This is a genomic window from Enterococcus sp. PF1-24 (assembly GCF_029893325.1).
In the GTDB taxonomy this organism is placed as follows: domain Bacteria; phylum Bacillota; class Bacilli; order Lactobacillales; family Enterococcaceae; genus HY326.
Window position 1 is genome coordinate 1 of sequence record NZ_JARXWL010000017.1, and the last position, 57,671, is coordinate 57,671.

The following is a 57,671-nucleotide window of genomic DNA, read 5'->3' on the forward strand; positions in this document are numbered from 1 at the left end:
GGGACTTTTTGGTATAACCTTTTGTTTCCCACCCGCATAGCAGGTGGTTTTCTGTTTCGCTCGTTTCACTCACTCAACTGACTAAAGTCAATAAAAAAAGAAAACCTTTTCTCAAAGAGAAAAGGTTACATCATTTCATATTTTAGTTCTCTAATGCTAACCATCGAGAATCTTTAGCTGCAAAACCGCTAACTAAGTAATCGTTGCTAGCTTCTCTAAATTCTTCTTGCAAAACTAGCGTTTGCCGTTTTAACTGGCTTAACTTTTTACCTTCAGAAATAGCTAATTCTAATTGATAAGGGATTAAAATTTCCATTAGCTGACGGCGAATTGCTGCTGTTAAATCAACTTTCCCCGCTTCGGTTTTAGCTGAAATTAAAACATTAGGAAATAGTGTTGGTACAAATTCAGCACCATTTAATTGGTCCGCTTTATTATAAACCGTTAAAACTGGAATATCATCCATTGCTAATTCTTTCATGAGTTGCAAAACAGTAATCTCTTGCTGTTGCCGTTCTGGCGAGCTAACATCAACCACATGTAGTAATAAATCCACCTCGCTGCTTTCCTCTAAAGTTGATTGAAAGGCGTCAATTAATTGCGTTGGTAAATCTTGAATAAAGCCTACAGTGTCAGTTAAAGTTACTTCCATCCCTTGTGGTAATTGCCATTTTTTTGTTAAAGGATCTAAAGTAGCAAAAAGCTGATCTTGCGCATAAGTTTCCGCATCGGTTAAAAGATTTAAAATCGTTGATTTACCAGCATTAGTATAGCCAAGTAAACCAATTTGAAAAACTTCGCTATGGCGGCGTTTCTCACGACTTCTGATGCGATGTGCCGCTACTTCTTTTAATTCTTTTTTAATAATCGCAACTTTATTACGAATATGGCGCCGGTCGGTTTCTAGTTTCGTTTCCCCAGGTCCTCGGGTTCCGATCCCTCCACCTAAACGGGAGAGATGTTTCCCCTGCCCCACTAATCGTGGCAACAGATAATTTAATTGCGCCAATTCAACTTGTAGCTTGCCTTCACGGGAGCGTGCCCGCAAAGCAAAAATATCTAAAATCAACTGCACCCGATCAATGACTGGTACACCGACAGCTTCACTAATTAGTTGGCTTTGGCGGGGTGTTAATTCATGATTGAAAATAACTAAATCTGCTTCATAAGCATCAATTAACTGCGTTAACTCTTCAACTTTCCCTTTACCAATTAGGGTTTGACGATCAACTTGCGTTCTTTTCTGAATTAAAGAATAGACCACTTCACCAGCTGCTGTTTCTGTCAAACTAATCAGCTCCGCCATCGACTCGCGAAAAGTGCGACTGTTAGCTAAGGTTTCAACCCCTACAATAATTACCTTTTCCAAAAAAACACCTCCTTACCTAATTTATATAGTTATTTTACTTCAGCCAGTCGTTAACCAGCTGTTCAATTTCTGCCAAATCATTTTGTGGGGTCACTAAATCAAACCATTGGGCTTGACTACGATTACGAAACCAAGTTAATTGGCGTTTAGCATAACGCCGTGAGTTTTGCTTCACTTGTTCAACAGCCTCTTCTAAAGTTGCTTCGCTAGCAAAATACGGAAAAAATTCCTTGTAGCCAATGCCTTGCGCGCTTTGATATTCAGGATGTGGCGCTAAGCTTTCAGCTTCAGCTAATAAGCCTTCAGTTAACATCAAATCAACCCGCTGATTAATGCGATTGTATAACAATTCTCGTTGTGTATTTAAGCCAATCATCAAGTAATCATATAAAGCTTGTGGCTCTTCTTGGGGTGTAAAAATACTTTGACCCGTTTTTTCAAAAACTTCTAAAGCGCGAATGACTTTTTTTCGATTATTAAAATGAATTTTGCTGGCCGCTAAAGTATCTTTAGTTTGCAGCAATTGCCATAGTTCTTGATTACCAATTTCAGCAGCTAATTTTTCTAAATCTGCTCGTAATTCTTGGTCTGCTAACTCTTCTTTTCCACCAAGTTTAAAATCATATAATAAAGCTTGAATATACAAACCGGTACCACCGACGATAATTGGCAACTTACCGGCAGTTTTAATTTCTTGAATTTTTTGACGGGCTGATGCTTGAAAATCAGCAACTGAATAGTTTTCATCCATTTTTCGTTCATTAATTAAATAATGCGGAACTCCTGCCATTTCAGCTGCAGTAACTTTAGCGGTCCCAATATTCAAATCACAATAAATTTGCATGGAATCGCCGCTAATAATTTCACCATTGAATTTTTTCGCCAGTTGAATACTTAAAGCGGTTTTGCCAACTGCTGTCGGACCGACAATCACTAAAACTTTATCCATTGAATTCCTCACTTAATTTGATAGCTTTTTGGGGATAATCAGTAAAAAGGCCGGCTACTTGTTGTTGAAAACAAAAAGTCATTTGTTCCTCTTTATTAACCGTCCAAGGACGAATCGGTTTGCTGTAATTTGCTAAATTTTTTTCTTGCTGAATAACCCAAGAGATTTTCGGATGTAAAGCGGAAATAAAGGCACTCTTTTCAGCTAATTGGGCTTTTTTCATTTCATCTACAAAAAGATAAGCCAAATCAAGCGTAGGCATCAAATTGGCCATTTTCTCTAAAGACGGAAAATAAAAACTGGAAATAACTAAACTAAAAGGCCAAGTTTGACTTTGCAACACTTCAGCTAACTGTTCTTCAATGCCTGTATAATGAATAATATCGGTTTTAATTTCAATATTCAGTTGACCAGTAAAATTTAATTTGACCAATAAGCTTAAAACTTCGGTTAAGGTTGGCACTTTCGTTGATATTTCTCCACCCGCATTAAATTTTTGGATTTCGACTAATGTTAAGTCTTTAATCCAACCACGACCATTGGTGGTTCGCGCTAGCGTTTCATCATGAATAACTACTAATTGGGCGTCTTTTGTTAAATGAACATCAAGCTCAATTCCTGAAGCACCAAGTTTAACGGCATCTTCAAATGCTGGTAAGGTATTTTCGGGAAAACAGCTACTATTCCCACGATGCGCAAAAATTCTCGTCACTTTCATCACATCCCTTTACAGATTTAGTTAGTCTTTCAAAAAATAACTTAAAGGTTGGTTCGTTAAAGCCTTCATATGACGTTTTTTTTCTTCCATAATGCTGACTAATTCATCAGAAAATGTTTCTAAAATAATTCGGCCACCCGTATAAGTATAACCACCTAATCGCACCGTTTCATCTGGTGATAAAATCACCCGGCGATGAGAGATATTTTTGAAAAACTCTTCTATTAAATAAGTTGGCAAATAAAAATTGTTTTGTGAAGCAAATGATTTCAAATAAACAAAATCATCAATCGGCACATAACAATCATCAAAAGCATCAAAACTCACATATTCAGGTTTTAATAACAAACCTTTTTGTAAAATATCATTAATTTTAGCATTTAATAAATTTAAAGTTTCAATTTCTTTAACGGTAAACATCAACTCTTGATTTCGTAGTTGTTTTTTCTCCTCATATTTGGTTTTTAAGTTAAAGGCCACCACCACAATGATTCCTCCAATAATAACGCCAATTAAACCTGCAATACAGGGAATTAATATATCCAACATCTTGCTTCCTCCTTGAAAATTTTCCTTCTTATATGATAGCATAACTTCACCTCGTTGAGATAGCTAAACTACACTTCATTTACTAATTTATGAAAACTGAGCAAAAATTAAATTATGATATAAAAAAGAGAGCTTTTCCTTTGACCTTTATTGACCAAAATAGTATACTACTTTTTAGAGAATTATGTTAAACTAATCTCTAGATATAATTTGCAAATTTTCACTTGTAGCGCTAAACAGCTAGGATGTTTTTTCTTCCCAAATTGAATGCTTTCGCACAGTGAAAATCAGATTAATAATTTGAAACAAACTAGGAGGAAAAATTTATGAATTTAATCCCAACAGTTATCGAACAATCATCTCGTGGGGAAAGAGCCTATGATATTTACTCTCGATTATTAAAAGACCGCATTATCATGCTAAGTGGAGCGATTGATGATGATGTAGCCAATTCAATCATTGCTCAGTTACTATTTTTAGATGCGCAAGATTCTGAAAAAGATATCTATCTTTATATTAACTCACCAGGCGGTAGCGTTTCAGCTGGATTGGCGATTTTCGATACAATGAACTTTGTAAAAGCCGATGTTCAAACAATCGTTTTAGGTATGGCAGCTTCAATGGGTAGCTTCCTATTAACCGCTGGCGCCAAAGGCAAACGTTTCGCCTTACCAAATGCTGAAATCATGATTCACCAACCTCTTGGTGGCGCTCAAGGTCAAGCAACTGAAATTGAAATTGCAGCACGCCATATTTTGAAAACAAGAGAACGTTTAAATCGCATTTTAGCTGAACAAACTGGTCAACCAATTGAAGTGATTGAAAAAGATACAGATCGCGACAATTTCATGACAGCTGAACAAGCTAAAGAATACGGTTTAATTGATGAAGTAATGGTTAACAGCAGCACTTTAAAATAAGTTTAATAATCTGAAATAAAAAACCTCTTAGCATGCGCTTTAATCAGAGCTTGCTAAGAGGTTTTTTATTATTCAGTAATTCGTTGAAATTTGCCGACAGCATGTAGTTGCCCCATTTCCACATAATGTTGAGAGTTAGCATGGTTTTTAGCAATTTCTTCAGGAGTTAGCTCGCGAATCACCTTTGCAGGACGCCCAAAAGCTAACGTATTCGCTGGGATGACTTTTCCTTCAGTAACTAATGAACCGGCACCAATCATGGCATTTTCACCAATTATCGCATGATTTAAAATCGTCGTCCCCATACCGATTAACGCCCCATTGCTAATTTCGCAACCATGAATCACGCATTGATGCCCCACCGTTACATCCTCGCCAATCACTACTGGTGCATCTAAATCCACATGCACCACCGAACCATCTTGAATATTGCTACGATCACCGATTTTAATCCAATTGGCATCACCACGCACAGCGGCTTGATACCAAATCGTAACTTCATCACCTAAAGTTACATCGCCAACAACATCCGCACTTTTTGCTATAAATCTCATAATCATAATCCTCCTGTTCATTTATAAATAGCTAATGATTAAAACTACTATACGTCACCAAAATTCCTCTTAACAACCGTTTCATTAAAAATAAACTGCTTTAAAGATTAAGCCGAAATCCCAATAATATGCGGGGTTAGTCGCTCACAAACTAGTTCTGCCATCAGTTCATCTGTTTCTTCCATACCATTCATACACCAAGCTATTAAAACATTAAGAATGCCACCTGCGATAAAATGAATATTATATTTTTCGAATTCCGGCGTACAATCTATTGTGCAAACTATAGACTTTGAAAATTCATCGAGAAACCCCACTGATTGATCAAGTATGAGTTGATTCATTTTAGAACGAAGTAAATTAATAATAAAAAATTGATGTTGCCTAAAACAATAAAAATACAAACGAGTCATTTCATAATTACTAAATTCTTTTGACTCCAAAAGAGCAGCATACTCCATAAAAAGCGCTTCGAGATGCTCTGTAAGAATATCTTCCAAGATTTGATAATTTCGATAAAAAGCCATGCGAGAAACGCCAGCTTTTTTAGTAACTTCGGTAATTGAAATATTTTTAAAATCCTTTTTTTCCATGATAGACATAAGTGCAATAAAAATACTTTCTTTAGTAATTTTATTTTGCTCAACATTATACGTATTAGCCATGAACAATTTCGCTCCTTTTGTAACAGCTACCTTCTATTCCCTTGTAATTGCTTAGTCACTAAATTATACTACATTTCAAATAGCCGTTACAAGTGCAACAGCTATTTAAATTTAAATAAAAAATTGGAGGAAATATTAATGAAAACATGGTTTATTACTGGAGCATCAGGCGGTTTAGCAACTTGTATTATTCAACAGTTACTTGAAAGAGGTGACCGTGTTGCCGCCACCATCCGTCGACCTGGCGTATTAGATGATTTACAAGCGCAATACGGTGCTCAATTATGGCAAGCTAACTTAGATTTAACTAACCCTCAACAAATCAGTGAAGTTGTAACGCAAGCATTTAACGAATTAGGAACAATTGATGTATTAGTTAATAACGCAGCTTATGCTTTATATGGTGGTGTTGAAGAAGCCAGTGACGAACAGATTGAACAACAATTTATTACCAATGTATTCGGATCATTGCGCACCGCCCGCACCTTTTTACCGTTTTTCCGTGAGCAAGATGGCGGGCAAATTGTACAAATATCTAGTATGGCTGGGCATTATTCGACGCCAGCAATGGGTTTATATAGCTCTACGAAACGGGCGGTTGAAGGTGCTTTTGAAGCACTAGCTCAGGAAGTTGCTCCCTTCAATATAAAAACAATCATCGTGCAACCCGGAGGAATCCGAACAAATTTCGTTGCTGGTAATGGTGTATTTGGAGAACCGCTTGCAGCCTATCAAGATACGGAAACTAGTAAAGTAGTCAGCATGATGAAAGGTGAAGTTCCTGGTATGGATGCTAACTTACTTAAAAAAATGGTGATTGGCGATCCTGATAAGATGGCGCATCAAATTATTAAACGTGTTGATTTAGGCGATGGTCCCTTACGATTAGCGTTAAATAGTGATGCCTACCAAAAGATCCGTGCCAGTCTTGTAGAAAAATTAGCTGCTCTGGATGCACAAAAAGAAGTAGCTTACGCTACGGATGCAGATGACATCTAACAAGTTCTTTTTCATAAATAACTGTAGCATATTATTAGCAAAACCTCTTAATCAGCTGACTAAGAGGTTTTTACTATTTATTAATCCCTGCTTACCTTATTGACGTAGCTTTTACCGATTGCTATACTTTGTAATGAAAAGTCTTATCAAATATTATGTTATGGTAAAAATTAACTTCCTAATATGAACAAGGATGTCAGTTCCACTTACTAAACTATCAAGTTAGTGGAATGATATACAGCGTTAAAATCAGACTAATTTTTCTTCAGAAAAATTAATACTTCAATATGAACAAGGAGCATCAAAATGGTGAATAAAAGAGTTTTTAAACAAATTAATCAACCTGTTTCAGAAATCGGACTAGGTACTTGGCAACTTGGTACAAAATGGGGCGATCCTTTCAACGAAAAAGAAGCTGAAAAAATCTTACAGACGGCTTATGAAAATAATATCAATCTCATTGATACCGCCGATATTTATAACGATGGTGAAAGTGAAAAAGCCATTGGTCAGTTTATGAAAAATAACGCCACTGATTTTTTTGTTGTAACTAAGTGTGGTCGTGGGCTTAATCCCCATACTGCAGAAATGTATACGCCGGAAGCAATTGAAAAATTTGCAGAAGCAAGTTTAAAACGTCTGCAAATTGAAAAGTTAGATATGCTTTTACTTCATTGCCCACCTAGTTCTGTTTACAAAAAAGATGCTATTTTTACGAAATTAGATAAGATGCAACAAGCAGGTAAAATTCTTTCTTATGGTGTCAGCGTAGAAAAAGTCAGTGAAGCACTGGATGCTACCATTTATCCAATTGCGGCAGTCGAAATTATTTTTAATATGTTCCGTTTGAAACCCGCTGAAGATTTATTTTCAAAATTGAAAGCTGAAAATATCGGCGCGATTGCTCGGGTTCCGTTAGCTAGTGGTCTTTTAACAGGAAAATATACCCCGCAAACAACTTTTGGCAAAGATGACCATCGAAGTTTTAACCGCAACGGTGAAGCTTTTGATAAAGGTGAAACTTTCTCAGGCGTTGATTATGATTTAGGGCTACAAGCAGTTGCAGAGTTAAAGGCGCTCTTTGAAACAGATAACTTAATTCCTTATGCCTTAAAATGGATTCTGATGCACGACGCCATTACTACTGTGATTCCAGGCGCCAGCAACAATCAACAAGTCATTGCAAATGTGGCAGCTGCCTCAATTCCTGATTTGACTACAGCGCAAATGACTGGTGTGAAAAAAATCTACGATCAATATATTCGTAAGCAAGTCCATCCAAACTGGTAAAACAACTTATTTTTAATAAAGAAACAGCCTGACTGTTAGCTCTTTTAAAATGAGCTAACAGTCAGGCTGTTATTTACATCAAATTATTCTTCATAATCGCCGTCTTCGGCAAATTGACTGTTGTACAGTTTTTCGTAGAAACCACCTTCAGCGAGTAAGCTTTGATGGGTTCCTTTTTCAATAATCCGGCCTTGATTCATCACTAAAATCAAATCGGCTTCACGAATAGTTGAAAGCCGGTGCGCAATTACAAAGCTTGTGCGACCTTCCATTACACGATCCATCGCTTTTTGAATTAAAGCTTCTAAACGGGTATCGACCGAACTAGTCGCTTCATCTAAAATTAAAATTTTTGGATCAGAAATAACCGCCCGGGCAATCGTCAATAATTGTTTTTGTCCTAAGGAAACATTATCCCCTTCTGAGTTAATCATCATATCATAACCATCAGGCATTGTTTTGATAAAATGATGAACATTAGCGGTTTTCGCTGCATCAACAATTTCATAATCAGTAGCATCTAGTTTACCAAAACGAATATTTTCAGCAATCGTGCCTTCATATAACCAAGCATCTTGTAGCACCATTCCAAAAACGGAACGAACTTCACTACGGTTCATGGCTTTTGTATCAATGCTGTCAATTTTAATCGCCCCTTGATTGACATCATAAAAACGCATTAATAAGTTAATCAAAGTTGTTTTACCTGCCCCCGTTGGTCCGACAATCGCAACCGTTTGTCCGGCTTTAACTTCAAAATTCAAATCTTGAATCAATGGTTTCTTAGGGTCATAGGCAAAAGAAACATTTTCAAAAACAACATTCCCCGCTAAATCAGTTGGTAAAGGTGTATCAACTTCATTTTGCACTTCTTCAGGTTCATCTAAAATTTCAAAAACCCGTTGCGTTGAAGCCGCTGCGCTTTGTAGCACAGAAGATAGTTGTGTAATATTCCCCATTGGCTGACTAACTTGCCAAATATATTGAATAAAAGCTTGCAATTGTCCGACAACAATCACGCCTGCAATCACATAATAACCACCCAATACTGCCATCGCTATATAAGTAAGATAGGCTGTTAAAGAAACTAACGGCATCATTAAACCAGAAATAAATCCAGAACGGAAACCATAGTGTTGCAAACGACGGTTAACCTTTTTAAAACCTTCTAACGTTTCTTTTTCCCGCCCATAAAGTTTTAAAACGCTAAAACCAGTCATATTTTCTTGCACAAATCCATTTAAATCTCCCAAAGCATTTTGCATATTTTGAAAATATTTTTGGGAAATTTTTACAATTGTTCGTGAGATTAAAATCGAAGCTGGAATCATCACTAACGAAATTAACGCCATTTTAGGATTAATATAAAACATCATCGCAACAGCCATGATAATCCCTAAAACAGCACTGACAATGTTGATAAAGGCTTGTTGCATCGCGCCACTGACAGCATCCACATCATTGGTTACCCGTGATAAAATATTTCCTTGTTGATGGGTATCGAAATAAGACACGGGCAAGCGATTAATTTTTTCAGTAATATCTCTTCTTAAATCTTTCATTGCTTGTTGAACGACTTTCGTCATTAAAATGCCGGAAAGTAGCTGGGCGCCACAATAACCAAAGCCTACCACAGCAATCCAAACTAAACATTTAATTACATAGTCAAAGTTTAAAGGCTCACCATTTTTAACATTTTTCATAATTTCCGTTGTTGGTAAACCCGAAACATACGGCAACGCCGCGTTAAAAGCTACCGTTAAAACGGTAAAAAAGATTACCAACGCAAAGGTAAAACGATAAGTTCTAAGGTAAGTCCACAAGCGTTTTAAAGAGGATATGGTTTGTTTCATGCTAATTCCTCCTCTGATAACTGTGAAGCCGCAATGTCATGATAAATCGGACAAGTTGCCAACAATTCTTTATGGGTCCCTTGACCAACAACATCGCCTTCATTTAATACAATAATTTTATCGGCGTGCATAATTGTGCCCACCCGCTGTGCCACGATTAAAACCGTTGACTCAGTGGTTTCTTTTTTCAAACGCGCCCGCAATTTAGCGTCGGTTTGATAATCTAACGCAGAAAAGCTATCGTCAAAAACATAAATCTCTGGTTCACGAATAATTGCTCGGGCAATCGCTAAACGTTGTTTTTGTCCTCCAGAGAAGTTACTGCCACCTTCTGAAAGTAATTCATCATAGCCATCAGCTTTTTGACTGATAAATTCAGTTGCTTGGGCAATATCGACAGCCCGCTCCATTTCGGCTTGCGTGGCGTCTTCTTTCCCATAACGTAAATTATCAGTAATCGTACCGGTAAAGAGAATCGCTTTTTGAGGAATATAACCAATTTTATTTCGCAAAGCTTTTAAACTATAATCACGAACATCTACCCCATCAACCAAAACTGCCCCATCACTAACATCATAAAAGCGGGGAATCAACTGAATCAGCGTGGATTTACCACTACCAGTACTCCCGATGAAAGCCACCGTTTCTCCCGGTTTGGCTGTAAAGCTAACATTGCGAATCACCGGACTTTCGGTATGGCCAGGATAAGCAAAGGTTACATTTTTAAATTCCAAATAACCTTTCGTTGCGGTAGTTGTTACGCCCTCCGGATTTTCTTTAATTAGCGGCGTAGCATCCATTGCTTCTTGAATCCGCCGAGCAGAAACGGCTGCTCTTGGATACATCATAAAAACGCTGGCGAATAGCATAAATGAAAATAGCGCATGGAATATATATTCGATAAAAGCAATTAAATCGCCGACTTGCAACGCACCTGCATCAATTTGCAGGGTACCACTCCAAATAATTAAAATCATGACAATATTAAATAGGAAGAAAAAGCCTGGTTGAGCAACTGCCATTAAATAGAAGAGCTTTTGTGAACTTTTGGTATAAGCTTCATTAACTTTAGCAAAACGACCTTCTTCAAATTTTTCATTAACAAAGGCGCGAATCACTCGCAAGCCTGATAAATTTTCTCGCAAAATTCCATTAATACCATCTAAATTCTTTTGTTGCCCATTAGATAGTGGTTCAGATTTTTTACCAATAATAATCACGGAAATCAACAATACTGGTAAAGCTGCTAAAACATACACTCCTAATGACGGGCTGGTGCGGACCACCATATATAAACTTACAAAAAACATCATTGGTGTCATAAAACCCATCCGCAAAATTTGTTGCATAAACAACATAATTTGATAAGCATCATTAGTGGTTCTGGTAATTAAAGAAGATACCCCTAATTGCTCATATTCCAAATGAGAATAGGTTTGAATTTTTTCAAATAACTCGTTACGAATAGATTCCACAATATTGGTAGTTATTCTTGCACTAAAATAACCTAAACCAATATTCATAATCACCCCAAGTAAAACAATCCCCAGCATTAACCAACCTTGTTGCTTCACGAAATCAAAATCATTGTTGCGCATCCCCACATCAATCATGCGCGCTAAAATAGTTGGCAATCCTAATTCAATTAAAATAAATCCAAATACGCAAATAAAATCGCCAAGCAGCAATTTCTTATTGCGCATGGTATAGTGCCACATTAATTTCATTCTTTACTGCTCCTCCTTGAAAAATTGAACTTCCTCACAAAATATATTATTTTCTAATTCACTAAACTCTGATTAAAAGCTTTAAAAACATAGCCTTTTCTACTTTAATCTACTAAATTAATAGTAAACTACTCATAAAAATTTCAGCGTTTTCAAAGCTTGCTTGCAAAAAAAGTTCGATTAGATTCACTATAACACAAGATACAGATAAATGGTAATTTTTTTTCGTTTTGGTTATTTAAAATTCAACGCTTAGTAAGTAAAAAACTTACTTTTAAAAAAAACAAAGTAAAAAAAACATAAAATCATGACAAAAAAATCTTTGAAATTGTTATTAATTGATGAAAGAATTTTATAAATCAATTCTCTTACGAAAATCCCTGTAATCCCCCCTTTTTTATTCACTTGATAATTTGACTACTTTTAACAGAAATTATTAAAATTTTATTATATCTACCGCCTTTTCGGTAAGTTCTCTTAACAACTCGTATTTAGTTTCTATACTTATTTTCAATTCTGTGATAGAATATTTTTAATTGTTGTTACGACAACACAACGTTCGGTGAATTGTTCCACAACGCAATGAGAAAGTAATGACTAGACTTTCTTTTATTCCTAACGCTGAAGCTTTAGGAGTATGTGATTTAACCCATTAATCAGACATAGCGGATTCCTTTTTAGCGAAAAAAGCGTTCCTTTGTCGCTCATTTTGTTGTGTGCAAAATTCCAGATTAACAACTACATTAAAAGCATTATGCTTTAAAATTAAAAAAAGAAAGATAGTATCAGCTCTGGCTGCCTACTATTCTACAGAGGAGAAAGAAAATATGATTTATAAAGTTTTATATCAAGAAGTAAAAGACCGCAACCCAAAACGTGAAGAAACACAAGCATTATATATTGAAGCAGAATCAGAAGTCGCTGCTCGTCAATTAGTAGAAGACAACACTGAATATAACATTGAATTTGTTCATGCTTTAGAAGGCAACCATTTGGAATATGAAAAAGAAAATGCTGACTTTAAATTGGTGAGCTTCTAATGATGAAACCTGCTATAAAAAATAATGAAACGGGCGTTTTCGCCCTTGGCGGACTTGGAGAAATCGGTAAAAACACTTACGGTGTACAATTTCAAGACGAAATTATTATTATTGATGCTGGGATAAAGTTTCCCGAAGATGATTTACTAGGAATTGATTATGTGATTCCTGATTACAGCTATATTGTGAATAACCTGCAAAAAGTTAAAGCTTTAGTAATTACCCACGGTCACGAAGACCATATTGGTGGCGTACCCTTCTTATTGAAGCAAGCAAATATTCCGATTTACGCCGGTCCATTAGCTTTAGCTTTAATTACCAATAAATTAGATGAACATGGCTTATTGCGAGATGCTGACTTACATGAAATCAATGAAGATACTGTAATTCGTTTCCGCAAAACTGCCGTTAGTTTCTTTAGAACCACTCATAGTATCCCTGATGCGCTAGGAGTTGTCGTTAAAACACCTTCTGGCAATATTGTAGCCACTGGTGATTTCAAGTTTGACTTTACCCCAGTTGGCGAACCCGCTAACTTGCATAAGATGGCGCGAATTGGTGAAGAAGGCGTTTTGTGTTTACTATCTGATAGTACCAATGCTGAAGTGCCAACTTTTACAAAATCAGAAAAAACGATTGGCTCTTCAATTTTAAAGATTTTTGAAAAAATTGATGGTCGTATTATTTTCGCAAGTTTCGCTTCAAATATTTTTCGTTTGCAACAAGCCGCTGATGCTGCCGTTGCTACCGGACGTAAAATAGCCGTTTTTGGTCGTAGTATGGAAAATGCCATCGTTAATGGTCAACGCTTAGGCTATATCAAAGTGCCTGATGGAACTTTTGTAGATGCCCATGAATTAAATCAATTGCCAGCCAATGAAACGATGATTTTATGTACTGGCTCACAAGGTGAACCAATGGCCGCTCTAAGTCGGATTGCCAACGGAACTCACCGTCAAATTCAAATTCAACCAGATGATACTGTAATTTTCTCTAGCTCCCCGATTCCTGGGAACACAACTAGTGTAAATCAGCTAATCAACTTATTATCTGAAGCTGGTGCCAATGTTATTCATGGTAAAATTAATAATATTCATACTTCTGGTCATGGTGGCCAAGAAGAACAAAAATTAATGTTACGCTTAATGAAACCGAAATACTTCGTGCCTGTTCACGGCGAATATCGAATGCTTAAAATCCACGCGCAACTAGCTGCTGATGTAGGTATTCCAACGGACCATTCTTTCATAATGGGTAATGGTGATGTTTTAGCTTTAACCCCTGAAAGTGCCCGTTTAGCTGGTCATTTTAATGCCAGCGATGTTTATGTTGACGGTAATGGCATTGGGGATATTGGTAATGTCGTTTTACGCGACCGCCGTATTCTTTCTGAAGAAGGTTTAGTTTTAGTGGTGGCTACCGTTGATTTAGAGAAAAAAGAAATTTTAGCGGGTCCTGATTTATTATCACGCGGTTTTGTTTATATGCGAGAATCTGGCGAATTGATTAACGAAGGACAACGTTTGTTATTCAATACTATGCGGGAAGCTTTATTGGAACCAGATTGTAGTGAAAATAAATTGCGAGAAGTTATGACAGCAACTATTCAACCGTTCTTATTTGAACGAACACAAAGACAGCCAATGATTTTATCAATGATTATGACGCCTGACGAAACGGCTAATTAATTAATTAAAAAAAATAAATAAGTAGTTAATCAAAAACTTGTGTTATCAAGCCTGATTAGCTACTTATTTTTTGTCGTTTTTTTATTTATTGTTTCTTTTTCGCTCTTTTATAAATGCTTACTCTCTTTTTTTTATCTACCAGTCTCAAAAAATGATAAAACGGCTAATTTGTCATTTTTTGAAAAAAAATAATGTTATAATGTAGTAAAATGAGTCTGCTTATGAAAAATACTGTTTTGTTATTTATTTTTTGGTTGGAAAGAAGGTTAGAAGTTTATTATGGTTAGAACGAAAAAGATTTATAGGGAACATTTGTTGCATGGTGCTTATCAATTAGTCGTGAATGACGGTTTTAAACATTTTCACGCTCGCAATGTCGCTAAACAAATTCAATGCTCTACGCAACCGATTTATCGAGAATTTGAAAATCTTAAAGAATTTAAAGACAGTCTTTGTGTCTTTATCATTCAAAAAGTCGAAAATTTCTTCAAAAAACACCCAATTGACGACTTAGATGCTCTTTCTCATACAATTGCGGCTTATAGCAAAAAATATCCAAAAGAGTTTCAGCGCTTCTTTATTGAAGATAATCAATGTAGTGAGTATCTTGAAAACTACATTCGGAATCATTTCGAAAAGGTTATGAAAGATTCTGATTATGCAGATATGCCGCAAGAAAAGAAAGATTCAACTTTCAAATTATTTTGGTATTACACTATCGGGAGATTAACACTACAAACTAATCAAGATATGCCGCAAGAAAATTGTGAACATTTATTAGTAAGTAGCAAATAATTAAAAACAAAAGCTTAGGTGGATTTCTATCAAGAAATCCTGGCCTAAGCTTTTTTCTTATTTAACTTTCTAAATTATTATCTAGCTCATCATCACCAATTGCGGCTTGCAGATAAACTTCCCGGGGCTTACTCCCTACAGAAGGACCAATGACGCCTTGGGCTTCTAATTCATCTACTAATCGAGCTGCCCGATTATAACCAATCCGGAAACGCCGTTGCAATAAAGAAATACTAGCTGTTTGCATTTCCACTACTAAATTTTTAGCTTCTTCAAACAATTCATCTTGCGGATATTCGCTAGGATTATTGCTGACTTCCACTTCATCGGTTGGCATCATTTTTTCTTGATACTCCGCTTGTTGCTGATCGGTAACAAATTCTACTACCCGCTCTACTTCTTGATCAGAAATGAAGGCACCTTGCACCCGAATCGGTTTATTTTCACCCATTGGTAAGAAGAGCATATCGCCGCGACCTAATAATTTTTCAGCCCCATTGCCATCAATAATTGTTCGTGAATCGGTACCACTAGATACAGCAAAAGCCATTCGTGAAGGAACATTGGCTTTAATAATCCCGGTAATAACATCGACACTTGGACGTTGCGTTGCTAAAATCATATGAATCCCGGCAGCCCGTGCCATTTGTGCCAAACGAATAATGGCATCTTCCACTTCATTACTGGCTACCATCATTAAATCGGCTAATTCATCAACAATCACTACAATAAATGGTAAAATTGGATGATTTTCACCCATTTCCAGATTTTTTCTCGCTACTAATTCATTATAACCAGTAATATTGCGGACACCTGTCGCCGCAAATTTCTCATAGCGCTCTTCCATCTCTCGTACCACTTTTTGCAAAGCTTGAGCGGCTTTACGAGGGTTAGTAACCACTGGTGTTAACAGATGCGGAATGCCGTTATAAACGTTTAATTCCACCATTTTCGGATCAATCATCATCATTTTAACTTCATTAGGTTTTGCCCGCATTAAAATACTGGTAATCATCCCATTAATCGCCACAGATTTCCCACTACCAGTGGAACCAGCTACTAGTAAGTGAGGCATTTTTGATAAATCAGCGACTTGAACCATACCAGAAATATCTCGACCTAACGGTACTTCTAACAATTTATCAGGATGATAAGGTTGCGCTTCAATCACTTCTCTAAAGGAAACCATACTTGTCGTTTGATTTGGTACTTCAATCCCAATTAATGATTTTCCTGGAATCGGTGCTTCCATCCGAATATCTTTTGCTGCTAGCGCTAAAGCAATATCATCAGTTAAACTGACAATCTTACTAACTTTAACACCAATCGCAGGTTGAATTTCATATTTCGTTACGGAAGGACCCAAGCTGGCCTTAACTACTTTAGCATCTACACCAAAGCTTGCAAAAGTTCGCTCTAAAATACTGATATTTTCTTCGATTTTTTGATATTCATCACTTTGATCTGTGACTGGAATTGAATCTAAGAGATCAGCTGTTGGTAGCTCGTAATCACGATCTTCAGGTTCTGCTTGAATTTCAAATTCCAAGTCCCCTTCGCTGCTATCTAATTCAGGTGTTTCAAAAGGATCTACCGCTGCTACTGGTGGCACCAATGGTTCGATTACCGACTGAAACATATCAATCTGAACAGAACGTTCTTCTTCCACAAAATCCGGCTGAACAGTCTCTTGTTGAACTGCTAGAGCTTCTTCGGCTTGTTGTTTCATTAGTTTTTTAGATTTTTGTCGCTCCATCCAATTTGGTTTCGATTCTTCTTCCACAGCTTCAAAGTCCTCTTCAGGAACTGGAGCTTTTTCGATAGCTGCCATTTTTTGCTCTTTGGCAGCTTGTTTTGCTTGTTGCTCTTTTCTTTCAGCTTTTGCAGCCATTGATGTTTGAAACTTCGTATTTAAGTTTTGGAAAAAATCAATGACTTGTTGTGCTTCAATCGAGCTAACTAAATAAAGCCCTGCAATAAACGATAGTACAGCAATAATGAAACTGCCCACTCGATCAACTAAAAAATTAGTTAATTGAGCAATTACAGCACCAATCATCCCACCACCGACACTAGTTTCAATCACATTTTTACTAATATCTTGTTTTAATAAATCCCAAGTCGCTTTGATAATCCCAGCATCATAGTTTATTTTACCTAAAAATAGCATATGTAAAAAAAGTAAAGAGCTTAAAAATAAAACGACTAAGCCCACTACTCGGCGAACTTTTTTTATATAAAACTTGCTATTTTGAAAAATCAATAGTATGCCATAAATAGCAATTCCAATCGCTAATATTTGATAAGCATTGCCACTAATCAAGCGTAAACCATTGGCCACTAAGCGCCCTAAAAATCCTAGTTTGAAGAAACTAATCCCTGACAAAAAAATAAATCCTATTCCTAGTAGGATGATCATTAGCTGTTCTTGTTGTTGCTGTTGTTTTTTCGTTTTCTTTTTTTTCTTTGAACGTGTTTGTCCAGCCATTTTATTTCCCCTCATTTCATCACCTCTTTATTATACAAAAAAAAGGCAGTGAACAAAAGTTCTTTTTTGAAGCTTTATCAATTTAAAACTTTAATCAATGACAAAAAAGCGGGAGTCTCCCCCGCTTTTTTCCTTAATACCAATTATTAGCTTCCCAAAAACTTTTAGCTATCACCCAAGAACCGTAACGCTGGATTACATAAGCATCCGCCGTACGCTCTTGGTTTTCAGGAGAAAGATCCCCCTCTAAATATGTCAGCATTAACTGATATCTGCCATAGTGAGCACCACTAACGGAATACACATCATATAAACCTCTTGACTCATGATAAGCAATCCATTCTTTAGCGTGTAACTCAGCTGGGTCAGTCACCGTTGCATAAATTGCTTCTGACATATCAGGACCAATCGGATTGGCAGCTAAACGGGCTTGCTCGGCTGCTAAGCGTTCTTCTTCTGAACGCATTTCTGCTAAAAGTGTTGCTAACAGTTCTTGATTCCCTGCATATTGACGTTTCAATTCTTCAATTTGTGTCAAATACGCTTGTGATTTAGCTGACAACATTTCGCGATCAACAGCCAAATTATTTTGAGTTGTAATTGCTTCATTTTGCAAAATTTCTAAAGCACTTTGCTCGCTATTTAAATCTTGAATCTTCTGTGAATCCGCTTCTTGCAATAGACTCATTACATAGAAACGATTTATAAATTCGGTGATGCTTTCGGATTCCATTAAAGCTTGTAAATCCCACTGACTAGCACTGTTCACTTGAATCGCTCGCATTCGCTCCCCTAGCAAATTTTTCCGAGCATCAATATTACTTTGTGTTGCGCTAATTTCGCTTTCAATTGTCATTAATCGCTGTTGATTTTCATCAATCCGATTAGATAACTCTTCAATCTCCCCGAAAGTCAATTCAGATTGCGTGACCGCTTCTTCCATCTGAACTGATATATCTTGACTTTGATTGGTTAGCTGTGTTTCTTGTTGGACTAACTCATCCAAAGTTTCAGCTGTTACAATTATACTTTTTACAAAATAACCAAAAAGTAACACCACCAGCAGAAAGAACCCTTTCTTTCCTTTCATCTAGCACCTCTCATCTTTAACTAAAAAAACAATTTAACCGACCAACGCTTATTATTATACAAGTTTAATTGACGATAGTGTTTTCAAATAGATTACAGTTTATTACAAAAAAGTGAGATATATTAAGAAATGACTGATAAATTAACGTTTTCCAAGCTTTTTATCCAAAAATAGCCATTTTTAAACCAAAACACTTTATGCAGTTTATTCATTTTAAAGCTTACACGCTTATTTTAGCGCTTATCTTTTTTCCATAAGGGCAAAGTTATATTCTCATAAGTCAGCGGATCTAAATTAGTTACAGTAATTCCTAAGAGGCGAATGCCTTTTTCCAGACCTAAAACTTCTTCCCAAATCAAACTGGCTTCAGAAAAAATCTTTTCTTTTTGATAAAGATAGTCTTTTAAAGTATGGCGTTTCGTGATTGTTGTAAAATCAGTATAGCGGACTTTTAAAACGACGGTCTTACCATGCTTTTGTTCTTTCATCAAAGAGTTAGCCACTCGTTCTGCTAATAGACGCAATTGACTTAAAACTTCATCTTCTGTATTTAGAACCTTTCCATAAGTATGCTCTTTACCAACAGATTTACGATCTCGTTCAATATTAACTGGCGAAAGATGAATCCCCCGGACTTTTCGATATAAAGAATAGCCCATTTTGCCAAAGCGCCGAATTAATTCCATTTCGGAGATTTCATATAAATCGCCACCAGTAAAAATCCCCAACTCGTGCATTTTAGGAACAGTTTTTTTACCAATACCATGAAATTTTTCGATTGGCAACTTTTTTAAAAAAGCTTCTGCTTCTTCAGGCACAATGCAAGTTAAGCCTTTAGGTTTTTCAAAATCCGAAGCCAATTTTGCTAAAAATTTATTATAGCTGACACCAGCGGAACAAGTTAGATGAAGTTCCTGCCAAATATCATATTGAATCAAGCGAGCAATTTTAATCGCCGAGCTGCTACCAATTTTATTTTCGGTAACATCTAAATAAGCTTCATCAATTGAAACTGGTTCAACCAAATCAGTATAACGATGAAAGATTTGCCGGACTTGCGTGGAAATAGCTTGATATTTTTGCCGGTCACCATCTTTAAAAATAGCTTTAGGACATAACTCGTAAGCCTTCTGAGCACTCATCGCTGAATGAATACCGTATTGGCGAGCAATATAATTGGCTGTCGTAACCACCCCACGACCACCCGTATCGCTAGGATGACGAGCAATCACTAATGGTTTCCCCACTAAACTAGGATCATCTCGTTCTTCCACCGAAGCAAAAAAAGCATCCATATCAATATGAATAATCTTGCGAGAGGTATCATTAGTTAAAGGAAATTGTAAGTCTACCATCTGCTCACCTCTTCACTACCAAAAAATTATTACTCTCTATTATACATCGAACAAGCGTTCTTTTCCAGTTTTTAGCATTAACTAGTTATATATCCTTATTTTAACACTAGTTAAGAAATAATTAATAAACAGTTAAGCCGCTATTTAAATTTGTTTGACAAAATAAATTTAGCAAGTTAAGGTTAATTTTGATATGAAGACAAGGAGCATTTATGGAAAATATTATAGCCATTCAGCAATTATCCAAAAAATTTGGTAACACGCAGGCACTAACAAATATTGATTTGAATATTAAGCAAGGTGAGATTTACGGTTTAATCGGTCGCAACGGTGCCGGAAAAACTACCTTATTAAAAACAATCGCTGGTCTTTTACCTACTACAGCTGGTCATATTCATTTATTCAATCAACCTGCTTCACCCGCAACTTTAAAACGCGTAGGCTGCTTAGTTGAAACACCAACGGCTTTTAATGAACTGACAGCCAGCCAAAATCTTCATTATTATTGTAAACTTTGGGGGCTTATTGATAAAAATCTAGTTGCAGAAACATTACAATTAGTTGATTTAACAGCTGACTCTAAAAAGAAATTCAAAGATTTCTCTTTGGGAATGAAGCAAAAACTTGGTTTAGCAATTGCTCTTTTAAAGAAACCGGACTTATTGCTCTTAGATGAACCGACTAACGGCCTTGACCCAATGGCAATTGTTACTTTCCGAAAACTAATATTAAAACTCAATCAAGAAAAAAACATGACTATTTTAATTTCTAGTCATGTTTTAGATGAACTTTTTCATGTTGCAACCCGCTTTGGTTTTATTAATGAAGGCCAAATTTTTCAAGAAATCTCAAAAAACGAATTTATTGAAGCCAGCCAAGAATTAATTCAGCTCCAAGTGAATGATATTGCTAAAGCCACCACTGTTTTGCAAACAATTGGAATCAACAATTATAAAGTTATTTCTGAAAATCAAATTTATATTTATGATTTACAACTAGCTACAGCTGATATTAATCATGCTTTAGTCATAGCTGGTGTTAAGGTGGCAGAAATTTATAAAGAAGGGCAAACCTTGGAAGATTACTTTAAAGAATTAATGAATTTATTAGGGGGCGAAAAATAAATGCTCAATATGTTACGTGCGGAAAGTTATCGTTTAATTCATAGTCGTTCTTTTTGGTTAAGCCAACTCATGTTAATTATTTTAAACTGGTTTTATTTATTTAATGCTGCTAGTTTTTATATCACAATTAATTCAAGTAAGCCGGTTGAACTTCTCAATCCAATTAGCGGTGTAGATGCATTACAAAATTCCATTAGTAGTGCTAATTTTCTCAATCTATTCCCTTTATTCCTTTTAGTCATTGGCACCGATTTTACTAAAGGGACTTTAAAAAATATTTTAGTAAGTGATTTTTCTCGCAAGAAAATCTTTTATACTAAATTTTTAGTTTTTAGTATTTTTGCCTTTTTACAATTAGCACTACTGGAAATTACTAATTTACTAATAGTCACTTTAAGATATGGTTTTGGAAAAATGACGATGACCTTTTTCAGCCAGCATTTATTAGCTTTTATCCATCAATGGTGGCTTTTAATAGCAATTTTTTCTTTCGCATATTTATTATTAATTATCAGTAAAAGTCGTGTAACTACTATTCTTTTGACCCTTGTACTTTTTCTATTTTTAGCTCTGGCAACAAGAATTACTCAAAATTCATTTTTGACTTATTTTGATTTTGCTGGCAATATCCAATTGGCAGCAAAAAATACTAATGAAAAATATCTAATAGCAGCTGGTTTTATTATCGTTACCAGCCTGTTAGCCAGCCGAATTTTCCAGAAACAAAATAACTAAAAAACAGTCCCTGCAACTTTTCAGATTGCCGGGGCTGTTTTCATAATTTTTCAAAAATAATCTTCACTTCAAATATTTCCTCAGCTACTGAAATTTCCATCTTTCCTTGTAGCTTAGTGACTAATTCTTGAATTATATATAGGCCTAAGCCAGAATTTTGGCTTTTACGGGATAAATCTTCTGTGTAAAACCGCTCCGTTAAACGGCTAGGCTCCATGATTGGTTGTAACAACTGATTTTTAGCAATCAATTGAATCCCACCTTGTTGCTCTTGTTGTAAAATCACTTCACCAGGCCCAACGCCATGAAGCAACATATTTCCTAATAAATTTTGAACAATGCGTGTCAAAGCATTTTTATCAGCAATCATCGTAAGACCTGGCTGAATAGTTGGTAGCAATTCAAATTCTTCTGCTACAAAAGCTTCATACATGGCTAATAGCGCCTCTTCTACTACATTCGTAACTGAAACTTGTTCCAGTTCAAAAACATAACGACCTTCACTTAAACGATTATAATCTAGCAACAACTCTAATCGCTCCTCTACCTGAGTTAAGTTAGTTACAACCTTTTTCAACAATTCTTTTTGTTGATAAGCATCAACTTCTTGCTCCTCTAAAAACTGCGTGTACCCCATCGCCACCGTTAAAGGTGTTCGTAAATCGTGCGAAATATTATTAATCGCTTGATCTAATTCCTTTTTTGAAGCCGTCACTGCTTGTTGTAGTTGCTTTTTTTCACGCAAAAGCTGATTGGTTTCTTGAACTAAATTTTTTAAAAAAGGATTATTAGATTTCATTTGCAACTCTTGATTGGTTTGCTGATTACCAATTGAAGTTAATTGTTGCTTTAATGAACGAATGTCAATTAATAAATAAGTTAAATATGAAACAACGATTATTAGCAGTAAACCACAAATAAGGATCATTTTACAGTCCACCTTTTTCAGCAAGCCTAATTCCAATACCCCAAACTGTGTCAATATAAGCTTCTTCTTCATCCAAAGCTTTTATTTTTTTTCGCAAATTACTAATATGCACATTAATGGTATTTTCATCTCCATAATAAGGCTCTTGCCAAATTTCTTGATATAAGGCTTCTTTCGTGTACACCCGTTTAGGATGGGCAATTAATAATTGTAAAATTTCAAATTCTTTACGTTTTAATAATAATCGTTGCCCCTGACAACTAATCTGAAAAGAATCAGGATGAAGTGTCAAATTTTTAAAAGTTATCGTAGTTGGTTGATCAATATCTTTTGCAACAACGCTACTTCTTAATTGTACAACGATTCGAGCCTGTAACTCATTAATATCAAAAGGCTTCGTGATATAATCATTGGCGCCAGCTAACAACAACTTGGTAATTTCACTTTTTTCACTTACTGCGGTTAACATAATCACGGGTATATTGGAAAGCTTACGAATTTCCTTTAAAACTTCTTCTCCCGTTTTACCTGGTAACATGCGATCCAATAAAACCAAATCAAAAGTATCTGACTGAAATTGTAATAAACCTTCTGTACCAGAAAAAGCTGCTACCACCTGATAATCTAGCTGTAAAAATTGGCATAACATTTCATTAACATCATTATTATCTTCTACAATTAAAATTTTCTTTTTCATCATTTATTATCCCTTTTATAAATATTTAATTGTTAACTCAAAAAATTATAATTCATGATACGCTTGGTAAACGGCTTGTTTTTTCAAATTATGCTTTTTAGCAATTTCTTTAATCGCGACTTTAGGTGAAGTTCCTTGTTGCACTAATGTTTCCACTTGCGCTTTTAAATCTACTGCCTCGATTTCTTCAGAGTCAACTGTCACATCATCTGCTTCAGAAAAACCAGCAACTAATAAACAGCACTCACCTTTTAGCTCATTTTCCGCTAAATAATCCGTTAACTCTGCCAAACTACCTCTTAAATATTCTTCATGAATTTTCGTCAACTCACGACAAATTACAGCTTGGCGACTGCCGCCAAAAACTTCTTGCATCACAGTAACCGTATTTTTCATACGATAAGGGGATTCATAAAAAATACTGGTCTGTAAATCTTGAACCAATGGTTGTAAAAAAGCGACTTGCTCTTTCTTTTTTCGTGGTAAAAAACCATAAAAAGTAAAAGGTTGCGGATTTAAGCCAGAAGCAATTAAAGCTGTTACGCCAGCTGTTGGTCCCGGTAAAGCCACCACATTGATTTCTGCTTGAATACAAGCTTTAACTAATTCATGACCGGGATCGCTAATGGAAGGCATGCCAGCATCACTCACTTGAGCGATTGACTGCCCTGCATTTAATAGCTCTAACAACTGGGGAATCCGCTCACGATAATTATGCTCATGTAAACTTTTCTGAGAAGTGCTGATTTCATAATGATTTAACAATTTTTGCGTATTACGAGTATCTTCACTGGCAATTAAAGCGACCTCTTTTAAAATTTTGACGCTGCGAAAAGTCATATCTTCTAAATTGCCAATTGGTGTAGGCACTAAATATAAAATTCCTTTTACTTGATTCCCACTAAAACTTTTTTGTTTTAACAAACCCTCACATCCTATCTTAAAAAGAAAACTGGAACAGCTAGCCCTTTGCAAAGAGGCAAGTTCCAGTTTTATCAATACCTATTTTACTTATCAATTAGACTTAAGCAAAAAAGACAAGGACTATCTTTTTCGCGGCGGGTACCATAATAATCATAACAAACATGGAACCCTTCTTCATAAATTTTTTCTAAATTTTTACGGGCTTGGGAAGGCGGGGCATTTTTTTTATCTTTAGTAGCCGCTTGTTCTTCTTGCGTAATCTCTCTTAGATGTTCCCGTAAACGCTGATTTTCCATCTCTAAAGTAGCATTTTTTTCAACGACTTGTTGGAAAACTTCTTTCATTTCTACCAACTCATCTAAGGTTTTCCGCAATTCGTTCTCTAAACAATTCAAGCCATCATATAATGAACGCTTATCCAAGGTCATCCCCCACTTTAGCTGTTACTTGTTTCAATTCTTCATGCGTATATTCTACTGGCGTTTCTCGACCTACCAGCCGAACCCGCACGACACGATTTAATAAATTCAAACCAATAACTTTCCCCTTACCATCAGGGGTTAAAATTTCTTTGCCGTAATCAGGTAATTCTTTTTTGGCAACTTTATATTCATCATTTTCATATTTCAAACAACACATTAAACGACTGCATAAACCTGAAATTTTTGTTGGATTTAATGACAAACCTTGATCTTTCGCCATTTTAATTGATACTGGTATAAAATCGCCTAAAAAAGTCGAGCAACATAGCTGGCGCCCACAAGGACCAATCCCACCTAAAAATTTCGCTTCATCACGAACACCTACTTGGCGTAACTCGATTCGCGTCCGGAAAATGCCGGCTAAATCTTTAACTAATTCACGAAAATCAATCCGACCATCTGCTGTAAAAGAAAAAACAATTTTACTACGGTCAAAAGTAAATTCCGCATGAATTAATTTCATATCTAGTTCATGAGCACGAATTCTTTCTTTAGCAATTTTAAAAGCATCCGCTGCCTCTTGCTGATTTTCGGCATCTCTTAGTAAATCATTTTCTGTTGCTTTTTGTAAAATCGGTTTTATTTCTTCAGGCAAGTCACTAGCGTCAATTTCAATTTTTGGAATTGCAACGGTTGCTAGATATCTCGCTTGCTGAGCTTCCACAAGTACGCGATCATTATATGTATACTCAGCTTTCCCAGGTGAATAATAATAGATGTGTCCAGCTGGACGATGACGAACACCTACAACTTCTACCATTCGAAAAAGCCTCCTCTTAATTTATATTTGAGTGTTCCAACCAAGAATTCTAATCGTCAACTGCTCCGTCACTCCTTGAAAAGCAACATTAGCAGCCAATTTTTGTTCTGCCTCTAAAATCAGATGCAGCTGTTGATTAATTTTGATAACTTCTTGCTTTTGATTTTTTTTAACTAGCTCTTGTAGATGCTGTTGAAAAAAATACATTAACAAGGTTAAAGCAATATTTTGACGTTCCTTATCAGGCAAGACTTTTAGCAATTTCTTTTGAATATAAACAAAGGCTTGCGGATCTTTTTTGCTTAAGTAATCAAACCATTGGCAGACAGACTCTTTAACTTCATTAAACCATTCCTTTTGCGAGATTTCAACTGCTTTCTCAAAGCTGTTGGTTAATGCTGTTAGAATTCCGGCATTTTGCGATGAAATGCCAGCTGCAACCAATTTTTTCTGCAAATTATCAGCAGAAAGTGCTTGAAAATGAATCACCTGACAACGTGATTGAATCGTTGGTAAAATTCGCCCTAAAGCTGCTGTTTCTAAAATCGCTAAAATCTTACCAGAAGGCTCTTCCAAAAATTTTAATAAACTATTGGCGGCACTACTATTCATTTTTTCAGCATCTTTTAAAATAAAAACTTTACTTTTAGACTCAAAACCACTTTTAGCAAATTCAGCTTGCAAATTACGAATCTGTTCCACTTTAATACTTTGCCCATCTGGTTCAACAATAATCACATCGGGATGAACACCTTCGGCAATTCGGCGACAGTTATTACAAGCTTCACAAGGTTGCCCTTCAGTTCCCTCAAGGCAAAAAAATGCCTGCGTCAGCCATAGAGCCACTTCATGTTTACCAGTGCCATTATCCCCTTCAAAAAGATAAGCATGAGCTAAGCGCTCATGCTTCAAACTGCGAAGAAGTTGCGTCAAAACAACTGGCTGAGTCTCAAAAAAAGTCGCTGATTCTTTCATAAACGCCTCCATGTTTTATTCGTCACTTCATTAATATTGATGGAACCCTTCAACTGGTAAAACAAAGACCGTTGAACCGCCCACTTCTACTTCAACTGGATAAGGAATTTGGCTATCCATTGATAAATCTAAAGTTACAGGTGTTGAAACAAATTGTTTTCTAGATTGACAAGTCTTTTTAATCAACTCTAAAGTTGCTTCTACTCTTTCATCATCAACCCCAATAATAAAGGTACTGTTGCCGGCTTTTAAGAAACCACCAGTTGAAGAAAGTTTCGTTGCACGAATATTAGCATCAATAAATTCATTAGCCAATCGATTGCTATCTTTATCTTGAACAATTGCTAAAATCAGTTTCATTTTCATTCATCCTTTCAAAGTAGATTCTTCAAAAATTAATAGCCGAAATATTCTGGATAGCGAGTTAAAATCGCTTGTAGTGAATCTTGAACAACTTGCTCAAGTGAAAAACGAGCATCTATTTTATAAATTCTCTCTGGATTACTTTCTGCCATTTTTAAGTAAGCATGACGGACCCGTTGATGAAACTCTAAACCTTCATTATCTAAACGATCCATTTGATTCATGCGATTTCTTCTGATTCTTTGCAAACCAGTATCTGAATCAATATCCAAATATAAAGTAAAATCCGGTTTTGTTCCTTCAGTTGCAAATTCGTTAATCTCAGCAATTGCCGGCATGCCAATTCGGCGCCCAGCACCTTGATAAGCTAACGAGCTATCAACAAAGCGGTCACATAAAACAATGCCACCTTCTGATAAAACAGGTAAGATTTTTTCAACTAAATGCTGTCTGCGAGCAGCCGCATATAATAACGCTTCTGTCCGTTCATCCATCGCTTCATTTCTTGGATCTAAAATGATTTTACGAATTTTTTCAGCAATCGCAATCCCCCCAGGTTCACGGGTTTTAACTAATTTTCTTTTGGCATTGATTTGTAACTTTGGATATAACTCATCCAGCACGCTGGTTTTTCCAGCTCCGTCTGGTCCTTCAATGGTGATAAATAATCCCTTCACAATAATCCTCCATCTATCTTCTACTAACTTCATTTTACTAGAAAAGTTCAAAAAAATGAACTAATATAACTGTATTCCTGCAAATTATAATTCGCGGCGACCTTCCACTGCTTTTAGCAGAGTAACTTCATCCGCATATTCAATATCGCTACCTACCGCTAAGCCATGAGCTAAGCGAGTTACTTTTATCCCCGCCGGCTTAATTAAGCGGGACAAATACATTGCTGTGGCTTCTCCGTCAGTCGTGGCATTGGTTGCAATAATTACTTCTTCAACGGCTTCATCATGCAAACGTTGCAGTAAGGAAGCAATATTTATATCCTCAGGACCAGTTCCTTCCATCGGTGACAAAACGCCATGAAGCACATGGTATAAACCGCGATACTCTCGCATTTTTTCCATTGACATGACATCTTTAGGTTCTTCAACTACTAAAATCGTTGAGCGATCCCGCGTGGTATCTTGACAAATTTCGCAAGGATCTTCTTCCGTAATATTGCCGCAAATACTGCAAAAATGAAGATCACGCTTCACACTTAATAAAGCCTTCGCAAAATCATTAACCACTTCTTCTTTCATATCAAGGGTATAAAAAGCCAGCCGCGTCGCTGTCTTTTGGCCAATTCCAGGTAATTTCATATAGCTATCAATCAATTTAGCAATTGGTTCAGGATAGTGCATAATCTGGCTCCTTACTCATATTAAGTTATTAATTTTTCAGTGAAAAATTAGTTTTAACTTCGTGTTGTATACCATTCAACTACTATGCTTAAATAAGTTAAACTGGCATTCTCGTTATAAATGAATTTATTTAAAATCCTGGCATGCCTTTTGTATATTTACCTAAAGTTGCTTCATTTTCTTCCGCAATTTTGGCTAAGGCATCATTGACTGCCATCAAGACTAAATCTTGAAGCATTTCTGGATCTTCTGGGTCAAGCAATTCTTCTTTGATTGTGATATCTTTCATTTTACGGTCGCCAGTAAATAAAACTGTTACTAAATCATTCGTAGCAACGCCCGTAAATTCTTTTTCGTTAAAAGCTTCTTGCTCTTTCACCATATCTTTTTGCATTTTTTGCATTTGTTTCATCATACCTTGCATATTTCCCATACCGCGCATCATCAGTTAATCATCCTTTACATCTTTAATTATTATTTTTTAATCATCAACGACAGTTACTAAATCACCAAAAATTTTCTGAGCTTCAGTAACTACATTGACTGTTTGCGTTTCTTCAGTTAGTTCTTCATTTTCTAGTTCTGCAATTTCTTGCGGTTGTTGTTTAGCAAAAGCCACATAGGCCTGCCGAACTTCCGGCCAAGCATCTTTAGCGATACATAAAATTGTCGGTGCATAGTCGGGAATCATTTTGCTCAAATTATTTTGTAACGCTAAAATTAGCGGTGCATCGTTCATAACCTTTTGGCAGACAATACCATAATCAAAAGCAATCAGCAAACGATTAGGCCCTGATGCCAATGGTTCGGTCGCCTTTAACATCGCGCGTTGCGTGACTGATAAAGTTTGTAATAAATCCATCCAAACTTGACGGACTTGTTGTAAATGATCTTTAGTCGCCTCTTGTAACACCTGAAAAACTTGTTCTTTCGGTACTCGTGGCCCAACATAACCCGTATTTTGCTTTTCAGCTTTAACCGGTGCTGCTTGATTTTGTTGAGGTTGACCGCTTTGCAACTGTTGAATGGCCTGTTGCAACTGTTGAACCTCTTGTTTTAAGGCTTGTAGCTCTTGGGAATCATTAGTTCTTGCTGGAATTGACTCAGTCCCTTGATTATTGCTTACAACTGCCAGCTTTTGCTTAGGTCCTTGAGTGGCTAATTTAACTGTTGCAACTTCTAAATAAATATTCGCATTATTGGTAAATCGCACTTCATTTTGCGTTTCATTTAATAAACGAATCCATTCATATAATAGGTCTGCTGGAATTTTTTCTGCCAGTTCTTTAAAAGTTTCGGTTAAATAGCCGACTTTTTCAGCTAAAAGCTTAGGAGCTTGCTGATACATTAATAAATCACGACAATGTAACAACATATCTTCTAAGAAACGTCGCGCTTCTTTACCTTCAGCTAAAATCTCTGCTAAATTCTCTAAAGCAGCTTCAGGCTCTCCTTGAAAACAATGTTGCAAATAGCTATCCATCATTTCATTGGTTAAACTACCGGTAACTTGCATAGCATTTTCTAAAGTAATCGTGCCTTCGCTATAAGAAATCGCCTGATCTAAAATACTCAAAGCATCCCGCATACCACCTTCAGCAGCTCTAGCAATCACTTGCAAAGCAGCTTCTTCATAAGGCAGCTGAATTTCTTTTAAAATATGAGCCAAATGATTGGCAATATCGCTAATCCCAATTCGCTTAAAATCAAAGCGTTGCGTACGAGAAATGATTGTTAAAGGAATTTTATGTGGTTCTGTTGTCGCTAAAATGAAAATCACTTGCTCTTTCGGTTCTTCCAAAGTTTTCAATAAAGCATTGAAAGCGCCCGTTGAAAGCATGTGGACTTCATCAATAATATATACTTTATAAGTTGCTTGCGTAGGAGCGTAATTGGCACGATCGCGAATAAAGCGAATTTCTTCCACGCCATTATTACTAGCTGCATCAATTTCAATTACATCTTCTTGTCGTCCTTCGGTAATTGAAAGACACATTTCACACTCGTTGCAAGGTTCCCCATCTTGACTGTTAGGGCAATTAATTGCTTTCGCAAAAATTTTAGCCGCACTAGTTTTACCCGTTCCTCTTGGTCCCGTAAATAAATATGCATGGGAGGTTTTATTTTGGATAATCGCATTTTTTAATGTCTGGGTAATCGCCCGCTGTCCCACTACATCTTCAAAACGCTGGGAACGCCACACACGATAAAGTGCCTGATATGCCATTTTATGCCTCCTAATATTATGGTATTAAAATTAGTCTGATTTTATTATTGTTAATTTAATAGCTTAAGCCTTAAAAAATCAGCTTTTAGTTGTTTAAAACGTAAAATTCACTATCTTTCATTATACGGGATTTTCAAGAAAAAAACTACAAATTTAGCAATGATTTTCTGTTAGCAAAAAAAAGCTAGTCTTTTTCAACAACTAGCTTTTCAAAAGTAAAACAACAGCAAAAGAACCTGTCGTAAATGAAAGTTCTTTACTGACAGGTTCTCTATTCACTTAAATTCCTAAAGGATCTTCTTCGTCCTCTTCGTCTTCATCTTCGTAATCATCATCGATGATTGTTAAATCTTCTTCGATACCACCAGGTAATTCTTCTTCATCATCACTTGGCTCATCAGCACCAATTTCTTGTAAGTCTGAATTGTAAGCTGCAATTTCTTCATCTTCGTCATCATCGTCATCAAACAAATCAGTATCTTCTTCTTCATCAACCAAGTCAGCGTCCTCTGGATCGTCATCGTTGTAGTCAATGGCATCTTCATCGCCAGTAATAAAGGCGTTGACTTTTTTACGTTTTTTACGACGTGGTGTTTCTTCATCATCTTCATCTAAGCCTTGATTTAATTCTTCATCAATTGAATCAATCGCATACCAAGAGCGCAAGCCCCAACGATTATCGCCTAAAGAAATAAAACTGCCATCAATATTTAAGTCAGTATAAAATTGTGATAAAGCTTCCCGAATTTCTAAGTCTGATTTACCAAGATAATTTTGAATTTCATTTACTAGGTCTGAAAAATCCATTACATTATCATTTTGCTCTAAAATCGCATGGGCAACTTCAATCATTGATAATTCATTTTTATTTAATCCTTCAAATACATTTATTTCCAAAGGGTACACGTCCTTTCACAGTCTACTCTTTATCATACAAAACAGCACCGAAAAAATCAATTCTTTTTCAAGTTTTTAAGGGGATTTTTTCACTCTCTACGACTTATTCAGCTAATTTTAAATTTTTTCTCCTTAAAACAACACAAAATTAGCTTTAAAAAAATCATTAACTTCACCTTAGCTTTTGTTCATTGGTGAAATTAATGATTGTTTTTACGCCGTAAAATCTAAAGTAAATTGATATTCACCAATTTTTTGGTTCATAGAGTATAAATCATAATCAACCACAACTTTGCCAGCAACTGGTCGATCTTTTAAACTAAAACGGATATTATGGGTATACGTTGTAATCGGAAATTGCCCATGGAGTGTGCGATATTGGCTTTCTAAATGCTCTCGATAAGCAAATTTCAAACGCATTCGTCCTTCTCCACCACGAATAAGTTGCACTGCACCATCTGGCAAAATTTTAATAGTCACAGGTACTTCGGCTTGCGTGTCCTCTTGAATTTCTTTGTAGCGAATATATAAAGTATCACCAATTTTGACCACCTGACCAGGAACTTCAAAATAAAATTCCTGTTGTTCACCTGCTTGCGTGACTTGGGTGCGTAATTGAATTGATACATCTAGACCTTTGGTTAAATCCATTTTGCTAGACTCCTTTCTGTAAATTGACTTTTTATTTTTAAATTTCCTGATTAACGACCTTTTCAAGTTGAACTTTGACATATTTTGACCTTAACTAGAAACTATCCCTATTTTTCACTGAAAAGACTGTTTTGTCAATAATTAACGCTCGAATCTTTGACAATCTTAAAAATTCATGTCATTATCAAATTAAATCCTAACAAAGTTGTTAAACAAGTCACTTGCAACAACTTAAAGATAACACTTGCTGACAAGGAGACTGGCTATGAAATCAACACTTTTAGTCTTAGACCAAAAAATGCTCCCTTCTGAAGATAAATATCTACCTTTTGCGGTAACCGACTTTTTAATTGAAACTGCCAGCCAAAATGAACAAGCTTTTCTGCATTTTTGGCAATTACCGCAAACTTTTATTTTAGGTATGAAAGATACTCGCGTGCCAAATTTTACTGCCGGTCTTGCTTATCTAAAAAAAGAAAATATTCAGCCGCTGATTCGTAATTCTGGTGGCTTAGGGGTCATCGCTGATGCTGGCATTTTAAATATCTCTTTAATTTTGCCTACTGATTCAGCAAAAAAACTTTCAATTGAAGTCGCCTATCAGCTAATGGTTGCCGTGGTGAAACAAGCCTTTAGCGCAGAAATAATACCACAACTAGTTGCTGATTCTTATTGCCCTGGTAGCTACGATTTAACCTTACAACAGTTAAAATTTGCTGGTTTAGCTCAGCGGCGTTTAAAAAATGGCGTCGCCATTATGATCTATCTCAGCTTATCTGGTCCGCAACAACAACGGGGCTTGTTAGTTAAAAATTTTTATCAAGAAACCCTAAAAGAACAATTTGGCGCAGATGGCTATCCTGCTGTTAATCCAGCCAGCATGGCAAATCTCAGCGAGTTGCTCGCTAAAGAAATCACTGTTGCTTCAGCCAAAGATAGCTTAATGACAGCTGCAATGCAACTTTTAGCCACAACTAGCCAAGCAACCACTTTAGCTAATTTATTAAATGATTCAGTAGCTGAAGAATTATTGCAAAAAAAAATACTGCAAATGCAGCAACGCAATAACCTTTTACTATAAAAATGAAAGGACTGATTTTATATGTCAATTCCTTATAAAGCCCAACTCCTGCCAACCGAAAAAGTTTTTCGGGATCCGGTACATAATTATATTCATGTGCAACATCAAATTATTTTAGATTTAATTGATTCAAAAGAAGTGCAACGTTTGCGAAGAATTAAACAGTTAGGTGCTTCTTCTTTTACTTTCCATGGCGCTGAACACAGCCGTTTTTCCCATTCCTTAGGGGTTTATGAAATCACCCGCCGCATTTGTGATATTTTTCTGCGAAATTATCCACAAGAAAAATATGGTGCTTCTGGTTGGGATGATGATGAACGATTAGTTGCCTTATGTGCCGCCCTTTTACATGATGTCGGTCATGGCCCTTACTCCCATGCTTTTGAGTATATTTTTCAAACCGACCATGAAGAGATTACTATTGAAATTATCACTTCCCCAGAAACTGAAGTTTTTCAAATTTTAAATCGAGTTTCACCAGATTTTCCTGATAAAGTGGCCAGTGTGATTCAAAAAACTTATCCTAATCCGCAAGTCGTGCAATTAATTTCCAGCCAAATTGATGCGGACCGTATGGATTATTTATTGCGGGATGCTTATTATACCGGCACTGAATACGGTACTTTTGATTTAACCCGCATTTTACGAGTAATTCGCCCTTATGAAAATGGCATTGCTTTTTCCGAAAATGGCATGCACGCGGTTGAGGATTACATCGTTAGTCGTTATCAAATGTATATGCAAGTTTATTTTCACCCCGTTTCTCGCGGGATGGAAGTTTTATTGGAGCATTTATTAAATCGGGCTTCTGAAGTTTATCAACAAACCCCAGATAGCTTTGAAGCTCACTCTCAATTGCTGTTGCCTTTTTTAAAGCAACAATTTACACTGGCTGATTATTTAAAATTGGATGATGGCGTCTTATTAACTTGTTTCACCCAATGGATTGATGAACAAGATGTCATTTTAGCTGATTTAGCCAAACGCTTTTTAAATCGTAAACCCTTAAAATCCGTGGTTTTTGATGAAGAAACGCAAATGCCATTAATCAAGGAAATGCAAGCTTTAATTGCTAGCTTAGGTTATAATCCTAAATATTATACGGCGATTAATTCTAGCTATGATTTACCTTATGATTTTTATCGCCCAGATACGAAAAAGCAGCGTACTCAAATCGAAATCGCGAAACAAGATGGCAGCTTAACTGAATTATCTCAGCTTAGCCCTTTAGTTTCAGCTTTAGCTGGGCAATCCCAAGGAGACCATCGTTTCTATTTTCCAAAAGAAATGATTGACCAGCGCCGCCAAGAACATTATGATTTATTTGAGGAAACCTATCAAGAATTTGCCAAATATATTAAAAACGGCCGAATTATTTCCCCGGAATAAACCTTTGAAATGGAGTTAATTTACTATGTCAATTAAACTTGTTGCAATCGATATTGATGGTACTTTATTGAATAATGACCGTCAAATCACCCCAAAAGTTAGAGCAGCGATTCAAGCAGCCCGCGCTGCTGGCGTTTATGTAGTTTTATGTACTGGTCGCCCTTTACCCGGTGTGGCTGATTTATTAGCTGATTTAGAAATGAACACTGCCAATGATTTCGTGATTACTTACAACGGTTCATTAGTGCAAAATGTGGCTTCTGGCGATATTATTGTTCGTTACGGCATGACTTTAGCTGATTATATTGAAGTTGAAATGCTAGCTCGCAAAAACGGCGTTCACTTCCATGCAATTAATCACGAAAGTATTTATACGCCAAATCGTGATATCGGGAAATATTCCGTTCATGAAGCAACTTTAGTTAATATGCCTTTGAAATATCGGACGCCTGAAGAAATGACAGAAGAAATTCAGATTATTAAAATGATGATGATTGACGACAAAGAAATTTTAGATGCCGTCATTCCTAAGCTACCTGCTGATTTCACTGAAAAATATACGGCAGTTCGCAGTACCGAATTTTATTATGAAATTTTAAACAAAGAAGCCCATAAAGGTAATGGCTTAGCTGCCTTAGCTAAACATTTAGGGATTCAGCAAGCAGAAACGATGGCGATTGGCGACAACGAAAACGACCTAGCGATGATTGAATATGCTGGTATGGGTATCGCGGTCGGTAATGCTACCGCTAATGTAAAAGCCGCGGCTCAAGCCACGGTCGCAAGCAATCAAGAAGATGGTGTGGCTGAAGCCTTCACTAAATTTGTCTTATAAAAAATAAAGCAAGTGCTTATTTTTCGATTAGGAAAAAGGTTCACTTGCTTTTTTATCATTTATTTTTAAGGAGCCACTCTTCAACTGCCCAGCGATGACTGCCACGTTTTAATAATTCAAGGGCTTTTTGTGGTGTCGTCCATAAAAGCTGATTAGTTTTTTCTGTTGGTTCACAGATTTGCTCCCACGTATCCACTTGATAAAAATAACCGGGATTATAATAGTAAGTATCGCGATGCCGCGAAAAGAAATATTCATCTGCTTGCCCAAAATAGGTGCCTAAAGAAACTTTGACACCTAACTCTTCAATCATTTCGCGGTCAATTGCTGTCTCTTTTGTTTCTCCGGCTTCAATTTCTCCACCAGGTAAAAAGTAGGCCCCATTAGGCGCTTGCACTAAAACAATTTCTTTTCTATTTTCATCAGCTAAAACCACGTAAGCGGCATAGCGGCTTTGATAATTTTTATCTGCCAATTTCTCCCCAAAAACTGGATGTGTCGTCATAATGAACTCCTCTAAAATTAAATTTATACGCTGTTGCTCTTTTTATATTAACATGATGAATTGCAGTGAAACAAGTCTAAGTGAATTTCTTTTATTTACTAAATTATTATGCTATTATGAAAATAATTAAGGCAAATGAATACATTAAAACGAATTAAAAGGAGTTTTTATTATGAAAATGGCACATACTTGTGTTCGCGTAAAAGATTTAGAGGCTTCTGTTAAATTTTACGAAGAAGCTTTTGGTTTTGAAGAAAGCAGTCGCCGTGATTTCCCTGAAGCAGAATTCACTTTGATTTACTTAACTTTACCAGGCGATACTTATGAACTTGAATTAACTTATAATTACAAGCATTCTGCTTATGATTTAGGGAATGGCTATGGTCATATCGCTATTAGTACCCCAGATTTAGAAGCACTGCACGCTAAACATCAAGCAGCGGGTTACGAAATAACTGACTTAAAAGGTTTACCTGGCGTTGCTCCTTCTTATTACTTCATCATCGACCCTGATGGCTATAAAGTAGAAGTTATTCGCGAACATTAATTAAATATTTAAAGACCAGCCATTCATTAACGTAAAATCGTTAATGAATGGCTGGTCTTTTGTAAAGCGAACAATTTCATCAGCTCGCTTTGCTTTTTAGTTAATCTAGCTACGCGAACTAGCTCTCTTCAACAAAGTGAGAATAAAATTCGTGGCAGAAAACGCCACTATAATTTGATTCTGCACTTTGTTCGAGAGCTGGACGAGCTCGCTTTGCTTTTTAGATTGTCTGCCCCATGTTTTTAATTTTAATCAAGCGGGTTACTTCAGAGCGTTCGTTTTCTTCCAATTTCATTTGGATGTAGTAAATGGTTTCTTCCAATTGAGGAATTGTCATAAACTCTAAAGCATTAACTCGACGGCGAGTCTTTTCGATTTCGGTCGCCATTAGCTGACACGTTTTTTCAATTTCAGTTAGCTCCAATAATTTAGGCAACAATGCTGAAAAACAGTCAATCGAGCGATCTAATTCCGCGTTAGAGTTTAAATAGCCATATTCCAAAGGCGATTCGCTGTCTTGCTGATCAAAACTAAAATTCATCACTGGCACTTTGACACTCATAATATTTTTTTCGAGAATATCAAGAGTTACCTTTTCAGAAGGAATAATAAAGAGTTCTTCAATAAACGCTTCATTAATAATCGCATCTGCCAAAACAAAATCCGCCATAGCAGCGTGCATCTCTTCTTCCACTGTTTGCCGCAATTCATTATTTTTACGAATCAAAGCAATAAACTGACGCATTAACTCATCTTGTTTATCTTTTAACAATTTATGCCCGCGAGTAGCAGTTGTTAACTGGCGTTTTAATCCGGTTAACTCCATTCGCGTTGGATTTACGTTTAATCTTGCCATCAGCTATCACTCCACTTCCGGTAAATACTGATTGATCATTTCATCTTTAATCCGTTTCAACTCAGTTTTTGGCAACATTGATAATAGCTCCCAGCCTAAATCTAACGTTTCTTCAATGGAACGATTGGTGTAAAAGCCTTGGTTGACGTATTCTCCTTCAAAACGAACGGCAAATTTTGCATAAATCCGGTCAACATCAGATAAAGCTGATTCTCCTAAAACTACCGCTAATTCTTTGGCTTGTTTTCCTTGAGCGTAAGCTGCAAAAAGCTGATTCATGGTTGCTGCATGATCGCCACGAGTTTTGCCTTCACCCGTTCCTTTATCTTTCAAACGAGATAAGGAAGGTAAAACATCAATCGGTGGCTGAATACCGCTTTTATCTAAAGAGCGGGATAACACAATCTGCCCTTCCGTAATATAACCGGTTAAATCAGGAATTGGATGTGTTTTATCATCTTCAGGCATCGTTAAAATTGGAATCTGCGTTACTGAACCTTTCAAACCACGAATTCGTCCAGCTCGTTCATATAAAGTAGCTAAGTTAGTATATAAATAACCTGGATAGCCCCGACGACCAGGAACTTCCCGGCGAGCTGCTGAAATTTCTCGCAAAGCCTCACAATAGTTAGTCATATCCGTCATAATCACAAGGACGTGCATGCCTTTTTCGTAAGCTAAATATTCCGCGGCGGTTAAAGCCATCTTCGGTGTTGCAATTCGTTCAATCGCTGGATCATTGGCTAAGTTCATAAACATCACCGAACGATCAATCGCACCAGTTTTACGGAAATCTTCCATAAAGAATTCTGCTTCTTCAAAAGTAATCCCAATTGCCGCAAAAACAACTGCAAAGTCTTCTTGCGAATCTAAAACATTAGCTTGACGGGCAATCTGGGCCGCTAACTCTTTATGAGGTAAACCTGAACCAGAAAAAACTGGTAACTTTTGTCCACGTACTAAAGTGTTTAAATGATCAATCGCTGAAATCCCAGTTTGGATAAATTCATCTGGATAATCCCGCGCCATCGGGTTAATAACTTCCCCATTAATATCCACCATTTTTTCAGGTAAAATTTCGGGACCATTATCTTTTGGACGACCTAAACCATCAAAAACTCGGCCAATCATATCTTCAGAAACAGCTAACTCTAACGGATGACCTAAAAAGCGCACCGCTGAATCTCGTAAATTAATACCACTGCTTCCTTCAAAAATTTGAACTAGGGCTTTGTCCTGATGAACTTCTAAAACTTGCCCCCGGCGGATTTCCCCCGTTTGCATGCGAACTTCAATCAGTTCTTCATATTTTACCCCTTCAACTTTATCAACTGCCATTAGAGGGCCAACAACTTCGCCAATCGTACGATATTCTTTAATCATTGGTCATTCCTCCTTCAGCAATAATTCCTTGAATCGCTTGTTTAATATCTTTAGTAATATTATCTAATTTATATAATTCAGTTTCGGGAACGTATTTACTACGAGCAATCCGGTCTCTCAATTCCACGGTACCATTCATAATTTCAGATAAGTAAGAACCTAACTCTAACGCCCGTTGTCCCTCATGACCAAATGCTAAAATCATCTCTAACATTTTATATTGCTTTTCTCTTGAAGTGAAAGTATCCACATCATCAAAAGCATTTTGTTGTAAATAATCTTCACGAATTGATTTGGCAACTTGTAAAGTCAAACGATCTTTATCAGATAAAGAATCAATCCCCACTAAACGAACAATTTCATTTAATTGAGCTTCTTCTTGTAAAATCCGCATACCTTCAGCCACCATGCTTGACCAATCACATTGCAATGCTTGATCCATGTATTTACCGACTTCACTGTCATACAAAGAATAGCTTTGCAACCAATCAATTGATGGGAAATGTCGTTGTTGCGCTAAAGTTGAACTTAAGCCCCAAAAAACTTTTACTACCCGCAAAGTATTTTGCGTAACTGGTTCAGAAACATCCCCACCAGAAGGTGAAACCGCACTAATTGCCGTGATACTTCCTTCACGACCTTCAGAGCCTAAAGTCACTACTTTACCTGCTCGTTCATAATACTCAGCTAAACGGCTACCTAAATAAGCAGGATAACCTTCATCACCAGGCATTTCTTCTAAACGACCACTCATTTCCCGCAAAGCTTCCGCCCAACGCGAAGTCGAGTCTGCCATAATCGCTACGTTATAACCCATATCGCGGAAATATTCGGCAATCGTAATTCCTGTATAAATTGATGCTTCCCGTGCCGCTACTGGCATATTTGAAGTATTAGCAATTAAAACCGTGCGTTCCATTAAAGATTCACCAGTATTGGGATCAATCAACTCAGGAAATTCATTTAGTACATCGGTCATTTCATTACCCCGTTCACCACAACCAACATAAACCACTAAATCCACATCAGCCCATTTAGCAATTTGATGCTGCACAACAGTTTTACCAGCACCAAAAGGTCCGGGAACAGCAGCTGCCCCACCCTTAGTTACTGGGAAAAAGGTATCAATTACCCGTTGACCAGTAATCATCGGTGCATCAGGATTTAATTTTTCTTTCACAGGACGGCTGCGACGAACCGGCCATTTTTGTAGCATCGTAAATTCTTTTTCCCCTTGTTCAGTTGCCAAAGTATAAACCACTTCATCAATGGTAAATTCACCAGCAGTGATAGCAACAATTTTACCTTTCACGCCATTAGGCACCATGATCCGATGCTGAATAATTTTAGTTTCTTGTACGAAACCCACAATATCCCCAGCAACAACTTCATCTCCGACATTTTTTAAAGCTTCAAAAGACCATTTTTTTTCATGATCTAAAGCGGGCAATTGCACACCACGAGCTAGAAAATTACTTTGAGTTATTTCCATAAAAGTATCTAGTGGACGCTGAATCCCATCAAACATTTGTGAAAAAATCCCTGGGCCCAATTCCACTGATAAAGCTTCACCAGTTGTTTTAACCGGTTCACCTGGGCCAATGCCTGAAGTTTCTTCATATACCTGTATGGATGCTACATCTTTGCGCATCTCAATAATTTCGCCAATAACACCTAGTTCTCCTACTAAACAGATATCTTGAATACTGGCATTTGCCATATTCTCTGCCATTACAAGAGGACCAGATACTTTAATAATTTTTCCGTCTTGCAAAGTTCCACTTCCTTTATCATCAGTTGAAAACTGGCAGCTATAAGATATTTTGCCCTACAGCCCGTTCAACATTTTTTTGGATTTTTTCTTTTCCTAAACCAAGCGTTCCTTGATGATTGGGAATTAACACAACCGCAGGTTTTAACTGGCTTTCATAACGGAGAATGGTTTCCGGAACCATGGCAGCACATTGTTCTGTGACATAAATCACGCCATAATCTGCGGCTGCCATTTTTTCAATCGCTCGGCGGGTAGTTTTATCATCTGTGCCGTATTGCACATCAAAACCAAATAATTTAAAAGGTAAAACTGAACCTTTATCGCCAACAACCCCGATTTTATGCGCCATAAGTCTTTCGCATCCTTTCTCGAATCACCGTAGCATCAATCCCGCTACGTTTACCTGAAACAATCAGCTGTAAATTTTTCCGTTCCACTTCTTTAGCATTTAAAAAAGCTAACAAAGGTAAGGGACCAAAAGCTTGCGTTTGCGCTAATTGATACATATCAGTTAAATAATCATCTTTTAAGCGTTCCAATTGAACAAAATCAATTTGTTCCCCTTGTAAAGCTGGCGCTAGCAATTCACCATATTCTGTTTGACGGATAAATTGCACAAAAACAGCTGGATCAGCTTCAACTAAATCTAGCAACGCTTCTTTGGCGATTCCCCCAGAGCTAGATAGCACCGTTGTCATAAAGGCTATACTGCGATTTTGTTGAATGCCGCGAGCTAAGGTATTGATATTCGTCAAATCAATAAAAGCGATGATTTCTTGCAATAACTCAGGATAGCCAAGTTTTTCGCCTAAATTTCGTTGTTCTGCCAAAAATTGCCGGTCATAGATAACGTCAATTCCTTGTAGAACTTTTGATTCACCAAAATAACTTTGCACTTCTTGAATATTTTTCATAAGCGATTCGGGCAAACGTTCTGATTCTCCCGTACGAATGGCTTCTTTTAACTCTTGAATGTCATAAAAACCATCGGCTACAAATAAATTATCAAAATTTTTCTGCAACATTTCCGCTTTCGTCAAAACTTTCAAATTATGAAAAGTAAAGCGCATCGTATAAACCCAAATGACTTCTTTTTCTGGCGCAGTTGCTACCAGCCAAGAAAAGAGTTCTTCTTGGTCTTTTTCGATATTTTTATCAAAATCATAGTCAAAATTAGGATAAATTAATGAACTATAGTAAGTTCCTCGCAATATTTCACCGACTTCAGCAACGGTTGCTGCTTGAATCAAACGCTCAAACAAATCAGCTGGCAAAAGCTCCAGTTCTTTCCCGCGAATCAAAGGATTCAATTCATGATAACTTGCTTGTTTCACCATATTGTCCCCTCATTTCATTCTTCTGCTTGTTCAAATAATTGTTGGGCAATTTCATAAGCCATCTGTTCTTGCGCATCTTTTACTAAATCTTGGAAAATAAAATTGTATTGAACTCCTTCATCATCAACCGCAAAGCCTGCTTGATTGGCTACAATTTCCGCAGATAAAGTTAAGTCATAAGGTAATTCTGCAACAATTTCAGTCAACCAAGTCGCTGTTAAATAGCTTTGACTTTTTTCACCAACAATTAATTTAGCCGCCGTTTTTAAAGGAATTTGTTTTAAAGCTTGCAGCGCAAATTTTTGCACTTCCGCCTCCTGCCAATTTTCCATTTGTAAAGCCGCTTCCGTAAATAGTTTTGTTAAAAACTGTTGTTTTTCATTTAACGTTTCTTGACGAATTTCAACTTGTTGGCGATTGCGCAATTGGCGATATTTACTATCCAACAATTCTTGTTGCTTCACTTTTTGTTTTTCAAAATCGTTCATTAAACGAATCGAAGCCGCTTGAAAATCATCGTCAATTCGTTGCTTTTCATTTTTTTCTAATTGGGCTAATTCTTCATTAGCTGTATTTTCCATCTGGGCTATAATTTTCTCAATGGCATTCATATTTTCGGACAAGCCTCCTTTATACTGATTACTTTTGTTCATTAAAGGAATTTTTAAACTTTCCCTACTAATAAGAATGAGATTACAAATCCTAAAATTGCATAGGTTTCTACCATGGCAGCGTAGATAATACCTTTGGTTGCATGTTCAGGTTTTTTAGCTAAAATTTGAATCCCAGCAGCAGCCACTCGTCCTTGTGACATTCCTGAAAACAAACCAGTGAAAGCAATCGGTAGTGAAGCACCTAAATAGCCTAAACCTTGTACCATAGTTAAATCACTTGATAAATTAAGATAAATCAAGAAAGCAATTACGAAGCCATATAACCCTTGAGTACCGGGTAATAATTGTAGAATTAAAGCCTGACCAAATTTTTCTGGTTGACTAGTTGTTAACGCTGCGGCAGCTTCCCCGGTTAAACCTACCCCTTTTGAAGAGCCGATTCCAGAGAAGATTGTTGCAATCCCCATACCTAAAACTGCAAAAACAATACCACCATTTTCAATTAAATATTCCATCATGATTATTCAAATCCTCCATTACTTCTTTTCTATTTACTAAGCCGTCTGTTTTTACGGCGACTTATATTTTTCTTTTACTTCAATATTGACATATTTTTCCGCTGTTTTTAATGGCTTGAAAGCTCGACCGCCACCGGTATAAAATTTCCCGAAAAACTCTACATACTGCAAACGTGCCCCATGCACATAAGCACTTAATAGTGTTAAGAAAATATTTAAAGCGTGTAAAGCGACAATCAAAACAATCCCGACTGTATAACGAGCGACAGGTGGCATAAAATCAACTAGCAGATTAAAAGCCGCAGCAATGCTACCACCAGAAATCCCCAGTGCCATCAAACGCGTGTAGCTGACAATATCACCAATATAGCCAGTGATGCCATATAAATTATAGGCACCTACAGCGGCACCAACTACTTTTGATTTTGATTGCAAAATTGGCACGACTAAAACCGCCAAAGCAGAAATAACCGCCACAACAATCCCTGCCATCATGATACCGTCACTATGGAGCAATAAACTCCCCATAACGCCAATCGCAATCCCTAGCAAAATTCCTTGCCAAGCAAAGCCATTACCAATAGCATCTAGATATTCTTTACGCCGCAAATGTTCCTTACCAGCTACGAATAAACCTACCATTAATTGAATGAAACCAAAAATAATCGAGATGATTAAAATTTGAATAACATCATCCTCAGTGGATAAAATCGCTTGATATGGCAAAGCTACCCCGAAACAAGAAGCATAAATCAAGCCCCAAATGATAGTTGGAAAAGATAAAATTTTGAAAAATTTCATAAATCTTTCCATACTGCGAGGTAAAACTAAAAACTTACTTGCTAAAACCGTGGCGATTAACATTAATAAGCCGTAACCGACATCCGCAACCATCATCCCGAAAAAGACTAAATAAAAGGGCATCATCCATGGTGTTGGGTCAATTTCTTGATATTTAGGCAAAGCGTACATTTCAGTTAGCATTTCAAAAGGTGCCACTAACGGACTATTCTTTAACTTCGTCGGCACTTCTTCTTCAATCTCTAACTCAGTCGGTTCTTCAAAAGCCAGATAAATTTCGTCTTTACCAAACTGTTGTTCAATAGCTTCTGTGAAAAGCGGCTGCTCATCCACACTTAACCACCCTTGAATAATTACCAGATAACGAGCTTGCACAAGCTGTTGTTTTACTTTTTCGCGTTCGGTTAAAGCTAAAATCACTTCTTCTGCCCACTGCAACTCTTTAATGAAAGAACGCTCTTGGCCAATTGCTATAGCTAATTCGCCTTCCAGTCCGTAGACTTTACCTAATTGAACTTTAACCTCTTGTAAAACCGTTTTAGGACTTTCTTCATAAGGATACTCTTCCAGCTGAACACCCAATTCGGTAAGCACACCTTGGACTTTTTCAGCAACTTGCTTATGATAAATTAAAGCCAACAGTACCTCTTTTTCATCAGAAAAAACTTTTTCTAAATGGACAAGTTGTAAAGTGTCCATTTTTTCAATCAAAGCCATACTGCCTTGATTGCTGGTGCGAACTAGTTGCAATTTGACAAACTTAGAATTAACCATTTGCGGATTAATATCTAAATATTGCCAGCCTGTCAACCATTCTTCTTTTTGCAGTAAATCTTCACGCTGCTTCACTAATTGTTCACGTTGCTGTTTTAAACCTAAAACTTTTTTCAAACGCTCGCGAAATTTTTTTTCATCAAAAACAGCTTCCATTTCTTGTAACGAAAGAGCTTGACGATTTAAATAGAGCGCTTTTTGTTTCTTATTACTACCATACCGTTCAATAAATTGAATACTTTCAGTAATTTCTTGCTGTAAACGATCATAATCACTTTCGCGGCTATCTTCAGCCTCTTCCTTGCTATGACCAAAATACTGCTGCACCCACTGATTACTTTCGTTAGACTTAGTTAAATCACGAATTTCAGTATTTTGTAAACCCTGAACAGTCTGCAAAAGTGTTTCTTTATAAGATTTATCAGAGATAAGCGTAACTTTTGTCATTTTACTAACTGCCATAGGTTACTTTCACCCTCTCAATAATCTGATCAATTGCCTCTTGATTATGCATTTCGTATTGTTGTTGCAAATTATCACGAACAACTTGCGCTTCTGTTAAAAGCTCTTGCCGTTCAGTTTGCAACTGTGCAATTTCTGCTGCTTCTTTTTCTGCTGCTAATTCAGTCAATAATTCTTGATTCTTAATTTTCAGTTCCTCTAAGGCATTTTGTTGCTCATCTGAATATTCTTTAATTTTCGCCAAAAGTTCCTGTTTATCTAAATCATTTTTTTCTTCCGTTATACGAATTGCCTTTAATGCTTCTAACAAATTCTCACTTCCTCTCCAACAATAGAAAAAGGGACCCATTCTTTCATAAAACGCTGAAAGTCTGCAGTCCCTATTATTACAGTTTACTTGGACTCGCACAAAAATCTTGTTCTTCTCACCCCTTGAAGAACCAAATCCTTGAAGCTTACGCCCAACCATTGTAAATATTCAGATGTTCTTAGTATAACAAAATTCTTTTGCAAAAATAAGGTTTATCCTAATAAAATATTAATTTTTTTCATTTCTCTTATAAAAACTAACATTATTTATGCAATTATTTCAGTAGTAACACCATGTTAAACCATTCTTCACCAGCGTGTTGCGAATTAGATAAACCTTCCGCAGAATAGCCTTGTTTTTCATAATAAGGCACCAATTCAGCTAAACATGTTAAAGTAATCCCTATTCTTTCATGAAAAATAGCAATTCTTTTTATTTCAGCTAACAAAGCACTCCCTACTTTTTGCTTGCGATAAGACGGTTCCACTGCCAAACTGAGAATAGCTTGAAAGCCACCTTTTGTAGGATTAGCCGTCGTTTTATCAAATAACTCATCGCTTAAATAGCGTTGTGAAATTACCGGACCAACCACATAACCTAAAATTTCTTCTGTTCCGTTAACTGCTACAATAAAACTATCGCTAATGATACCTATACGTTCTACCATCGCTCTTTCACTAGCTGCTTCTTCTGGTGTAAAACCTTGCTGTTCAATTTCCATGATTTTTGGTAAATCAGTTAATCCAGCTTCACGAAATTTAATTGCCAACTAAATCCCCCAAATTTTTTGTTTAGAGATATTATAGCTTTTATGTTTTTTTAAAGCAAAAATGTGAGGGAATCTGCGCTGACTAGCTTCATAGTTATTAATTTCAAATCATTGATTTCAAATTTTCAGAAATTTGATAAATTGCAGAGGTATTCGCTTTAATATCTGCTAATGTAAATTCAGGATTATATTCAGTTAATATAAGTCCCTTTTCGTTAACTTCGAATACTGCCATTTCTGTAATAATTAAATCTACGCATTTTGTCGCTGTCAAAGGCAAAGTACATTCTTTCAATATTTTATGTTTTCCTTTAGCGGTATGTTCCATCGCAATAATAACTTTTTTGGTCCCTACAACTAAATCCATCGCTCCACCCATTCCCGGCACGATTTTCCCTGGAATAATCCAATTAGCTAAATTTCCTGCTTCGTCTACCTCAAGAGCACCTAATACAGTAAAATCTACATGTCCCCCTCGAATCAAAGAAAATGAAAAACCGGAATCAATAAAAGCGCCATAATCAGTTACAGAAGCAGGATTTCCACCTGCATCTGTAACAAAAAATCCCTCGCCATTATCTGCTTCCTTTTTTCTTCCTACACCGACAATTCCGTTTTCACTTTGTAAAACAATTGAAATCCCTTGAGGTAGGTATTCAGGAATAAGCGTTGGCAAACCTATCCCTAGATTTACAAAATCTCCATCTTTAAACTCTTTAGCAACTCTGGATGCGATAAAAAATTTTTTCTCATTTTTATTCATTAAAAGAACCACCTTCAACAATATAGTCGACTAACACTCCCGGTGTTCGAATATCTTCTGGAGGAATACTTCCGATTGGGACTAAATGATCTGCTTCAACAATTACTTGATGTCCAGCTAGCGCCATTACTTCATTAAAGTTCCGAGTGGTTCCTTTATACCAAGTGTTTCCAAAAAAATCCACTTGATATCCGCTAATTAAAGCAAAATCAGCAACTAAAGGTTTCTCTAATAAATATTGCTTACCAGAAATTTCAATTCGGCTATGGACATGTTCAGCTTCTTCAACAATTGTTCCTACTCCTGTTGGTGTTAACACGCCCCCTAAACCTGAGCCACCAGCACGAATCATTTCCACTAAACTTCCTTGAGGAACTAAAATCAATTCTAAAGTTCCAGCATTCATTTGCCTCGCAACTTCCCGGTTTGTTCCTACATGGCTTGCAATTATTTTTTTCACTTGATGATTGGCAATCAATTTTGCAACCCCATAACAACTACCTTCTTGATCAATAATAGAGCCATCGTTACAAATTAAAGTTAAATCAGTTACATCACTGTTAGCCAGAGCAGAAATTATTCTATGAGGATTACCACAACCGATGAATCCTCCTACCATTAATGTCATGCCACTTTCTATTTTCTTAACTGCTTCTTTTAAGCCTATAACTTTATTCATCAGACTCCTCCATGGTTTTATAAATTTTCAACAATGCTAGAAACACCCATTCCGCCGCCAACGCATAAAGTAGCTAATCCATATTTAGCCTCTTGTTTTTTCATTTCATGCAATAAAGTAACCAAAATCCGGCATCCTGATGCACCGACTGGATGTCCTAAGGCAATTGCTCCACCATTTACATTGACTTTGTTTAAATCCCAATTTAACATCTTTCCTACAGCTAAGGCTTGAGCTGCAAATGCTTCATTAGCTTCGATTAAATCAATATCTGTCAACGTCATGCCTGTCTTTTTAAATAATTTTTCAGTCGAAGCAGCAGGTCCCATTCCCATAATACTTGGTTCTACACCAGCTACTGCACCATTAACCCATCTTGCCATCGGTTTTACGCCTAATTCATCAGCTTTTTCTTTACTCATAACAACAATCGCTGCCGCCCCGTCATTAATTCCTGAAGAATTTGCAGCAGTAACTGTCCCTTCTTTTTTAAATGCTGGTGACAGTTTACTTAGTCCTTCAAAATCGACGCCTTCTCGTGGATATTCATCAATAGAAAACACAATCTCTGCTTTACGTGTTTTAATCTTGATTGGTACAATCTCTTCTGCAAACTTGTCTTCTTTTAAAGCTTTTTCAGTCTTTTGTTGGCTCAAAACTGCAAATTCATCCTGTTCCATTCGAGATATTCCGTATTTTTCAGCAATATTCTCTGCCGTAATACCCATATGATACCCTTCAAATGCATCATGTAAACCATCGTTTAATAAGAGATCCTTACATTTGCCATCGCCTAAACGATAGCCAAATCTAGCCTGTTCTAAAGCATATGGTGTTTGAGACATATTTTCTGTCCCGCCTGCAACAACAATGTCTGCTTGTCCAGAATCAATAAGTGCAGCTGCCAAATTAACAGCATGCAAACCTGAACCGCATAGAATATTAAGAGTTGTTGCTGGAACAGTTACAGGGATTTTTGCTTTGATTGCTGCTTGACGAGCAACATTTTGCCCTTGTCCAGCTTGTAATACACATCCCATATAGACTTCATCTACTTGCTCTGCTTTAATTCCACTACGTTTAATCGCTTCTTTAATTACAATTGATCCTAATTCAGCTGCAGAAAATTTTGAAAGGCTTCCGCCGAATTTACCAATGGCTGTTCGACAAGCTCCAGCTAATACAATTTCTTTCATTAAATATACACCCCTTAGCATAAACTACTTATTTTTTAAAGTTAATATCTCTCTTGCATCGGCAACTGTTGCCACTTCATTGCCCGCAATTCGAACAATATCTGCCGCTCTAGTCACTAATTGTGCATTACTTTCTGCTAAAACTTTAGGAGAAAAATAAACATTGTCTTCCATACCCACTCGTAAATGTCCACCCATGGCAACAGCGGCTAACATAATTGGCACATGTCCTTTACCGATACCTAAAGCTGACCAAGTTGCTTCTTCCGGAATTAAACTCTTTAAATAAACTAAATTTTCAACAGTCGCTGCGCTACCTCCTGCAGCTCCCAATACAAATTGATAGTGTAACGGACCTTTCAGAGTTCCTTTTTTCAAGTAATGAAAAGAATTGTAAACCATCCCTGCATCAAAAATCTCGATTTCTGGTTTAATATTATATGCTTGCATGGTTTGCCCTAATTCTTCTAAAAATTTAGGATGATTAATAAATAAAGTATTATGCATCCAATTCATTGACCCGCAATCATAAGATGCCATTTCAGGTTGCAATTTTTTCAAATGAATTTGTCGAGTTTCGTTAGTAGCTTTCAAATCTCCTGACGTTGTACAATTGATAATTATGTCACATTTTTCTCGAATCAATTGAATTGTCTCTTCAAACTTGTCTACTGACATCGTGCCTTTGCCATCATCATCTCTCATATGCAAATGTGCAATCGCTGCACCAGCTTTCCAACATTTATAAACATCATCTGCTATTTCCATTGGCGTCATCGGAATATTAGGATTATGCTCTTTAGTCGGCCATGCACCTGTTGTTGCCACAGTTATAATTGTTTTCTTTTTCATAAAACTTTTTACCTCCTAATGACTAAATTCTTCTAGAACTTCTTTACCTTTAGCTGTTACCTCTAATCTACGTTTAAACAGCCCTTTTTCAATAATGTATCCTTGTCTTGTTAAATGTGAAGAAATCGCGGCCATATACATAGATTTAATTTCATTTTGTTTTACAAATTCAGCTTGTTTATCAGGCGCTCGATCAACAAGCATTAATAAATCAAAATATAACTCATTTAAATGTTTGTTAGCTAACATTGCCTGTCTTTCTGATAACTTAGGTAAAATTTCTTTCCCTTTTTCTGTAATCATGAAAGTATAAAACTTACTGCCGGTCATACCTTCACGTAAAATATAACCGCCACGATCTAAACGTTCTATTGCAAAACCTGTTAAATTAGAATCTAATCCTGAAGCATCTGTTAAATCCGCCATATATTTATGATCAAGGTTAATCATTTCAAGTAGCTTCAAATCAAGTTCTTCCAGTTCTACTTCTTCTCTATTTGAAGTAGTAGGTACTCTTTCCCATGCTGTTTGACTATAATAACGAGATTTTCCAAATAAATTTGCAAGTACAGCTACTATTAACGTTACAGCAAACCCTAGTGAAGCAAGATAAACATATTGATTGATATTAAATATATTTAAAATATCTCCTAAAATAGTGAAAGAAACCATTGTAATCATTCCTGCTAATGCACCACATAATGCCCCTGTTTCATTAAATTTTGGCCAAATCACGCCAAGTCCTAATAAAATTGCTGGTGGAACTAACCAACAATTAGCAAAAGCAAATAGATACGTAGGTCCTCCAGGAAACTGGCACATCCCCCAGGTCAAAAGACCAATTAAAATCATAATTACTTTTGAAGCTTTTAAAGTTTTTTCGCTTGTAGCATTCGGATTAATTAAACGTTGATAAATATCACGAGTTGCTACAGCACTTGCTCCTATCGCAGAAGTTGAGGCAGTAGAAATCGAAGCCGCCACAGCTGCAATTACAAAAAATGAACCTAATAATGGTGGGAAAATTTTTACAATCACCCCATATGCAGCTGTATGAATTAAGGTACCACCAGTCCCAGCAATCATAAATTGATTGGTAAAATGAGCACCTGCAAATAGTCCAACTAGTGCTAGAGGAATCATAAACACCACAATTAATAGTATTCCAGCAATTACAAATGATTTTTTAGCTACTTTTTCGCTTCTGCAAGAAGCAATTTTCATCCAATAATAATTATTTCCCCAAACTAGTGCAGCTGCAAAACAAATGATAAAATTTAAAATTGATGGATAAGTTAAAGCCGTATTAGGAATTTGTGCTCCACCAATTCCTGTATTTATAAAATCTCCGCCAGGCCATTTAGAAGCAATTACATCTAATCCACCAAAACGTTGAAAAAGCATAGTTAACAAAACTGGAATTGCTACTAAACCAATACTTACTTGAATAAAATCGGTAATCGTTGCCGCCCACAGTCCCGAGATAAAAGTAAATGCAATAATAATGAAAAATAATGTTCCGATAACCAAGGTTTGATTCCAACCTGTATAACCAGTAATCGTATTTGCACAAGATACAATATTATTAGCTAAAATTCCTGCCATACCAATCACACTGGTAATTGCTACAACTGAACGTACTGTTTTCCCATAACGCATCTCTAAATACTCAGGTAACGTCTGTGCACCACAACGACGAATAAAATTAGAGAAAAGTAAACCGAACACAATAATACCGAAACCAGAATAAATCAGTCCCCAACCAAGGGCTCCTTTCAAACCTAATTGCACCGCAAAACCTGGCGCTAAAGCAATAGTTGTTCCAGCAAAACCAATTGCGGAAACTCCCATAATATTAATAATCGTAGAAACTTCTCTACCAGCTAAAATAAAATCTGATGAATCACTAACCCAACGCTTAGAATACAAGCCCGCTCCAACTAATACTGAAGCAAACAGAACAAACATTAATAAAAAAATAATATTAGCATCCATAATTGATTTCTCCCTATATTTAGCTAGATTAGCTGGCTATTCTATCAAAATAAAAAATATTTTTTACAAATATTTCTATATTTATTATGAAAAAATGCCAACTCATTTAGCTATTAATTTTAGTCTTTTTTTTAGTCTTCTACAATTGCTACTACACGACTCCAACCAGCACTTGCTCCCTTAATACTTACAGGCAGACAAATAATTTGAAATCCGGTTGTTGGTAACTCATCTAAATGGGTCAGTTTTTCAATATGACAATAAGCTTGTTCTCTACCAACTCGATGACCTTCCCAAATAATAGAAGCATCACCAGTTTTGTTGAATTCTTCGCCAGTAAATGGTAACGGAACATCCCAACTCCAACCATCTGTACCACAAACACGCACACCTTTATTTAATAACCATTTAGTTGCTTCAGCACTCATTCCACAACCAGCAACCAAATATTCCTTTGATCCCCATTTCTTGTCCGCACCAGTGTTAATAAAAACAATGTCTTTAGCTTGCAATTCATAATCAATTTTTTTGAAGTATTCTTCAAAATCTGTCGCAGTTACTTTATATCCATCAGGCTTATCCCGAAAATCTACTTTAACGCCATTTCCAATAAACCACTCCAATGGAATCTCATCAATTTTCCAAGCAGGCTCACCATTATTCATAGTTGGATAATAATGATATGGCGCATCTACATGGGTCCCGCTATGTGTACTTAAGTTAATAAACTCAATCGCCCATCCATTGCCTTCTGGTAAATCCTCTATTGTTGCATTTCCAAAAAAAGAGGCCATCGTTTCTGCTGTTTGTTGATGATTTTGATAATTAATTTTCGGAATTTGTTGCGGTGGATCACTCACCAATCCATGTTCAACTGGAATAGATAAATCAATGATTTTCATAAAAAGTCCTCCTGTTTTTAGTCAAAAAATTATGTTTGACTATATTGGTTTTTGATTCGTCTTTATATTAAGCAAGTTTTATGCCAAACAAGTATTATCAATAGAAAAAATATAAAAAGCCGATTTGTAAACTTTTACACAACTTATATCTACAAAAATCTAAATCTTTTCTAACAAATCTTGTGTATACAAAAGTTTACATGTAAAATAATGATAACGCTTTATTTACATAAAAATTATTCTCTATTCGCTAAGTTGGAGGACACTATGGAAAATCATTTTAATTTTGAGAACCCTCTATTTTCAAAGATGGTTTTTGAGCAGTTAGGTACTTTTGCTATTTTGGATCGTTTAGGAAATTATACGTATGTCACGCAATCATGGGCTAGCTATTTCAATTGTTTGCCAGGTGAAGTTATTGGTAAAAAAGTAACTGAGTTTTTCCCCGAAACTAAGGCTCTTGAAGCAATGGAAAATAAAACACCCATCATTGCTTATCCGGTTGGAATTAAACCTGATAATATTGGCCAACAATTTGTTTCCTATTTCCCTTTATTTCATGAAAAAAAAGTAATTGGATGTATTATTCAAACTATTTTTCACGATTTAAAAGAAGCAACTATCTTTTCAAAAACTTTTAACCAATTGCAATCTGAAAGAAATTATTATTGCCAAGAATTGCAAAAGCTTAGAGCAAGTAAATACTCTATTGACAGTATTATTGGTGAAAGTAAAGCTATAAAAAAAATGAAAGAGCTCATTTACCAAGCAGCGAATTCTCCTTCAAATATTGTTATCGAAGGAGAAACTGGTACTGGTAAAGAATTGGTAAGCCATGCTATTCATATGCTAAGTAATCGTAGTGAAAAACCTCTAATAAAATTAAATTGTGCCGCTATTCCTGTAGAATTAGCAGAAAGCGAACTTTTTGGTTATGAATATGGTGCCTTTACTGGAGCAAAAGCTGAAGGAAAAATGGGGAAATTTGAATTAGCTAATCAAGGAACCCTTTTCTTAGATGAAATCAACCATTTGTCAATGGTCATTCAACCTAAATTATTGAGAGCTATTCAGGAACAAGAAATTGAAAGAGTTGGCGGTATGAATACAATCTATATTGATGTACGTTTAATAGTAGCAACTAATATTCCTTTACGAGAATTAGTTGAAAAGAAACTGTTCCGTAATGACTTATTCTATCGACTTAATGTGATTACAATTAGGATTCCGCCTTTAAGAGAGCGGCTTGAAGATTTACCTTTATTAATAGATTCGATTATTAAAAGGCTTAATATGCAACTAGGGACTAGCGTAACTGGTATTGATTCTTATGTATTAGAACAATTTCAACATTATCATTGGCCAGGAAATATTCGTGAATTACAAAATGTTTTAGAACGTGCTATGAACAGTCGACTTTCAGGTTATTTAACTTGGCAAGAATTTGCTGATTACTTTGATTTGACTAACTGTCGTCACTTAAAACAAAATGTTTTAGCAGGATCTAACAGAAATATGAAAACTACAAAACAGGAATTAGAAATATCTTTAATTCGGGAAACTTTAAGTCAACTCAACGGAAATAAAAAGAAGACAGCTGAACAGCTAGGAATTTCTCGAACATTACTCTATAAGAAATTAAAGAAATATCAAATTACCTTAGATTAACTAACCAGCTTTCCTATTAAGCAAATCTTTCTCCTTAGAAATCAATCGCATGGTACACTAAACTTAGCTATAAAATTTCAATTAAGAAAGGTTATTTAGTATGAGTAAAACAATTATCGGGATTGCTGGCGGTCAAGATGTGGATCCTCATTTATATAACGAAGTGCCTCATCCCAAATTACTAGCGACTAATCCAGCTAGAGATACCTTTGAAATGACTTTAGTTCTTGAGGCCATTCACCAAAAGAAACCTATTTTTGCAGTTTGTCGAGGGATTCATTTATTGAATGTTGCTTTAGGTGGCACTTTATATCAAGATTTATCTTTATATGACAACTGGCAAGTTAAACATAATCAAGTCCCTACTCCACCAAGCTTTGCTACTCATAATATTACAGTTGATGTAAATAGTCGCTTAAGTTTTTTACCAGAAAATTATCGTGTGAATTCTTTTCATCATCAAGCAATTAAAAAATTAGCACCTAGCTTAAGAGAATCGCTTGGTCTGAAGATCGATTAGTGGAAGCTTTTGAAAGTATTGACGACTCACAACGAATTTTAGGTGTCCAATGGCATCCTGAATTAACCCATCATGTTAATCGAAACGAGCAACAACTCTTTGATTATTTTGTTCATGAATTATAATTAGAAAAATATTATTAAATAATGCTTGCTAAATCATTAGTGAGCATTATTTTTTGTACTTCTTACTAAAAATCAAGCAATTATCTAGTCTTTTATTATTAAACACTATATTATTGAAGAATAATGTAACCGTTACGATTTATAAAACCTTCGTTTGACTTTATAGAACTGCGGTTTTACAATGAAGTTACTATTTTATAAAAGAAAGGAAGTGATGGTGTAGAGGGAAAATAAATTCCTTTTATACCAAAATAATGAAGAAAAAGAACTATTTATTAGGAGGATTGCTGGCGCTGGTATCAGGATTACTGCTTATTACAACACCTAACGAGGCAGCTACCGTTCCTGCAGTCACAACACCTGGGGAGTTAACTACTGCAATTGTAAACGCACCAGCAAACGAAGAAACAATTATTCCTATAGCTATCCCTACAGATATTCATAGCTTTGGATCTTTTAGTATCCCCGCTGACAAGAATATTGTTCTTGATGGTCAAGACAGAACATACTCAGATACTAATACTTTACTAAGAGTTGAAGTATCTGGTAAATTAACCATTAAAAATTTGCGGATTAATGGTGGGACTAGCGGAATACTGGCTGCAGCTAAAACTGCTGGTAGTCAAATTATTTTTGATAATGTCGACTTCCAAAACATTGCTGGTACTACCATTGATGGCGCAGCAATTCAGTTTGAAACACATAATTCTAGCGCTAATGTCACTATTCAAAATAGCAGCTTCAAAGCTAATACTGTTAATGCCAATGGCTATTCTGGTGGCGCAATTGCTACTAAAAACCATAATGGGAGTTTTACTGTTATCAATAATACTTTTAAAGATAATAAAACCTTAACAACTGGTACCAATGTTGGTGGCGAGGGTGGTGCAATTTATATTTTCCAACCAAAAGCAGGCTCTAGTACCACTTTTAAAGATAATTACTTCTATAAAAATGTTGCTGTAGAAAGTCCTTCTGCAAATGGCAAGCTGGCTGACGGTGGTGCGATCGCTTTATGGAACGTTAAAGCCAATACAAATGTTCTTTTTGATGGTAACACTTTCGAAGAAAATATCGCTGGTGATGATGGCGGTGCGGTTTTAATTCAGACTCAAGATACAATTAGCGATGGTATTATCTTTAATAATAACACCTTTTATGGCAATAAAGCCTTAGGAGCTGACGCCAGCTCTAATAGTGGTGGCGCAATTCAAGTTTTTGCTAACTCTGCTGGCACCTCTCAATATACAGCCAGAATTCAATATTATAATAATACCTTTGTAAATAACGTAGCCAAATATAACGGCGGTGCCATCGGACATAACGGCCATTTAGCTTTTATTAAACCAAGCTTCTATTACAACGTATCAGCAGGTTATTATGTTAATAATATTTTTATTAACAATTCTGCGCAGGGAAATACTAATGATAAAAAAAGTAATATTGCTGATCAAAGCAACGTCCCTAACACTGGCAATATCAGCAATAACCTTGGTTACGACAACGGGACACCCGTTGCTGAAACTTTGGCAGATGTTTTTGGTACTGCAGCAATCGAATTAGTGCCAAATTACAGCAATATTCAAGCTGGAGCGACTTATGATCTCCAACGTATTGTTATCCCTACTTTACCAATTGCTCCTGAAAAATTAGCTGACAATATAATTGCTGATTTAACTGGTGCACCAGCTGTGGATCAACGAGACTTCCCACGTGCTTCACCAGCGGATATTGGTGCAGTTGAAATTAGTTGGATTAAGTATGATGTCAATCATGAAGATGCTTATTTTGAATTATCAGCATTAACTGATTATGATGGCACTATTTATTATGAGGGTGAAAACCCAGATACTTACTATCAAGTAGGCTATGATAATTTAACTGTCACAACAAACGCACCGGAGCCTAAAAAAACAGGTACTGATGAATTTTTAGGCTGGTCGATCAACCCTGCAGCAACCGTTCCTGATACTGGTTTAGCTAAAGCGGATTTACCAACTAGTTTAGTTGTTGGCGATCAAACACTATATGCCGTTTGGGGTACTTCAACATTAACCGTTACTTATGATGCCAATGGTGGTACAGGTACTACACCTGTTGATAGTAATGCTTATAACGTTGGCGATTCAACTACACTTTTAGCTGAAGGTGATTTGGTAAAAGATGGCTATCGTTTTGTTGGCTGGACACTAAATGCACCGGATGTTGATCCTGTTTATACGGTTGGCAGTCAAATTGAAAACCTGCAAAATTCAATTACTTTGTATGCCAAATGGGAAATTTTACAGCCTGCAGCAATCACAGTTGAATACTGGGAATACGATATTAATGGCAACCCAGTTGAAAAAATTGCCGAAGATATTATTTTAACAGGTAATTTAGGCGATCGTTATCATGCTGAAGCTAATTATATTATTGGTTATACTTTTAATGGTGTTGTGACAGCTGATGATTTAAGCCCAATTAGTGGCATTATCTCTGATCAAGCACAAACCGTAAAATTAAGCTATCACAAATTAGAAGCAAATACTAACCAAGGCTTTGTACTTGCTCAATATCAAGATGAAAAAGGCACACCAATTTCAGCGGATATTTTACAAACTGGTGATGCAGGTGCTGAATATAGCACCACTCAAAAAGAAATTACTGGTTATACTTTTACCGAAGTGATTGGCAATCCAACTGGTTTATTTACTAATGAAGTAATTGTAGTGACTTATGTTTATAAATCAAATAGCAACCCTGGGAATCCGGGAAATCCTGGGAATCCAAGTAATCCCGATACTACTGTCCCGGATGAAGTTTTAATTCCAATTTGGCGGGCGTATAATTTAAATGACGGTGAT

Annotated in this window: 55 protein-coding genes, 1 pseudogene and 1 other annotated feature (1 of these 57 running past the window's edge); of the genes and pseudogenes, 15 read left to right on the plus strand and 41 right to left on the minus strand. The window is 36.3% G+C overall.

Annotated elements, in window-relative coordinates; genetic code table 11:
- Positions 1-142: 142 nt before the first annotated feature.
- From hflX to M2139_RS08685, 4 genes are read right to left on the minus strand one after another with little or no spacing between them, the layout of a single operon-like run.
- The gene (gene hflX / locus M2139_RS08670; protein ID WP_280738487.1) at positions 143-1,369 is read right to left on the minus strand and encodes a GTPase HflX; all 1,227 of its coding nucleotides are present in this window, start codon (positions 1,367-1,369) and stop codon (positions 143-145) included.
- A gap of 34 nt (positions 1,370-1,403) precedes the next feature.
- Positions 1,404-2,318: a tRNA (adenosine(37)-N6)-dimethylallyltransferase MiaA gene (miaA, locus tag M2139_RS08675; RefSeq protein ID WP_280738486.1), complete on the minus strand. Its 915-nt coding sequence runs from the start codon at positions 2,316-2,318 to the stop codon at positions 1,404-1,406.
- Positions 2,311-3,030, minus strand: a complete 720-nt coding sequence (locus M2139_RS08680; protein ID WP_280738485.1) for a glycerophosphodiester phosphodiesterase — start codon at positions 3,028-3,030, stop codon at positions 2,311-2,313. The genes miaA and M2139_RS08680 overlap by 8 nt, the downstream gene beginning before the upstream one ends.
- Positions 3,031-3,057: 27 nt before the next feature.
- Positions 3,058-3,585: a hypothetical protein gene (locus M2139_RS08685; RefSeq protein ID WP_280738484.1), complete on the minus strand. Its 528-nt coding sequence runs from the start codon at positions 3,583-3,585 to the stop codon at positions 3,058-3,060.
- A gap of 326 nt (positions 3,586-3,911) precedes the next feature.
- Here M2139_RS08685 and clpP point away from each other — a divergent pair, with 326 nt between their 5' ends.
- Complete coding sequence (gene clpP / locus M2139_RS08690; RefSeq protein ID WP_280738483.1) at positions 3,912-4,505, plus strand: ATP-dependent Clp endopeptidase proteolytic subunit ClpP; 594 nt, start codon at positions 3,912-3,914, stop codon at positions 4,503-4,505.
- A 68-nt stretch (positions 4,506-4,573) separates the two neighbouring features.
- On the opposite strand, the gene M2139_RS08695 is transcribed toward clpP, so the two are convergent.
- A complete protein-coding gene (locus M2139_RS08695) occupies positions 4,574-5,062 on the minus strand; it encodes a gamma carbonic anhydrase family protein (protein WP_280738491.1) in 489 nt (162 codons plus the stop codon).
- A gap of 104 nt (positions 5,063-5,166) precedes the next feature.
- Complete coding sequence (locus tag M2139_RS08700) at positions 5,167-5,724, minus strand: TetR/AcrR family transcriptional regulator (RefSeq protein ID WP_280738482.1); 558 nt, start codon at positions 5,722-5,724, stop codon at positions 5,167-5,169.
- Between the two features lie 138 nt (positions 5,725-5,862).
- Between M2139_RS08700 and M2139_RS08705 the strand changes: the two genes are divergently transcribed.
- Both M2139_RS08705 and M2139_RS08710 read left to right on the plus strand, forming a co-directional pair.
- Complete coding sequence (locus M2139_RS08705; protein ID WP_280738481.1) at positions 5,863-6,723, plus strand: SDR family oxidoreductase; 861 nt, start codon at positions 5,863-5,865, stop codon at positions 6,721-6,723.
- A gap of 306 nt (positions 6,724-7,029) precedes the next feature.
- Complete coding sequence (locus M2139_RS08710; RefSeq protein WP_280738480.1) at positions 7,030-8,013, plus strand: aldo/keto reductase; 984 nt, start codon at positions 7,030-7,032, stop codon at positions 8,011-8,013.
- Positions 8,014-8,096: 83 nt separating this feature from the next.
- On the opposite strand, the gene M2139_RS08715 is transcribed toward M2139_RS08710, so the two are convergent.
- Together M2139_RS08715 and M2139_RS08720 are read right to left on the minus strand one after the other, a co-directional pair.
- Positions 8,097-9,866 carry an ABC transporter ATP-binding protein gene (locus M2139_RS08715; RefSeq protein WP_280738479.1) on the minus strand — a complete coding sequence of 590 codons (1,770 nt, stop codon included), beginning with the start codon at positions 9,864-9,866 and terminating at the stop codon, positions 8,097-8,099.
- Positions 9,863-11,593 (minus strand): ABC transporter ATP-binding protein, encoded by a 1,731-nt coding sequence (locus M2139_RS08720; protein ID WP_280738478.1) that lies wholly within the window; start codon positions 11,591-11,593, stop codon positions 9,863-9,865. The genes M2139_RS08715 and M2139_RS08720 overlap by 4 nt, the downstream gene beginning before the upstream one ends.
- A gap of 827 nt (positions 11,594-12,420) precedes the next feature.
- Between M2139_RS08720 and M2139_RS08725 the strand changes: the two genes are divergently transcribed.
- The 3 genes from M2139_RS08725 (at position 12,421) to M2139_RS08735 (ending at position 15,116) form a co-directional block, all read left to right on the plus strand.
- Positions 12,421-12,633 (plus strand): DNA-directed RNA polymerase subunit epsilon, encoded by a 213-nt coding sequence (locus M2139_RS08725; RefSeq protein ID WP_280738477.1) that lies wholly within the window; start codon positions 12,421-12,423, stop codon positions 12,631-12,633.
- 2 nt (positions 12,634-12,635) lie between these two features.
- Positions 12,636-14,321: a ribonuclease J gene (locus M2139_RS08730; protein WP_280738490.1), complete on the plus strand. Its 1,686-nt coding sequence runs from the start codon at positions 12,636-12,638 to the stop codon at positions 14,319-14,321.
- 279 nt (positions 14,322-14,600) lie between these two features.
- The gene (locus tag M2139_RS08735; protein ID WP_280738476.1) at positions 14,601-15,116 is read left to right on the plus strand and encodes a TetR/AcrR family transcriptional regulator; all 516 of its coding nucleotides are present in this window, start codon (positions 14,601-14,603) and stop codon (positions 15,114-15,116) included.
- Between the two features lie 61 nt (positions 15,117-15,177).
- Here the strand turns inward: M2139_RS08735 and M2139_RS08740 are convergent, their stop codons facing one another.
- The 3 genes from M2139_RS08740 to dinB form a co-directional block, all read right to left on the minus strand.
- A complete protein-coding gene (locus tag M2139_RS08740; protein ID WP_280738475.1) occupies positions 15,178-17,604 on the minus strand; it encodes a DNA translocase FtsK in 2,427 nt (808 codons plus the stop codon).
- Between the two features lie 133 nt (positions 17,605-17,737).
- On the minus strand, positions 17,738-18,694 hold the full coding sequence (locus M2139_RS08745; protein ID WP_280738474.1) for a hypothetical protein: 957 nt from the start codon (positions 18,692-18,694) through the stop codon (positions 17,738-17,740).
- Positions 18,695-18,927: 233 nt separating this feature from the next.
- A complete protein-coding gene (gene dinB, locus M2139_RS08750; protein WP_280738473.1) occupies positions 18,928-20,049 on the minus strand; it encodes a DNA polymerase IV in 1,122 nt (373 codons plus the stop codon).
- 212 nt (positions 20,050-20,261) lie between these two features.
- Here dinB and M2139_RS08755 point away from each other — a divergent pair, with 212 nt between their 5' ends.
- Together M2139_RS08755 and M2139_RS08760 are read left to right on the plus strand one after the other, a co-directional pair.
- Entirely contained in the window at positions 20,262-21,173 is a 912-nt protein-coding gene (locus tag M2139_RS08755; protein ID WP_280738472.1) for an ABC transporter ATP-binding protein, read from the plus strand.
- A gap of 69 nt (positions 21,174-21,242) precedes the next feature.
- Positions 21,243-21,908 (plus strand): hypothetical protein, encoded by a 666-nt coding sequence (locus M2139_RS08760; RefSeq protein ID WP_280738471.1) that lies wholly within the window; start codon positions 21,243-21,245, stop codon positions 21,906-21,908.
- 40 nt (positions 21,909-21,948) lie between these two features.
- Here the strand turns inward: M2139_RS08760 and M2139_RS08765 are convergent, their stop codons facing one another.
- The 13 genes from M2139_RS08765 to M2139_RS08825 all read right to left on the minus strand — a co-directional run bounded on the left by M2139_RS08765 (position 21,949) and on the right by M2139_RS08825 (position 32,170).
- On the minus strand, positions 21,949-22,836 hold the full coding sequence (locus M2139_RS08765) for a HAMP domain-containing sensor histidine kinase (RefSeq protein ID WP_280738470.1): 888 nt from the start codon (positions 22,834-22,836) through the stop codon (positions 21,949-21,951).
- 1 nt (position 22,837) lies between these two features.
- Positions 22,838-23,533, minus strand: a complete 696-nt coding sequence (locus M2139_RS08770; RefSeq protein ID WP_280738489.1) for a response regulator transcription factor — start codon at positions 23,531-23,533, stop codon at positions 22,838-22,840.
- A gap of 45 nt (positions 23,534-23,578) precedes the next feature.
- Positions 23,579-24,457 carry a 16S rRNA (cytidine(1402)-2'-O)-methyltransferase gene (gene rsmI / locus M2139_RS08775; RefSeq protein ID WP_280738469.1) on the minus strand — a complete coding sequence of 293 codons (879 nt, stop codon included), beginning with the start codon at positions 24,455-24,457 and terminating at the stop codon, positions 23,579-23,581.
- Between the two features lie 83 nt (positions 24,458-24,540).
- Positions 24,541-24,879 carry a DNA replication initiation control protein YabA gene (locus tag M2139_RS08780; protein ID WP_280738468.1) on the minus strand — a complete coding sequence of 113 codons (339 nt, stop codon included), beginning with the start codon at positions 24,877-24,879 and terminating at the stop codon, positions 24,541-24,543.
- Positions 24,872-25,699, minus strand: coding sequence for a stage 0 sporulation family protein (locus M2139_RS08785; protein ID WP_280738467.1), 828 nt, complete (start codon positions 25,697-25,699; stop codon positions 24,872-24,874). Before M2139_RS08785 ends, M2139_RS08780 begins: the two co-directional genes overlap by 8 nt.
- Before the next feature lie 21 nt (positions 25,700-25,720).
- Positions 25,721-26,674 carry a DNA polymerase III subunit delta' gene (holB, locus tag M2139_RS08790; protein WP_280738466.1) on the minus strand — a complete coding sequence of 318 codons (954 nt, stop codon included), beginning with the start codon at positions 26,672-26,674 and terminating at the stop codon, positions 25,721-25,723.
- 30 nt (positions 26,675-26,704) lie between these two features.
- Positions 26,705-27,034, minus strand: a complete 330-nt coding sequence (locus M2139_RS08795) for a cyclic-di-AMP receptor (protein WP_280738464.1) — start codon at positions 27,032-27,034, stop codon at positions 26,705-26,707.
- A 35-nt stretch (positions 27,035-27,069) separates the two neighbouring features.
- Entirely contained in the window at positions 27,070-27,714 is a 645-nt protein-coding gene (gene tmk, locus M2139_RS08800; protein WP_280738463.1) for a dTMP kinase, read from the minus strand.
- An 84-nt stretch (positions 27,715-27,798) separates the two neighbouring features.
- Complete coding sequence (recR, locus tag M2139_RS08805) at positions 27,799-28,395, minus strand: recombination mediator RecR (RefSeq protein ID WP_280738462.1); 597 nt, start codon at positions 28,393-28,395, stop codon at positions 27,799-27,801.
- A 130-nt stretch (positions 28,396-28,525) separates the two neighbouring features.
- The gene (locus tag M2139_RS08810; RefSeq protein WP_280738461.1) at positions 28,526-28,840 is read right to left on the minus strand and encodes a YbaB/EbfC family nucleoid-associated protein; all 315 of its coding nucleotides are present in this window, start codon (positions 28,838-28,840) and stop codon (positions 28,526-28,528) included.
- Positions 28,841-28,876: 36 nt separating this feature from the next.
- Entirely contained in the window at positions 28,877-30,622 is a 1,746-nt protein-coding gene (gene dnaX, locus M2139_RS08815) for a DNA polymerase III subunit gamma/tau (protein ID WP_280738460.1), read from the minus strand.
- A 279-nt stretch (positions 30,623-30,901) separates the two neighbouring features.
- Positions 30,902-31,519: a DNA-directed RNA polymerase subunit delta gene (rpoE, locus tag M2139_RS08820; protein WP_280738459.1), complete on the minus strand. Its 618-nt coding sequence runs from the start codon at positions 31,517-31,519 to the stop codon at positions 30,902-30,904.
- Positions 31,520-31,732: 213 nt separating this feature from the next.
- Positions 31,733-32,170: a DUF1934 domain-containing protein gene (locus M2139_RS08825; RefSeq protein ID WP_280738458.1), complete on the minus strand. Its 438-nt coding sequence runs from the start codon at positions 32,168-32,170 to the stop codon at positions 31,733-31,735.
- A gap of 265 nt (positions 32,171-32,435) precedes the next feature.
- Here M2139_RS08825 and M2139_RS08830 point away from each other — a divergent pair, with 265 nt between their 5' ends.
- The 3 genes from M2139_RS08830 to yidA are packed head-to-tail and all read left to right on the plus strand — an operon-like array spanning position 32,436 to position 35,475.
- A complete protein-coding gene (locus M2139_RS08830) occupies positions 32,436-33,251 on the plus strand; it encodes a lipoate--protein ligase family protein (protein WP_280738457.1) in 816 nt (271 codons plus the stop codon).
- Positions 33,252-33,272: 21 nt separating this feature from the next.
- The gene (locus M2139_RS08835) at positions 33,273-34,640 is read left to right on the plus strand and encodes an HD domain-containing protein (RefSeq protein WP_280738456.1); all 1,368 of its coding nucleotides are present in this window, start codon (positions 33,273-33,275) and stop codon (positions 34,638-34,640) included.
- A gap of 25 nt (positions 34,641-34,665) precedes the next feature.
- The gene (gene yidA / locus M2139_RS08840; RefSeq protein ID WP_280738455.1) at positions 34,666-35,475 is read left to right on the plus strand and encodes a sugar-phosphatase; all 810 of its coding nucleotides are present in this window, start codon (positions 34,666-34,668) and stop codon (positions 35,473-35,475) included.
- A gap of 55 nt (positions 35,476-35,530) precedes the next feature.
- Here the strand turns inward: yidA and M2139_RS08845 are convergent, their stop codons facing one another.
- A complete protein-coding gene (locus M2139_RS08845) occupies positions 35,531-35,980 on the minus strand; it encodes an NUDIX hydrolase (protein WP_280738454.1) in 450 nt (149 codons plus the stop codon).
- Positions 35,981-36,152: 172 nt separating this feature from the next.
- On the opposite strand from M2139_RS08845, the gene M2139_RS08850 reads away from it, so the two are divergent.
- Entirely contained in the window at positions 36,153-36,527 is a 375-nt protein-coding gene (locus M2139_RS08850; protein WP_280738453.1) for a VOC family protein, read from the plus strand.
- A 220-nt stretch (positions 36,528-36,747) separates the two neighbouring features.
- On the opposite strand, the gene M2139_RS08855 is transcribed toward M2139_RS08850, so the two are convergent.
- The 16 genes from M2139_RS08855 to M2139_RS08930 all read right to left on the minus strand — a co-directional run bounded on the left by M2139_RS08855 (position 36,748) and on the right by M2139_RS08930 (position 52,512).
- A complete protein-coding gene (locus M2139_RS08855) occupies positions 36,748-37,383 on the minus strand; it encodes a V-type ATP synthase subunit D (protein WP_280738452.1) in 636 nt (211 codons plus the stop codon).
- Positions 37,384-37,389: 6 nt separating this feature from the next.
- Positions 37,390-38,766, minus strand: coding sequence for a V-type ATP synthase subunit B (locus tag M2139_RS08860; protein WP_280738451.1), 1,377 nt, complete (start codon positions 38,764-38,766; stop codon positions 37,390-37,392).
- A complete protein-coding gene (locus M2139_RS08865; protein ID WP_280738450.1) occupies positions 38,759-40,540 on the minus strand; it encodes a V-type ATP synthase subunit A in 1,782 nt (593 codons plus the stop codon). The genes M2139_RS08860 and M2139_RS08865 overlap by 8 nt, the downstream gene beginning before the upstream one ends.
- Positions 40,541-40,577: 37 nt before the next feature.
- Positions 40,578-40,889: a V-type ATP synthase subunit F gene (locus tag M2139_RS08870; protein WP_280738449.1), complete on the minus strand. Its 312-nt coding sequence runs from the start codon at positions 40,887-40,889 to the stop codon at positions 40,578-40,580.
- Positions 40,879-41,877, minus strand: coding sequence for a V-type ATPase subunit (locus M2139_RS08875; protein WP_280738448.1), 999 nt, complete (start codon positions 41,875-41,877; stop codon positions 40,879-40,881). Before M2139_RS08875 ends, M2139_RS08870 begins: the two co-directional genes overlap by 11 nt.
- 14 nt (positions 41,878-41,891) lie before the next feature.
- On the minus strand, positions 41,892-42,488 hold the full coding sequence (locus M2139_RS08880) for an ATPase V (protein ID WP_280738447.1): 597 nt from the start codon (positions 42,486-42,488) through the stop codon (positions 41,892-41,894).
- A gap of 53 nt (positions 42,489-42,541) precedes the next feature.
- The gene (locus M2139_RS08885; protein WP_280738446.1) at positions 42,542-43,009 is read right to left on the minus strand and encodes a V-type ATP synthase subunit K; all 468 of its coding nucleotides are present in this window, start codon (positions 43,007-43,009) and stop codon (positions 42,542-42,544) included.
- Positions 43,010-43,060: 51 nt separating this feature from the next.
- On the minus strand, positions 43,061-45,046 hold the full coding sequence (locus M2139_RS08890) for a V-type ATP synthase subunit I (RefSeq protein ID WP_280738445.1): 1,986 nt from the start codon (positions 45,044-45,046) through the stop codon (positions 43,061-43,063).
- Positions 45,036-45,356, minus strand: coding sequence for a hypothetical protein (locus M2139_RS08895; RefSeq protein ID WP_280738444.1), 321 nt, complete (start codon positions 45,354-45,356; stop codon positions 45,036-45,038). Before M2139_RS08895 ends, M2139_RS08890 begins: the two co-directional genes overlap by 11 nt.
- 109 nt (positions 45,357-45,465) lie before the next feature.
- Positions 45,466-45,513 (minus strand) — a sequence feature (sodium ion sensor (DUF1646 type); this cis-regulatory element may regulate processes involved in with the transportation of sodium ions).
- 117 nt (positions 45,514-45,630) lie between these two features.
- Positions 45,631-46,077, minus strand: a complete 447-nt coding sequence (locus tag M2139_RS08900) for a GNAT family N-acetyltransferase (protein ID WP_280738488.1) — start codon at positions 46,075-46,077, stop codon at positions 45,631-45,633.
- Between the two features lie 151 nt (positions 46,078-46,228).
- On the minus strand, positions 46,229-46,900 hold the full coding sequence (locus tag M2139_RS08905; protein WP_280738443.1) for a 3-oxoacid CoA-transferase subunit B: 672 nt from the start codon (positions 46,898-46,900) through the stop codon (positions 46,229-46,231).
- Positions 46,881-47,567, minus strand: a complete 687-nt coding sequence (locus M2139_RS08910) for a 3-oxoacid CoA-transferase subunit A (protein ID WP_280738442.1) — start codon at positions 47,565-47,567, stop codon at positions 46,881-46,883. Before M2139_RS08910 ends, M2139_RS08905 begins: the two co-directional genes overlap by 20 nt.
- 17 nt (positions 47,568-47,584) lie before the next feature.
- Entirely contained in the window at positions 47,585-48,763 is a 1,179-nt protein-coding gene (locus tag M2139_RS08915) for an acetyl-CoA C-acetyltransferase (RefSeq protein ID WP_280738441.1), read from the minus strand.
- 24 nt (positions 48,764-48,787) lie between these two features.
- On the minus strand, positions 48,788-49,615 hold the full coding sequence (locus tag M2139_RS08920) for a 3-keto-5-aminohexanoate cleavage protein (protein WP_280738440.1): 828 nt from the start codon (positions 49,613-49,615) through the stop codon (positions 48,788-48,790).
- Positions 49,616-49,630: 15 nt separating this feature from the next.
- The gene (locus tag M2139_RS08925) at positions 49,631-51,610 is read right to left on the minus strand and encodes a sodium:solute symporter family protein (RefSeq protein ID WP_280738439.1); all 1,980 of its coding nucleotides are present in this window, start codon (positions 51,608-51,610) and stop codon (positions 49,631-49,633) included.
- A 131-nt stretch (positions 51,611-51,741) separates the two neighbouring features.
- Positions 51,742-52,512: a cyclase family protein gene (locus tag M2139_RS08930; protein WP_280738438.1), complete on the minus strand. Its 771-nt coding sequence runs from the start codon at positions 52,510-52,512 to the stop codon at positions 51,742-51,744.
- A gap of 267 nt (positions 52,513-52,779) precedes the next feature.
- Between M2139_RS08930 and M2139_RS08935 the strand changes: the two genes are divergently transcribed.
- From M2139_RS08935 to M2139_RS08945, 3 genes and pseudogenes are all read left to right on the plus strand, one after another.
- Positions 52,780-54,180 (plus strand): sigma 54-interacting transcriptional regulator, encoded by a 1,401-nt coding sequence (locus tag M2139_RS08935; RefSeq protein ID WP_280738437.1) that lies wholly within the window; start codon positions 52,780-52,782, stop codon positions 54,178-54,180.
- Positions 54,181-54,301: 121 nt separating this feature from the next.
- Positions 54,302-54,825 (plus strand): annotated as a pseudogene (locus M2139_RS08940) (gamma-glutamyl-gamma-aminobutyrate hydrolase family protein); the annotation flags it as partial.
- A 284-nt stretch (positions 54,826-55,109) separates the two neighbouring features.
- A protein-coding gene (locus M2139_RS08945) for a MucBP domain-containing protein (RefSeq protein WP_280738436.1) crosses the window boundary here: on the plus strand, positions 55,110-57,671 show its 5' portion. The gene runs 381 nt beyond the window's last position; the window shows 2,562 of its 2,943 coding nt (coding positions 1-2,562); it begins with the start codon at positions 55,110-55,112; the stop codon falls past the right edge of the window.

Excerpts from the sequence above, each read along its gene's own strand:
- M2139_RS08720 (WP_280738478.1), bottom strand. The coding sequence starts at position 11,593 with ATGAAATTAATGTGGCACTATACCATGCGCAATAAGAAATTGCTGCTT.
- M2139_RS08765 (WP_280738470.1), bottom strand. The coding sequence starts at position 22,836 with ATGATCCTTATTTGTGGTTTACTGCTAATAATCGTTGTTTCATATTTA.
- M2139_RS08910 (WP_280738442.1), bottom strand. The coding sequence starts at position 47,567 with ATGAATAAAGTTATAGGCTTAAAAGAAGCAGTTAAGAAAATAGAAAGT.
- M2139_RS08785 (WP_280738467.1), bottom strand. The coding sequence starts at position 25,699 with ATGGTAGAAGTTGTAGGTGTTCGTCATCGTCCAGCTGGACACATCTAT.
- M2139_RS08760 (WP_280738471.1), top strand. The coding sequence starts at position 21,243 with ATGTTAATTATTTTAAACTGGTTTTATTTATTTAATGCTGCTAGTTTT.
- yidA (WP_280738455.1), top strand. The coding sequence starts at position 34,666 with ATGTCAATTAAACTTGTTGCAATCGATATTGATGGTACTTTATTGAAT.
- M2139_RS08875 (WP_280738448.1), bottom strand. The coding sequence starts at position 41,877 with ATGGTGAAACAAGCAAGTTATCATGAATTGAATCCTTTGATTCGCGGG.
- M2139_RS08810 (WP_280738461.1), bottom strand. The coding sequence starts at position 28,840 with ATGATGCGCGGTATGGGAAATATGCAAGGTATGATGAAACAAATGCAA.
- dnaX (WP_280738460.1), bottom strand. The coding sequence starts at position 30,622 with ATGGCATATCAGGCACTTTATCGTGTGTGGCGTTCCCAGCGTTTTGAA.
- M2139_RS08900 (WP_280738488.1), bottom strand. The coding sequence starts at position 46,077 with ATGGAAATTGAACAGCAAGGTTTTACACCAGAAGAAGCAGCTAGTGAA.
- M2139_RS08935 (WP_280738437.1), top strand. The coding sequence starts at position 52,780 with ATGGAAAATCATTTTAATTTTGAGAACCCTCTATTTTCAAAGATGGTT.
- M2139_RS08920 (WP_280738440.1), bottom strand. The coding sequence starts at position 49,615 with ATGAAAAAGAAAACAATTATAACTGTGGCAACAACAGGTGCATGGCCG.
- M2139_RS08700 (WP_280738482.1), bottom strand. The coding sequence starts at position 5,724 with ATGGCTAATACGTATAATGTTGAGCAAAATAAAATTACTAAAGAAAGT.
- miaA (WP_280738486.1), bottom strand. The coding sequence starts at position 2,318 with ATGGATAAAGTTTTAGTGATTGTCGGTCCGACAGCAGTTGGCAAAACC.
- M2139_RS08835 (WP_280738456.1), top strand. The coding sequence starts at position 33,273 with ATGTCAATTCCTTATAAAGCCCAACTCCTGCCAACCGAAAAAGTTTTT.
- M2139_RS08830 (WP_280738457.1), top strand. The coding sequence starts at position 32,436 with ATGAAATCAACACTTTTAGTCTTAGACCAAAAAATGCTCCCTTCTGAA.
- M2139_RS08930 (WP_280738438.1), bottom strand. The coding sequence starts at position 52,512 with ATGAAAATCATTGATTTATCTATTCCAGTTGAACATGGATTGGTGAGT.
- M2139_RS08890 (WP_280738445.1), bottom strand. The coding sequence starts at position 45,046 with ATGGCAGTTAGTAAAATGACAAAAGTTACGCTTATCTCTGATAAATCT.
- holB (WP_280738466.1), bottom strand. The coding sequence starts at position 26,674 with ATGAAAGAATCAGCGACTTTTTTTGAGACTCAGCCAGTTGTTTTGACG.
- M2139_RS08850 (WP_280738453.1), top strand. The coding sequence starts at position 36,153 with ATGAAAATGGCACATACTTGTGTTCGCGTAAAAGATTTAGAGGCTTCT.
- M2139_RS08795 (WP_280738464.1), bottom strand. The coding sequence starts at position 27,034 with ATGAAACTGATTTTAGCAATTGTTCAAGATAAAGATAGCAATCGATTG.
- M2139_RS08730 (WP_280738490.1), top strand. The coding sequence starts at position 12,636 with ATGAAACCTGCTATAAAAAATAATGAAACGGGCGTTTTCGCCCTTGGC.
- M2139_RS08715 (WP_280738479.1), bottom strand. The coding sequence starts at position 9,866 with ATGAAACAAACCATATCCTCTTTAAAACGCTTGTGGACTTACCTTAGA.
- M2139_RS08685 (WP_280738484.1), bottom strand. The coding sequence starts at position 3,585 with ATGTTGGATATATTAATTCCCTGTATTGCAGGTTTAATTGGCGTTATT.
- M2139_RS08745 (WP_280738474.1), bottom strand. The coding sequence starts at position 18,694 with ATGAAAGGAAAGAAAGGGTTCTTTCTGCTGGTGGTGTTACTTTTTGGT.
- M2139_RS08855 (WP_280738452.1), bottom strand. The coding sequence starts at position 37,383 with ATGGCAAGATTAAACGTAAATCCAACGCGAATGGAGTTAACCGGATTA.
- M2139_RS08880 (WP_280738447.1), bottom strand. The coding sequence starts at position 42,488 with ATGAATGCCATTGAGAAAATTATAGCCCAGATGGAAAATACAGCTAAT.
- M2139_RS08845 (WP_280738454.1), bottom strand. The coding sequence starts at position 35,980 with ATGACGACACATCCAGTTTTTGGGGAGAAATTGGCAGATAAAAATTAT.
- M2139_RS08705 (WP_280738481.1), top strand. The coding sequence starts at position 5,863 with ATGAAAACATGGTTTATTACTGGAGCATCAGGCGGTTTAGCAACTTGT.
- M2139_RS08725 (WP_280738477.1), top strand. The coding sequence starts at position 12,421 with ATGATTTATAAAGTTTTATATCAAGAAGTAAAAGACCGCAACCCAAAA.
- M2139_RS08825 (WP_280738458.1), bottom strand. The coding sequence starts at position 32,170 with ATGGATTTAACCAAAGGTCTAGATGTATCAATTCAATTACGCACCCAA.
- dinB (WP_280738473.1), bottom strand. The coding sequence starts at position 20,049 with ATGGTAGACTTACAATTTCCTTTAACTAATGATACCTCTCGCAAGATT.
- M2139_RS08740 (WP_280738475.1), bottom strand. The coding sequence starts at position 17,604 with ATGGCTGGACAAACACGTTCAAAGAAAAAAAAGAAAACGAAAAAACAA.
- M2139_RS08735 (WP_280738476.1), top strand. The coding sequence starts at position 14,601 with ATGGTTAGAACGAAAAAGATTTATAGGGAACATTTGTTGCATGGTGCT.
- M2139_RS08710 (WP_280738480.1), top strand. The coding sequence starts at position 7,030 with ATGGTGAATAAAAGAGTTTTTAAACAAATTAATCAACCTGTTTCAGAA.
- M2139_RS08915 (WP_280738441.1), bottom strand. The coding sequence starts at position 48,763 with ATGAAAGAAATTGTATTAGCTGGAGCTTGTCGAACAGCCATTGGTAAA.
- M2139_RS08885 (WP_280738446.1), bottom strand. The coding sequence starts at position 43,009 with ATGATGGAATATTTAATTGAAAATGGTGGTATTGTTTTTGCAGTTTTA.
- M2139_RS08755 (WP_280738472.1), top strand. The coding sequence starts at position 20,262 with ATGGAAAATATTATAGCCATTCAGCAATTATCCAAAAAATTTGGTAAC.
- M2139_RS08860 (WP_280738451.1), bottom strand. The coding sequence starts at position 38,766 with ATGATTAAAGAATATCGTACGATTGGCGAAGTTGTTGGCCCTCTAATG.
- M2139_RS08925 (WP_280738439.1), bottom strand. The coding sequence starts at position 51,610 with ATGGATGCTAATATTATTTTTTTATTAATGTTTGTTCTGTTTGCTTCA.
- M2139_RS08870 (WP_280738449.1), bottom strand. The coding sequence starts at position 40,889 with ATGGCGCATAAAATCGGGGTTGTTGGCGATAAAGGTTCAGTTTTACCT.
- M2139_RS08770 (WP_280738489.1), bottom strand. The coding sequence starts at position 23,533 with ATGAAAAAGAAAATTTTAATTGTAGAAGATAATAATGATGTTAATGAA.
- clpP (WP_280738483.1), top strand. The coding sequence starts at position 3,912 with ATGAATTTAATCCCAACAGTTATCGAACAATCATCTCGTGGGGAAAGA.
- recR (WP_280738462.1), bottom strand. The coding sequence starts at position 28,395 with ATGCACTATCCTGAACCAATTGCTAAATTGATTGATAGCTATATGAAA.